The organism is Micromonospora sp. URMC 106 (genome assembly GCF_051386395.1).
In the GTDB taxonomy this organism is placed as follows: domain Bacteria; phylum Actinomycetota; class Actinomycetes; order Mycobacteriales; family Micromonosporaceae; genus Micromonospora.
The window spans coordinates 1-53800 of the sequence record NZ_JBPQTP010000037.1 but is presented as its reverse complement, the minus strand read 5'-3'; the positions used below and the strand labels follow the sequence as shown (position 1 = coordinate 53800).

Sequence of the window (53800 nt, the reverse complement as noted above, 5' to 3'; positions counted from 1 at the left end):
CAGATGTTTATAAGAGACAGCCCGGGGCCCGTCCGACCCGTACCGCCCGGCCCGCCGGCGCCGCCGCGCGGGCCCTCGCCGGCACCACCCGCGCCGGCCGGCGTCGGCGTCGTCCCCCACTCCCCCGGCGCGGGCACGCCCGGCGGACGGATCGGCCGGCGTCCGCCGCCGGCCTCGGACTCGCCCGGCTCCTTGGCCCCCGGCCAGGGCTTGGCCACCCGGGAGGCGAGCACGAACTCCTTGCGCAGCGGGTGCCCCTCGAACTCGGGCGGCAGCAGCAGCGGCGCCAGCCCGGCGTGGCCGGGGAAGTCGATGCCGAACATCTCGTGTGTCTCCCGCTCGTGCCACGCGGCGCCCGGGTAGACGTCGACCACCGACGCGACGGCCGCCGCCTCGCGGGGCACCCGGGTGCGCAGCAGCAACCCGTGCCGATGGGTGGTGGACCAGAGGTGCGCCACCACGTCGAAGCCGCCGGCCAGCTCGTCGACGGCGGAGAGCCAGTCGAAGAAGTCGCAGGCCAGCTCCGCGTCGTCGCGCGCCGCGCGGAGGGCGTCCGACCAGGCCGCCGGGGGCACGTCGACGGTGGCGCGGGCATGCGCCTGACCGCCGGAGACCGACGGGGTCGCCTCGGCGGGCGCGAGCAGCGCGACCATCCGCTGGCCGACCTCTTCCGGAGTCATGCCGCTGATCCTAGGGCCTGCCCCGTGCGGGCCGCCGGAGCGAGCCGAGGCCCCGGACGGCGGGCGACCCTGGCCGGCCCGAAAGCGGTTCGGCGCGATCTGGCCGCTTTGCCCGGCGGCGGGCCGCCCGGCGGGGAAGGATGAGGCCGTGCGCGCTGTCACTGTCACCCCGGGTGCCGCCGACTCCCTGCGGCTGTCGGAGGACCATCCCGAGCCGCCGCCCGAGGAGGGCGCGATCCTGGTCGAGGCGCTGTCGGTCGGGATCTGCGGCACCGACCACGAGATCATCGCCGGCCACTACGGCGAGGCGCCGCCCGGCGCGGACCGGCTGGTGCTGGGGCACGAGTCGCTGGGCCGGGTGCTGGAGGACCCGTCCGGCACCCTGCAACCCGGCGACCTGGTGGCCGGGATCGTCCGGCACCCCGACCCGGTGCCCTGCCAGAACTGCGCGGTCGGCGAGTGGGACATGTGCCGCAACGGGCGGTTCACCGAGCACGGCATCAAGGCGCTGCCCGGCTTCGCCCGGGACCGGTGGCGGCTGCAGCCCCGGTTCGCGGTCGGGCTGGACCGGGCCCTCGCCCCGGTCGGCGTGCTGCTGGAGCCGACCAGCGTGGTGGCGAAGGCGTGGGACCACATCGAGCGGATCGGCGCCCGCGCCGAGTGGCAGCCGCAGACCGTGCTGGTCACCGGCGCCGGGCCGATCGGCCTGCTGGCCGCGTTGCTGGCCACGCAGCGCGGGCTGGCCGTGCACGTGCTGGACCGCAACACCACCGGGCCGAAGCCGGAGCTGGTCCGGGCGCTCGGGGCGACCTACCACACGGTGCCGGTCGACGAGCTCGACTTCGAGCCGGACGTGGTGCTGGAGTGCACGGGGGCGCCGGTCGTCGTCCTCGACGTGATGTGCAAGGTCGGGCCGAACGGCATCGTCTGCCTCACCGGGGTCTCCAGCGGCGGGCGGACCATCGACCTCGACGCGGGTGCGCTCAACCGCGCGCTGGTGCTGGAGAACAACGTCGTGTTCGGCTCCGTCAACGCCAACCGGCGGCACTGGGACCTGGCCGCCGAGGCGCTGACCCGCGCCGACCAGTCGTGGCTGAACTCGCTGATCACCCGGCGCGTGCCGGTGGAGGCGTACGCACAGGCGTACGCCTCCGAGCCGGACGACATCAAGGTGGTGCTGGAGTTCGCCTCCTGACGAGGGTCAGAGCCCCGGCAGCCGGCCGTTGCGGAACAGGTCGACGAAGAGCTGGTGGTCCTGCCGGGTCCGCACCCCGTACGCGTGGGCGAAGTCGACCAGGTGGGCCACGAAACCCGCCTCGTCGGCGTCCACCGCCGCCACGATCGCCTCCTCGGTCGAGTAGTCCACCAGGTCGTGGCTCGACTCGTCGTCGGCGACCGAGTGCATCCGGGCGACCGCCCGGCCCAGGTCGGCCAGCACCCCGGCCAGCTCCTCCGGCTCGTTCACGTCGGCCCAGTCGAGGTCGGCCGCGTACGGGGAGACCTCGGCGACGAGCTGGCCGACCCCGTCCAGCTCGGTGAAGCCCAGCCACGGGTCGGCGTGCGCCTGGAGCGCCCGCTGCGACTCGGCGGTGCGGTGCCCCTGGTGCCGGAAGTAGCCGGCGATCGACTCGTCGGCGATGTGCCGGGCCACCGCCGGCACCTGGGCCTGCTTCATGTAGATGACGACGTCGTTCTCCAGCGCCTCGGTGTGCCCCTCCAGCAGGAGGTTGTACGACGGCAGCCCGGCCGAGCCGATGCCCACCCCCTTGCGCAGCACCACGTCCTTGATGTGCGTGGCCACCGGGCGGAGCCGGGCCGAGGAGAGCGGCAGCGTGCCGAGGTAGTCCTCGAACGCGGCGCACACCTTCGCCCGGGTCTCGCCGTCGACCTCGAAGACGCCGTCGCCGAGGGAGAACCGGCGCTCGTAGTTGTCGACAATGGTCTGCGTGGCGAGCAGGTCGACCCGGGTGTTGAGCCGGGCCTGCTGGAGCACCCGGCGCAGCACGCCGTCGGCGTTGTCCAGGGTGATCGAGCCGATCGCGTCGTCGCCGCCGGCGGCGATGGCCCGCAGCTCGGTCAGGTACGACCCGGCGAAGCCGGCGACCAGGTCGCTGATCGCCCGGTCGGAGAGCGCCTTGGCGTAGCCGAGCAGGGCCACGCTGGCCGCCAGGCGCTTCAGGTCCCAGCTGAACGGCCCGACGTACGCCTCGTCGAAGTCGTTGACGTTGAACACCAGTCGCCCGGAGGCGTTCATGTACGTGCCGAAGTTCTCCGCGTGCAGGTCGCCGTGGATCCACACCCGGCTGGTCCGGTCGTCGAGGAACCGGTCGTCGGCGAAGTCGCCGCGCTGGTCGGCGTAGAACAGGGAGGCGCTGCCCCGGTAGAAGGCGAACGGCGAGGCGGCCATCTTGCGGAACTTGCGCCGGAAGGCGGCCGGGTCGAGCGCCATCGACTCGCCGAACTCCTCGGTGAGCACGTGGACGATGTGGGCGGAACGCTGGTCCGCGGACTGGCTCATGGTGCGCAGGCTAGCCCGCGCCGACCACCCTCCGGCGTCGTCCGTCCGACCGGTCCTTCCCGGCCCGGCGGCGGGTGGTGGCCTCCCCCGGCGCGTTCTCCGACGGCCGGCGCGCGGCACGGGCCGCGGACGCTCAGCGGGTGGGCGGGCGGACCGGCGGGGCGGTCAGCGACTCCGCCGAGCGCGCGACGGCGCCGGTGCTCCCGGCGTCGGCGGGCGGGGCGTCGACCGGCGCGGCGAGCGCGTCCGGCCGGGACACCCCGCCGATCCCGGACTGCTCGGCGGCGATCTTCTCCTGCAGGCGCAGGATGCCGTGCAGCAGCGCCTCCGGCCGGGGCGGGCAGCCCGGCACGTAGACGTCGACCGGGATGAGCTGGTCGACGCCCTTGGTCACCGAGTAGGAGTCCCAGTAGGGGCCGCCGCAGTTGGAGCACGCGCCGAACGAGATGACGTACTTCGGCTCGGGCATCTGGTCGTAGAGCCGCTTGATGGCGGGCGCCATCTTGTCGGTGACCGTGCCGGAGACCACCATCAGGTCGGCCTGCCGAGGGCCGTGCGCGAACGGGATCACGCCCAGCCGGATGAAGTCGTGCCGGCCCATGCTGGTGGCGATGAACTCGATCGCGCAGCAGGCCAGGCCGAAGTTGAAGACCCAGAGCGAGTAGCGGCGGCCCCAGTTCAGCACGAACCGGATCGGCTCGCCGAGCACTCCCGGCACCTGCACGACCGCCCCCTTCCCCGAACCCCGCCCCAAGTCAACCACAGCCGCCGGCGGCGCCGACGGGTCGCTCGGCGCCGAAGAACCGTGCCACCTCGGCCGCGCCGCTGCCGGCCACGTGACGTCGAATCGGGTTCGTCTGCCGCAACTGCGGCGTCCTGGGCGCGGGGCTCGCCCGGATCGGCGCGGCGACGCCCGCCGCGCGGGCAGCCGCCGTGCCCGCCGACAACACCGCTCCGACCGACCTCAGGCTGCCCGCCGCGTGACTGCGCCGGCCACGAGGGGCCGGCGGCGGCGTCCGGCACGGGCGCCGCCGCCGGTCACCAGGTCGGTCGTTGCAGCAGGCCGACGAACTCCACGAGCAGGCGTTCCCGCAGCGCGGGCGGCGCGGCGTCGAGCAGGGTGTTGACCACCGCCATCCGCTCGGGAGCCGCACCGGCGGCGTCGGCCGGAGCGCCCAGGCCGAGCCCGGCGGCCAGGCCGGCGACCAGGTCCGGGGTGAGCGCGTCGGGGGTCAGCGTGGTGGCGAGGGCCAGCAGGTCGCCGGGGAGCGCCACCGGACCGGCCGCCCGGGCGGCGGCCACCGCCCCGGCCAGGGCCGGGCCGAACTCGGCCACCCGCGGCGCCACCGCGGCGGTCACGGTCAGGTGCACGCTGCGCGGCAGGTCGGCGTACGCGAGCTGCGGCTGGGTGTGCCAGCCCCGGGCGGTCAGCTCGTCGACCAGGACGAAGAGGTCCAACCCCGGGTCGGTGGCGGTGAAGCAGACGACGGTCGACTCCGGCTCGGCCATCAGCCGCAGCCCGTCGACCGCGCGGACGGCGTCGGCCAGCCCGGTCACGGCGTCCCGCGTCGCCGCCGCGAGCCGCAGGTAACCGTCGTCACCGAGGTGCCGCAGGGTCGCGTACGCGGCGGCGATCGGGCCGCCGGAGCGGGTGGAGGCGATGACCGGGTTGACCATCGTGTAGCCGGGCCAGTCCGCGTACGCGAAGTACTGCGGGGCGCGCAGCGCCGGGTCGCGGTGCAGCAGCACCGAGACGCCCTTGGGCGCGTACGCGTACTTGTGCAGGTCGACCGAGATCGAGGTGACCCCGGTGACGGCGAAGTCGAACGGCGGCACGTCCGCCCCGAGCCGCCGCAGGTAGGGCAGGGTCCAGCCGCCGAAGCAGGCGTCGACGTGGCAGCGCACCCCGGCCTCGGCGGCCGCCCCGGCGATCTCGACGACGGGGTCGACGACGCCGTGCGCGTACGAGGGGGCGGAGCAGGCCACCAGCACGGTCTCCGGGCCGATGGCGGCGGCCACGTCGGCGGCGGCCGGCCGGAGCGTGGACGCCGACACGGGCACCGTGTCCACGGCGACCCGCAGGTAGTGGGCCGCCTTCGCGAACGCGGCGTGCGCGCTGGCCGGCACCACGATCCGGGGCGCGCCGATCGCGGGGTGGGCGTCGCGGGCGGCCTTCACGGCCAGGATCAGCGACTCCGTGCCGCCGCTGGTGACGCTGCCGACGGCGTCCGGCGCGGCGCCGCCCGGGCCGCCCCCGAGCAGCCGGGCCGCCGCGCCGACCAGCGCGTTCTCCATCGCCAGCAGGGACGGGAAGGCGGTCGGGTCGAGCCCGTTGACGTGCGCGCTCTCCGCGTGCGCGGCGGCGGCCAGCTCGTCCAGCCCCGGCACGGCCGGGTCGTACACGTACGCGAAGAGCCGCCCCCCGTGGGTGGGCCGGTCGGCGGCGCGCAGCGCGCGCACCTCGGCCAGCACCCGCTCGGCGGGCAACCCGTTTCGGGGCAGCGCGGTGCCGCCCGGCCTCTCGTCGATCATGGAGTCGTGACGCCCTTTCCGTGGGTTCGGCGGCTGTCGTCCCGGGCCGCACCCGCCGCCCCGGCGGCGGCGAGGCGGGCCGGGGTCAGGTCGTAGGGGCGCAGGAGGAGGGTGGCCACGGCCACCAGGAGGGCGGGCAGCACGGTGAAGCCGAGCAGGATGCCGAGGCGGGCGGTGCCGGGCTGGGCGGCGGCGGTGCCGGTGTCGGAGGAGACGTAGCCGCCGACGTGGAGCACCAGGCCGAAGATGCCCGGCCCGAGGGCCAGCCCGAGGGTCTCCCCCGCCGTCCAGAGGCCGGTGAACACGCCGGCCTGCCGCCGACCGGTGCGCGCCGTGTCGTACGCGATGCAGTCCGGGAGCATGGCGAGGGCGAAGACCTGCTGGCCCGCGTACCCGACGCCGACCAGCGCGACCAGGAGGTAGACCGCCGCCGCGGGGAGCAGCGGCGCGGCGACCAGGGCCAGCGCGCCCGCCGCGAAGATCAGCGACGCGGCCACCAGGGCGGCGAGCTTGCCGACCCGCGCGCCGACCCGGGTCCAGAGCGGCATCACCAGCAGCGCGGGCCCCACGAAGCAGACGAACAGGACGGTCGGCCCGCCGTCGGGGTCGCGCAGGATCTGGTCGGCGAAGTAGTTGACCCCGGCGAGGATGGTGGCCACCCCGGCGGACTGCACCACGAAGCAGACCAGCAGCGCCCGGAACGGCCGGTTGCGCCCGGCGACGGCGAGCTGGGCGCGCAGCGTCGGCTCGCTCTCCCCCACCGCGCCCTCGGGGGCGGCGCGGGTGCCGGCGAACGCGCCGACCGCGCCGAGCACGATCAGGCCGGCGACGAAGAGCCCCATCCAGCGGTGTCCCGGCACGCCACCGCCGCCCGCGTCGCGCACCAGCGGGGCCACCGCGCCGGAGACCAGGATGGCCAGCGCGAGCACCGCGATCCGCCAGCTCATCAGCCGGGTACGTTCGGCGTAGTCGCCGGTCAGCTCGGCGGGCATCGCCACGTACGGCACCTGGAAGAAGGCGAACGCGGTGGCGGTGGCGAGGAAGGCGACGGCGACGTACGCCCCGGCGGCCGGCCCGGCCCCGAACGGCGCGGCGAAGATGGCGGCGAAGAGCACGCCGAGCGCGACACCGGCGCCCAGCAGGTACGGCCGGCGGGCGCCCCAGCGCGACCGGGTGCGGTCGGAGATCCGGCCGGCGACCGGGTTGACCAGCACGTCCCACGCCTTCGGCAGGAGCACCAGCAGGGCGGCCACGCCCGCCGCGACGCCGAGGGTGTCGGTCAGGTACGGCAGCAGGAGCAGCCCGGGCACGGTGCCGAACGCGCCTGTGGCCAGCGACCCGAGGGCGTACCCCGCGTGCACCCGGCGCGGCAGCCCGCCGGCGGCCGGCCCGGGTGCCGGCGACCCGGTGGCGGTCGGCGCGGCGGCGCCCGGCGAGCCGGCTCCACCCGGCGGCGCGTCCATGGGGCCGAATGTTACTCACGTTATGGTCCTCGTCACATCCCCTCTTCCGGGGACCAGCTCGCCGCCATGTCGACCCCGTCGCCGCGCAGCGGCGTCCCCTCGGCGCGCAGCCGGGCCCGCGCCTCCCGCTCGTGACCGGGCGGCAGCCGGCCCGCCGAGTTCACCACCCGGTGCCAGGGAACCCCGCCGCCGTGCCGGGCCATGATCGAGCCGACCAGCCGGGCCGACGCCCGCCCCGAGCGTTCGGCGAGCGCGTCGGCGACCGCCCCGTACGACATCACCCGGCCGGGCGGGATCCGCTCGACCAACTCCAGCACCGCCTCGACGTACTCGTCAGGTGTCACGACCGGCCACGATATGGGAACGCGCCGGGGCGCACCCGGAGCGACCACGCAGAATGGGCGGGTGCGCGACGCAGTCACGGCGGCCCGACGGGTCGTCGTCAAGATCGGATCCTCCTCGTTGACCACCGCCGCCGGCGGGCTGGACGACGGGCGGGTCGACGCGCTCGTCGGCACCCTCGGCGCGCTGGCCGCCGAGGGCCGCGAGGTGGTGCTGGTCAGCTCCGGCGCGATCGCCGCCGGCCTGGCCCCGCTGGGGCTGGCCCGGCGCCCGCGCGACCTGGCCACCCAGCAGGCCGCCGCCAGCGTCGGGCAGGGCCTGCTGATCGGCCGGTACGCGGCCGCCTTCGCCCGGCACGGGCTGACCGTCGGGCAGGTGCTGCTCACCGTCGACGACGTGACCCGGCGGGCGCACTACCGCAACGCGTACCGCACCCTGCGCAAACTGCTCGACCTGCGGGCGGTGCCGATCGTCAACGAGAACGACACGGTGGCGACCGAGGAGATCCGGTTCGGCGACAACGACCGGCTGGCCGCGCTCGTCGCCGCCCTGGTCCACGCCGACCTGCTGGTGCTGCTGTCGGACGTGGATGCCCTCTGGACGGGCGACCCCGCCCGCCCGGGCTCCAGCCGGATCACCGAGGTGCACGACGAGCGGGACCTGACCGGGGTCGACATCGGCGGCGCCGGCCGGGCCGGGGTGGGCACCGGCGGCATGGTGACGAAGGTGGAGGCGGCCCGGATCGCCACCGGCTTCGGCATCCCGGTGGTGCTGACCGCCGCGCCGCTGGCCGCCCCGGCGCTGGCCGGCGAGCCCGTCGGCACCCTGTTCCACCCGAGCCGGCGGCGCCCGGCGGCCCGGCTCTTCTGGCTCGCCCACGCCACCTCGCCCCGGGGGCGGCTGCACCTCGACCCCGGCGCGGTCGCCGCGGTGGTGGGCCGGCGCAAGTCGCTGCTGCCCGCCGGGATCACGGCCGTGGACGGGGCGTTCACCGCCGGCGACCCCGTCGACCTGGTAAACGTCGAGGGCGCGCCGGTCGCCCGGGGGCTGGTCAACTACGACGCGGTGGAGCTGCCCGGGCTGCTCGGCCGGTCGACCTCGGAACTCGCCGCGGCGCTCGGCCCGGCGTACGAACGGGAGGTCGTCCACCGCGACGACCTGGTGCTGCTGTGAGGAGTGAGGCGCGATGAGCGTGAGCGAGCAGGCCCGGCGGGCGCGTACGGCGGCGGAGGCGCTGGCCGTCGCGACGCGTACGGCCAAGGACGCCGCGCTGGTGGCGATGGCCGACGCGCTGGTGGCGCGTACGCCGGAGATCCTGGCCGCCAACGCGACGGACCTGGCGGCCGGACGCGAGGCCGGGCTGAGCGCGAGCGTGCTGGACCGGCTCGCCCTCGACGCGGGGCGGGTGGCGGGCATCGCCGACGCGCTGCGGCAGATGGCCGCGCTGCCGGACCCGGTCGGCGAGGTGGTCCGGGGCTCGACCCTGCCCAACGGGCTGGAGCTGCGCCAGATCCGGGTGCCGTTCGGCGTGGTGGGCATCATCTACGAGGCCCGGCCGAACGTGACGGTCGACGCCGCCGGCATCTGCCTGAAGTCGGGCAACGCGGCGCTGCTGCGGGGCTCCTCCTCGGCGGCGAACTCCAACGCGGCCCTGGTCGCGGTGCTGCGCGACGCGGTTGCCGACGCGGGCCTGCCGGCGGACGCGGTGCAACTGCTCGACGCCACCACCCGCGACTCGGTCAAGGAGCTGATGCGCGCCCGCGGCCTGGTCGACGTGCTGATCCCGCGCGGCGGCGCGTCGCTGATCCGCACGGTCGTCGAGGAGTCGACGGTGCCGGTGATCGAGACCGGCGTCGGCAACTGCCACGTCTACGTCGATGCCGCCGCCGACCTGGCCAAGGCGGTCGCGATCACGCTGAACGCCAAGACGCAGCGGCTGTCCACCTGCAACACCGCCGAGTCGCTGCTGGTGCACGCGGCGGTCGCCGACGCCTTCCTGCCGCCGGTGCTGGCCGCGTTCGCCGAGGCCGGCGTCACGGTGCACGGCGACGAGCGGGTCGCCGCCCACTCGGCGGCGGTGGTCCCGGCCACCGACGAGGACTTCGCGACCGAATACCTCTCCGCCGACATCTCGGTCGCCGTCGTCGACTCGCTCGACGCGGCGGTCGCGCACATCCGGCGGTACGGCACGGGGCACACCGAGGCGATCGTCACCGACTCGGCCACCGCCGCCCGGGAGTTCGTGGCCCGGGTGGACGCGGCGGCCGTGCTGGTCAACGCCTCGACCCGGTTCACCGACGGCGGGGAGTTCGGCTTCGGCGCCGAGATCGGCATCTCCACGCAGAAGCTGCACGCCCGCGGGCCGATGGGCCTGCCCGAGCTGACCTCCACCAAGTACGTGGTGACCGGGGACGGCCACCTGCGCGGCTGACCGTCCCGGCCGGCCGGGAGAAGCTCGACGTGGAGGTCGTCTACACCGCCTGCCGGCGGCTCAGCGGCAGGCCCGGATCGCGCTGAGCGTGGTGTGCACGTCGAACTGGTGCCCGTCCTCGCTGTCCCAGCCGCCGTCGCTGCGCTGGGTCTCCGCGAGCCGCCGACGCGCCCGCACCAGCAGCCAGTCCTGCCCGTCGATGCCGACGCGGCGCAGCGTCGCGGCCAGCCAGGCCACGTCGCCCGGGGACAGCTCCGGGACCCGGTCGGCGAGCATCACCTGGATCCGCGCCGCCTCGTGGAACATCTCCTGCCGGTGCAGGACGGCCGCGCCGAGCCAGCCCGCGGGCAGGAAGGACGGCCAGCCGCCGTCCGGGCGCAGCCGGGCGACGAGCGACTGCGCGGCGGCGTGCACGACGCCCGCGTACGCTCCGCCGACCCGGTGGTCCAGCGGGCCGGCGGCCCGGGCGTCCAGGCCGGCGACGGTCAGCCAGAACCCGGCGTTGGCGGTGAGGTAGAACCCCGCCTCGGGATCGCCGGGCCGGGCCCACTCGGGGGCGACGCCGGCCAGCGCCGGGTCCTCCTCCCAGCCGCCGTCGGGCAACTGCCGGGCAGCCAGCCAGTCCAGCGCCCGGCGGGCGGCCGGACGGCCGAGCGCGCCGAGGTCGTCCAGTTCGGACAGGCGGAAGCAGGTGGCGTCGACCGACGCGACGTCCCCGCCCAGCGTCGCCGGCCAGCCACCGCCGGGCGTCTGACCGACCTCCGCCGCGTCGAGCAGCTCGGGCGGCGGCGGCGAACCGGCGCGCAGCCGGGAGAGCCGGGCGCGGTCCACCGCGTCCCCGTGCGCCACGACGAACCCGATCGCCGCATCGATGTCGACCACGGCGGCAACGCTACCGGCGCGAATGTGATCCCGCCTCGGCCGACCGCGTCAGTACGCGGGCAGCGACGGGTCGATCTGCTTGATCCAGGAGAGCACGCCGCCCTGCACGTGCACCGCGTCGCGGAACCCGGCCGCCTTCAGCGCGGCGAGCGCCTCCGCCGAGCGGACCCCGGACTTGCAGTGCAGCACGATCTGCCGGTCCTGCGGCAGCCTGGCCAGCGCCTCGCCGGAGATGATCTCGCCCTTGGGGATCAGCGTCGCGCCGGGGATCCGGACGATCTCGTACTCGGCCGGCTCGCGGACGTCGACGAGGAAGATGTCCTTGCCCGCGTCCTGCCACTCCTTGAGCTCCAGCGCGGTGATGGTCGAGTCGACCACCGCCTCCTGGGCCTCCACCGACACCGCGCCGCAGAAGTCCTCGTAGTCCTCCAGCAGGTCGGTGACCGTCGGGTTCTCGCCGCAGAGGACGCAGTTCGGGTCCTTGCGGACCTTGATCTTGCGGTAGCTCATCTCCAGGGCGTCGTAGACCATCAGCCGGCCGACCAGCGGCTCACCGATGCCGGCGAGCAGCTTGATCGCCTCGTTGACCTGGATCGAGCCGATCGACGCGCAGAGCACGCCGAGCACGCCACCCTCGGCGCAGGACGGCACCATGCCGGGCGGCGGGGGCTCCGGGTAGAGGCAGCGGTAGCACGGGCCGTGCTCGGCCCAGAACACCGACGCCTGGCCGTCGAAGCGGTAGATCGAACCCCAGACGTACGGCTTGCCGAGGAGCACCGCCGCGTCGTTGACCATGTAGCGGGTGGCGAAGTTGTCCGTGCCGTCGACGATCAGGTCGTACCGGGAGAAGATGTCGCGGACGTTGTCCCGGTCCAGCGCGGTGTTGTGGATCTCCACGTTGACCAGCGGGTTGATCTCGCGGATCGACGCCGCGGCCGACTCGGCCTTGGAGCGGCCGACGTCGGAGACGCCGTGGATGATCTGGCGCTGGAGGTTGGACTCGTCGACGGTGTCGAAGTCGATGATGCCGAGGGTCCCCACGCCCGCGGCGGCCAGGTACATGAGGGCCGGCGAGCCGAGGCCACCGGCGCCGACGCAGAGCACCCGGGCGTTCTTCAGCCGCTTCTGCCCCTCGACCCCGACGTCCGGGATGATCAGGTGGCGCGAGTAGCGGCGGATCTCGTCAACGGTCAGCTCGGCGGCGGGCTCGACGAGCGGGGGCAACGACACGGTGGACTCCCCGGAATCGGCTGGTGGCGAACCGAGCCATTGTCGCTCGTGGTTGGGTCGGCCGGCCATGAGGAGGGACACGTCGCCCGAACTGCGGGAACGGGAATATTCAGATGCCGGGGACGATCTCGCCGGCGTAGCGCGAGCCGTCGACGTAGGGCCAGGCGTTCGCGACGCAGCCGTCCAGGCCGTACGTCTGCTGCTGCATCACCGGCGCCGGCTCGCCGGGCGCCGGGCAGGCCTGGTGTACCTCGCCGAACTCGTGGCCCACCTCGTGGTTGATCACGTAGGTGCGGTAGATCTCCAGCGGTGCGCCGTAGTCCGGAACCGCCTCCAGCCAGCGGGCCAGATTGATGATCACCTGGCCGGGGAGCCGGCAGGAGGTGTAGCCCTCGGTGCTCAGGCCGCCCTCGGCGCACATCCGCTCCGAGGTGCCCGGCGTGGCGAGGTAGACGGTGAAGTCGGCGTCGGCCGCCTCGGCGACCCGCTGCACCCGCAGCTCCTCCGAGGCGGTCCAGCCACGCGGGTCGGCCAGCACCTCGTCGACGGTGGCGGCGAAGGCGGCGACGTCCTGCCCGGTGCCCGACTCCACGGCCACCCGGTAGCGCCACACCGGCCCGTCCGTGCCCCGGACCGGGGAGTCCCCGGCCGCCGTGGCGAAACTGCCCGTGCCCTCCCGCGGATAGGGGGTGGGCCGCGCCCGCTCGCCCGCCCCGGCCCCGTGGACCGTCCGGCCCCGGCCGTCCGCGGACGGGTCGTCGGGCGGGTCGCCCGCCCGTGGCAGCGTCACCATGACGGCCGCCGCGAGCAGCAGGGCCAGGCCGAGCCCGACGACCCGCCGGTCCCGGAACAGGGCCGGCGGGCGCCGGTCGCGGAACGGGGTTCGCGGGCGCGGCGACGGCGACGAGTGGGGCGAGGACGGACCAGGCGGGTCGCAAGGGGACGACGACGTCATGAATCGAGCGTCCCACTTAATCGGGCATTTCCGCGTCTTATACGCAATTCCGCTAGCGCAATTACGGGCCGCTCACGGCCGTTCCGTCACCTTTTCACGCCATTGCGCCCGATGTCCGCCGCCGCTAGAGCCGCGGCCCGGCGTAGCGCCGACCGTCGCGGTAGGGCCACGGATTGGCGACGCATCCGTCGAGGAACAGCGTCTGCTGCATCATCACCGGCGCCGGTCGGCCCTTGCCCGGGCACCGTTCGTGCCGGTGCCCCAACTGGTGCCCGACCTCGTGGTTCACCACGTACGTCCGGTAGACCGAGAGCGGCACCCGGGCGCTGACGTAGTGCGGCACCGAGAGCCGCCAACGGTCCAGGTTGATGATCACCTTGCCGGGCGCCCGGCACGAGGTGTACGGCCGCCCGCCCACCCGGATGTCGACCCCGCCGGCCGCGCACATCCGGCCCGCCGTCGCGGCGGTCGCCAGGTAGACCGTGAAGTCGTGCCGGGCGTCGCCGCGTACCTGCTGCAGGCGCAGCCCTCCGTCGACCCAGCTCCCCGGCCCCGTGAGCGCCGTCTCCACGGCGGCCGCGAACTCGCCCGCGTCCTCGTCGGAGCCGGACTCCACGGCGACCCGGTAGCGGCGCAGCGTGCCGGTCTCACCCAGCACCGGACCCACCCGGTCGTCGTAGCCGAAGCTGCCCCGGCCCTCCGACGGCACCGGCCCGGGCAGCCGCAGCACCGGCGGCGCGGGCGTCGCGGCGGCGGGCGACGGCGGGACCGGCAAGGCGGACACCGGCGCGAGCCCCGGTGCCGGTGGCATCTGCTCGGCGGTGAACACCTCCGCACCGACGTCGGCGCCCCGCCGGTCGGCGACCACCGCCACGGCCGCACCCACCGCCAGGACGAGCGCGACCAGCTCGACGAGCCGGCGCCGGCGGGCCGGACGGCGGTGCCGGGGACGGGTCAGGTCGGGACCGGCCGGGACCCGCCTGGTGGCTTGGCCACGCCCTCCGCGCGGGGCGTCGGTGCGGTGGCCCCCGGTCGGGGGCGTGGCGGGGCGGCGGCGGGCAGAGGGCATCCCGCTCAGCCTGCCATGTCGGACCGCTTCGCGGTGTCCCCCGTTTCGGCGAGCAGGCCCAGCACCGCGCGGGCGACCAGGCGCGGCACCTCCACCTGTGCCACGTGACCGACCCCGTCGAGCATCAACAGCCGGCTGTCCGGGATGACCCGCGCGGTCTGCGGCGCCACCCGGACGTCCACCAGCCGGTCGTGTCGCCCGCCGACGACCAGCGTGGGCGCCCGGACCGCGGCGGCGAGCCGCCACAGCGACCCCGGTCCCGGCAGGTACGACCGCAGGAAGCTGGAGACCAGCCCCCGGAAGGTCCGGACGTACGCGGCCGCGTAGTGCTCGGCCTCGTAGCGCACCCGGATCTCCTCCAGCGCCTCCTGCCGACGCTGCTCGCAGATCCGGCTCAGATCGGCGATGCACGCCTCCAGCACCTGCTGCGCCATCACCTCGGGCGCGAGCTGGGCCAGCCGCCAGGCGGCCAGGCGCTCACCCCGGGGGATCGCCAGCAGCGGCAGCATCCGGCCCTGCAACGAGCGCCGGAAGTCGAGGAACGGCAGGGCCGGCGAGATCAGGGTCAGGGTCCGGACCAGGTCCGGCCGCAGCCCCGCCACCTGCACCGAGACCGCCCCGCCCAGCGAGTTGCCGAACAGGTGCACCGGCCCCCGGCCGGAGTGCTCGATCCAGCGGATCACCCGCTCGGCGAAGGCCGGGATCGTGTAGCGGCGCCCGGGCTCGCTGCGGCCGAACCCGGGCAGGTCGATGGCCTGCCCGTCGAGACGGTCGGCGAGCAGGCCCGCCAGGTCGGTCCAGTTCTGCGACGAGCCGCCCAGGCCGTGCACGTAGAGCGCCGGCTCCGCGCCGGGAGCGGTGGCCGGGGTGTCCCGGACGTACGTCACCGTGCCGTCGAGGCGCACCTCGCGCCCCGGCCAGGGCGGCGGCACGGAGTGCTCGGGAAGGGCATGGTCCGGCCAGAGGGTGGCGCGCTTCATCCCTCCAGTCTGCCCGCGCCCGCGCGAAGCGGCAGCGCGTCGAACCCGCTCCCCCGCGCTCAGGCCAGCAGCGCCTCGAGCCGACGGTTGACCGCGGACAGGGTGGCCCGGACGACCGCCTGCCGGGGATCACCGGCGACCAGCGCGGAGCCGGCGAGCTGCTCGACCCAGCCGTCGCAGACGAGCAGCACGACGACCGTGGCCACCTCGCAGTTGCCGAACGGCACCACCGCGGCGTGCTCGACGAAGCAGCGGCCCCGTTCCGGCCCCGGGTCCCCGCCGCGGAGCAGTTCGTCCACCGCCGCCGCGGCGGCCACCGCGCAGAGTCGTAGCACGTACCCGTCGACGGCCGGTCCCGTCGAGTAGCCGGCGGCGCTCTCCCCGCCGGCGACGAGGCGCACCTCCACGGTGGCGTCGAGCCCGAACGTGCTCACCTGGACGTGGTCGATCACCACCCGGGGACCGGCCGCGCCGCCGGTGTCCAGCGGCCGGGACGGCGCGGTCTCCGTCGTGGTCACCTGCCCACCGGAGTACGACGTGCCGACGGTCGCCGGGCTGCCGGGCGGGGGCCCGGCCGGGGCGACGGAGACCGAGCCCGGCTCCTCCACAGTGGCCCGACCCCGGTGCGGGGCGGCCGACTGACGCCGGCGGCGCGGGGGCTCCGGCGACGCCTCGGGACGCTGCTCGGCGCGGGCCGGCGGGGCTTCGGGCGGGCCGCCGGCCGCCCGGCTACCGGGCACCCGCGGCTCGGCGGCCGCCGGCTCGGCGCCCCGTGGCCCGGCGGACCCGGGCGACCTGGGTTCGGCCGCGCGCGGCTCCGCCGACCGGCGGCGCACCGGCGGGGCCGGCGCGGCCGGCATGCCGGGAACGTTCTGCGGCGCGGCGGCCAGCCCCATCCGCTCCTGGAGCAGGCGGGCGACCTGCCGGCTCACCTCGGCCGGGTCGGCCCCGTCCGCCAGGTCGAGTCGCAGGCTGTGCGCCCCGGCCGGGGTGCGGCGCAGCGCCGCGTCGCGGACGCCGGCCACGCCGCGTACGGCGTCGAGGATCGCGTTGACGTCGAAGCCCTCGGGCCGCTCCCGCAACGGTGCGGGCTCGTCGTCACGGCGCAGGTGGGTGGCGATGCGGGCGAGTTCCGGGGTCTCGGCGGGGGGTTCCACGGCTGGCGGCTCCGGCACGACGGGCACGTCCGGTTCGGCGGGGACGCGCTGCGGCAACACCGCCGCCGGGCGGTCCGGGAGCCCGTCGCCGCCGGCCGGCTCGGCAGTGGGCGCCGGTTCGGGGGCGGATCGGCGGGCCGCGTAGGAAGGTGCGCTCGTCGGGGCGGGCGCGGACGGGGTGCGGTCGAGCCGCGCGGGCCCGCTCGCGGCGGAACCGGTGGCGGCCCGCGGGCCGCCCGGTGCCTCCGGCGACGCCGCAGGCACCTCCTCGCTGACCGGCCGGAGCCGGAACGGCCGCGCGGCCCGAGCCGCGGTCTCGTCCACGGCCGGCGCCGGGGTGGTGACCTCGGGACCGGCCAGGTCGTACGCGGCCGGGGGCGCGCTCGCGGGCGCGCCGGACGGCCCTCCGCCCGCCCAGGCGGGCCGCTCCAGCGGGACCGGGACGGACCGGCCGGCCACGGGCGACGTGGCCCGGTCGGCGGGGTCGGCCGGTGGCTCGTACGCCGGGCGGGGCGTGGACCCGGTCCGCCCGGCCTCATATGGGCGCCCCGGTTCGGCGCGCGACGGCTCGTAGGGCTGGGCCGGTTCGGCGGCCCAAGCCGGCGCCTGGTCCTCGCGGGACCGGCGCCCCACGGGCTCGCCCTCCTCGCGCGACCGGCGGCCGACCGGCTCGTCCTCGGCCCGCGACCGGCGGCCGGTCGACCCGGGCTCGTCCCGGGACCGGCGGCCGGCCGGCTCGGTCTCCTCCCGGGACCAGGGCGGCGCCCAGGCGTTGCCCCAGCTCGGCCGGTTCCAGTTCGGGCCCGACCAGTCGGGCTCCGTCGCCGGGGACCACTCGACGGCCGGCGGACGGGAGGCGTCCGGCTCCCGCTCGACGCCGGGCCCACGGTCGCCACCCGCCGCGCGCTCCGCGCCGGCCGGCCGGTCCGGGCCCGGCGTGCCGTAGGCGGTCGACGGGCCGTCCTGCTCCGCGGGGGCCGGCGGGTCCTGCCCGGCGAGCGGGCCGCGACCGGGGTCGGCGCCGTGGTCCGCACGGAAGGGGCCGCCGCCGTGGTGTTCGTGGAGGGCGCCGGAGCCGTCGTCCGCGCGGAAGGGTCGGTCCGCGCCGAGCGCGCGGGCGGTCGGGGAGGGCTCCTCGGCGGTGCGGTCGGCGGTCGGCGCGTGGAACCCCGGCGGCACCTCGAAGCCGCTGGCCGCCGTGCCGACGGGCGGGACCTGCACGGCGGGCGGGGCCGAGGTCGGCAGGCCGGGTTCCGCCCAACGCGTCTGGCGACCGAGCGACGGCTCGTCGGAGGAGTGCCGGGCCGGCCCGCCCTCGGGCTCGGCGGGCCCGTGCTGCGGGCCCCCCGGCTGCTCGGCCGCGGGCGCCGGCCGCTGCGCGGGTACCACCAGCCGGTCGCCGCCCGGATCGCGGCGCTGCTCGCCGGGGATGCCGGGCGGGGCGCTCACCGGCGCCTGGCGGCCGGCGGGCGCGTCGTCGGCGTGGCTGACACCGTTGGCGTGGTGGCCGTTGACCCGAGCCGGCGGCTCGGCTCCGGCCGGCGGGCCGGGCAGCGGCGACGGCAGGTCTCCGTGGCGGGGCGACGAGGCGGCCCAGCCGGGAACGGATTCGGGCTGGGCCCACGCCGTGGGGTGCTCGCGGACCCCGGAGAGATCCTGGCCCCGGGACCAACCGGCCGCCGGGGGCGCCCACCCGCTGCCGGCCCGGCCCAGGTCGTCCCGCTGGCCCGTCCCGTCGCCGTGCTCTCCCGGGGTGGCGGCACCGGGTTGCCCTGTTTCACTCACCGCGCGCTCCTTGGTCGCCCCCGCTGAGGCTACCGTGTGGTGACAGTGGCGATAAGTTACAGCGGCGGGCCAATTCCGCGACGGGTCATGAGCCCCGACCGGTTCGGGTGAAATGCCGGCTCGTACGAAGAAACTCGGAGGTTCCCATGACCGCTGTGGGGAACGGTGCACAGACCGCCGGCCGGCCCACCCGCCTGCCCCGTTCCGCGCGCCGCAAGCAACTGCTCGCCGCGGCCCAGGAGGTGTTCGTCGCCCAGGGTTACCACGCGGCGGCGATGGACGACATCGCCGAGCGGGCGGGGGTCTCCAAGCCGGTGCTCTACCAGCACTTCCCCGGCAAGATGGAGCTCTACCTCGCCCTGCTCGACACGCACTGCGACGCGATCCTCGCGAAGGTGCACGAGGCGATGCGCGGCACCAACGACAACAAGGAGCGGGTCGGGGCGTCGGTGCGCGCCTACTTCGACTTCATCGACCACGAGAGCGAGGCGTTCCGCCTCGTCTTCGAGTCGGACCTGCGCAACGACCCGGCGGTGCGGCAGCGCGTCGAGCGGGTCGAACAGGGCTGCATCGCGGCGATAACCGACACCATCATCTCCGACACCGGGGTCAGCCGGGCGCACGCCGAGCTGCTCGCCTCCGGCCTGGTCGGGGCGGCCGAGACCGCCGCGCAGTTCTGGCTGGCCGGCGGCCGGCAGGTACCCAAGGCGGAGGCGGAGGCGCTGGTCGCCGCCCTCTCGTGGCGGGGCATCGCCAGCTTCCCGTTGCAAGGTGAGTCAGCCTGAGCATCGGGCCGCGAGATCGGATAGCCTTCCCATCGGCGGCTCTTTCGCCCGAACGAGGAGGCACTGTGGAGGTCAAGATCGGCGTGCAGTACGCGCCCCGCGAGCTGGTGCTGGAGAGCGCGCAGTCGCCGGCCGAGATCGAGCAGATCGTGACCGACGCCATGGCCAAGGACGAGGGCACGCTCTCCCTGACCGACGAGAAGGGTCGGCGGGTGATCGTGCCGGTCAACAAGGTCGCCTACGTCGAGATCGCCGAGGCGTCGCCGCGAGCGGTCGGCTTCACCGTCCGCTGACCAGTCCGGCCGGCCGCGACGGGTGACCCGGTGACCCGTCGCGGATCCGCCGACCGTTGTCGGCCGGTGCGTCAGTTGTTCAGCCCGGCGGCGGCCATCCGCGTGGTGTGTGCCGCGGTCAGCCGGCGGAACAATCCCTGCACGTCCACCCGGTCGTCCCCAGCGATGAGGGCGGTCAGCGCGCCCCGGTCGGCGGCGGCGACCCGGCCGGCCTGCGACAGGGCCTCCCCGACCAGCCGCCGCGCCCACATCGAGAGCCGGCCGGCCACCTTCGGGTCGGCGGCGATGGCGGCCCGGATCTCCGCGACGGCGAAGTCGGCGTACGCGGAGTCGTGCACCACGTCGAGGACGAGCTGGCGGTCCGGCTCCGCCAGGGCCGCGGCGATCTCCCGGATGAAGTCGTCGGTGATGGCGTCGCCCACGTACGCCTTGGTCACCGCCTCCGCCCAGTCCCGCGGCTCGGTCGAATCGTGGTACGCCTGCAACGGCGCGACGTACGGCGCCATCGCGTCGTCCGGCAGCACGCCGAGCGCGGCGATCCGGTCGGCCAGCCGCCGGTAGTTGCCGATCTCGGCGGCGGCCATCTCGCTCAGGGCCGCCCGGCGGCGCAGGTCGGGGGCAAGCCGGGCGTCGACGGCCATCCGCTCGAAGGCGAGCAGCTCACCGAGGGCCACCAGGCCGAGCAGGTCGGTTACGGCGTGGTGGGGCAGTTCGGTGACGGCGCGGCCGGTCGGGTCCGTGGCGGCAGCGCCGGGCAGCTCCGTGCCGGGCGGGTCCGGGACGGCATCCTCGGGCGGATCGTGATCGGGGTCGGGCACGAGCGCAGGCTACCGCCGCGGCCGCATCTTCGGGTGGAGTGACGCAGGTCACATGAGGCAACCCCGGACGCACCGCCCGCACCAGGAATCAGGACGTCCACCCGGCGGTTCGGGTAGGATAGAGCAGTTGCCGTGGGCGCCGAGCTGGCCAGACTGGTCCAACCGACCGGTCGGTCCGATCGAAGTCCGACCCCACGGCGCGCGTGCGGCCCGGTCCGGCCAGGCAGTTTGCCGCCGACCGTGTGGCCCGCGCCACACCGATCGCGCCCTGAGGACATGACGGGGCGCACCCACGAGAGGGCACCCCCAAATCCATATGAGCGAGCTGACCCAAGAACTCATGGACGGCCAGGAACTGGCCCCCACCGCTCCGGTGCGACCGGAGGCACCCACCTTCGCCGAGCTGGGCGCGCGTCAGGAGACCGTCGACGCGCTGGCCGCGGCCGGCATCACCCGCGCGTTCGCCATCCAGGAGTACGCGCTCCCGATCGCCATGCGCGGCACCGACCTGATCGGGCAGGCGCCCACCGGCACCGGCAAGACTCTCGGCTTCGGCGTACCGCTGCTGGAGCGGGTCTTCGCGCCGGGCGAGGGCAGCGACGGCGTGCCGCAGGCGCTGGTCGTCGTGCCCACCCGCGAGCTGGGCATCCAGGTCGCCAAGGACCTCGCCGCCGCCGGCCGGACCCGGGGCGTCCGGGTGCTGCCGATCTACGGCGGCGTGGCGTACGAGCCGCAGGTCGACGCGCTGCGCAAGGGCGTGGAGATCCTGGTCGGCACCCCCGGCCGCCTCCTCGACCTGGCCAAGCAGAAGCACCTGCGCCTGGACCGGGTGCACGCGCTGGTCCTCGACGAGGCCGACCGGATGCTCGACCTGGGCTTCCTCGACGACGTCGAGCGGATCCTCGCGATGCTGCCGGAGGACCGGCAGACGATGCTCTTCTCGGCGACCATGCCGGACCCGATCGTCACCCTCTCCCGGCGCTTCCTGCGCCACCCGGTGACGATCCATGCCGGTCACACCGCCGAGACCGGGCCGTCGCCGCAGACCGAGCAGCTCGTCTACCGCACCCACTCGATGAACAAGATCGAGATCGTGGCCCGCATCCTGCAGGCCGAGGGGCGCGGGCTGACCATGATCTTCACCCGCACCAAGCGGGCCGCCGACCGGGTCGCCGAGGACCTCGACTTCCGGGGCTTCGCCGTCGCCGCAGTGCACGGCGACCTCGGGCAGGGCGCGCGCGAGCGGGCGCTGCGGGCGTTCCGGGCCGGCAAGATCGACATCCTGGTCGCCACCGACGTGGCGGCGCGCGGGCTCGACGTCAGCGGCGTCACCCACGTCATCAACTACGACTGCCCGGAGGACCAGGACACCTACACCCACCGGATCGGTCGCACGGGCCGGGCCGGGGCGAGCGGCGTCGCGGTGACCTTCGTCGACTGGGACGACATGCCCCGCTGGCGGATCATCGACAAGACGCTGGGCCTGGAGATGCCGGAGCCGCCGGAGACGTACCACACGTCCCCGCACCTCTACACCGACCTGCACATCCCCACCGAGGTCAGCGGCACCCTGCCGACCGCCGAGCGCACCCGCGCCGGGCTGTCGGCCGAGGTGGAGGAGGACCTGGGCGGTGGCCGGTCCCGCCGGGGCGAGGGCCGCGGTGCCCGACGCGGCGAGAGCCGCGGTCGCGGTGAGCGCCGCCAGGGCCACGCCGCCGGGACGATCGCCGAGCCGGACGCCGACGCGCCGGCCGAGGCCACCGAGGAGGGCACCCGCACCCCGCGTCGCCGCCGGCGTCGCCGGGCCGGCGAGACGCTCTCGGGCGAGCCGACCGCGGTGATCACCGCCGAGGCCGCCGACGCCCCGGCCGCCGCCGAGGGCGAGGCGTCGAAGCCGCGCCGCCGCCGGCGCCGTCGTGGCGGCGGCGCCGCCGGTACGCCGGCCGAGGCGACCGCCGACTGACCCCACGCACGACAGCCGACATCCCCGTACCGGTCCCCGGTGCGGGGATGTCGGCTGTCGTGCCCCGTGCACAGGGTGCCCGGCGGTGTCGGGCCGCCCGGCGGCGCCCCGCCGACGACGAGGAAGATGGAGCAATGCCCGAACCGCTGGATGCCGCCCTGACCGAGGTCCGGGCCCTGCTGCTCGACCCCGCGCTGACCCGGGCGGTCGCCGCCGGACGTCGACGCGGGCACCGCCCCTCGGTGGTCCGCGCCGAGCTGAGGCCGGTCGCGCTCAAGGCCGGTCCCCGGCTGCAGATCTCCACCTCCGACGGCTCCCGGCCGTACACCCGCAACGTCGCCCCCGGCCCGGAGGCGGACGCGGCGGTGGACGCGCTGCTGGCCGAGCCGTTCGGCAACTGGCACGTGGAGACGGCCGACGCCACGCTGCAACTGCGGGTGACCAAGTCGGGCGAGGCGCAAATCCACCGCGCCGCGGCGGCGCGGCCGGTAGCCGAACCGGGTGGGCACGACCGGGCGAAGGAGTACCTGCTCGACCCGGGCGACCCGATCTTCGCCGAGATCGGCGGCTCGGCGGCGAAGCGGCGGCAGGTCGACGCGTTCCTGCGGGCGCTGGCGGCGACCCTCCCCGACGACCTGACCGGGCCGCTGCGGGTCGTCGACCTCGGGTGCGGCAACGCGTACCTGACCTTCGCCGCGTACCGGTGGCTGGCGCAGCGGGGGCTCGACGTCGAACTGGTCGGCGTGGACGTCCGGGAGGACCAGCGCCGCCGCAACACCGAGCTGGCCGAGCGGCTGGGCTGGGCCGACCGGGTGAGCTTCGTGGCCGGCACGATCGCCGACGCCGTCGTGGCCCCCGCCCCCGACCTGGTGCTGGCGCTGCACGCCTGCGACACCGCCACCGACGAGGCGCTGGCCCGGGCGGTGCGCTGGGGGGCCCGCTGGGTGCTCGCCGCGCCGTGCTGCCACCACGACGTCGCGGCCCAGCTGCGCGCGCGGCCGGCTCCCGCGCCGTACGACCTGCTGACCCGGCAGGGCATCCTCCGCGAGCGCTTCGCGGACGTCCTCACCGACGCGCTGCGGGCCGGGCTGCTCCGCCTGCACGGCTACCGGGCCGAGGTGGTGGAGTTCGTCGACTCCCGGCACACGCCGCGCAACCTGCTCATCCGGGCCCGGCGCACCGGCACCGCGCCGACGGACGGTCAGCGGGCGGAGTACCGGCAACTGGTCGACCAGTGGGGAGTCACCCCCCGGCTGGAGACCCTGCTCCCGGCGGCCCCGGCCCCGTCAGCCGGGTGATCCGCGTCATCGTTCGCGCGGAAAGTCCCGCCCACGGGACGGTCTGGTCGGTCAGTCAATTGTTTCCTTACCTTTCCGTACTACCCTCGGAGGCGCACCGCCGGGTGCCGGTCGGGAGGGAAGACCCGCAGGGATGGGTTCGGTAGAGGTATCGCCGCAGATGGCCTTCGCACGCTTCGTGCGGCGCGCCATCGACGACGCCCGCGAGGAGCGCGGGTGGACCGTCACGGACCTGGCGTCCCACACCGGCGTCGGTCGCTCCACCGTGTTCCGCTGGCTCGCCGGCGACTGGCAGGACTATCCGGAGCTCGCCAAGGTACGGGGCTTCTGTGCCGCGCTGGACCTGCCGGTCGCGGCCGCGTTCCGCGCGCTCGGCCTGCCCGACGCCGGCCCCTCGCCGCGCCGACGCCTCGACGACGGCCCGGTCGAGGCGGACGTCCGGGTGATCCTGCAACGGCTGGCCGACCCGACCGTGCCGGCGGAGGAGAAGCACCACATCCGCGACCTGCTGCGCTACCTGGCCCGCCGCCCGATCCGCCGCGCCGGCTGACCGTCATCCCTCGCGGCCCGTCGGCATCCGCCCACCGGCCGCCGGCGGACGTCAGGGCACGGTCAGCGTGAACTCGGCGGTCCGCACCACGCCGCCGACCTGGAAGTCGAGGTAGAGCCGGTAGCGGCCCGGGCCGGGCGTGGTCACCCAGAACGTCACCGCCCCGTCGGCCGCCTGCGGCTCGGGGTGGACGTGCAGGTAACCCAGGTCGCCCTCGCGCAGCGCGACCAGGTGCCCGTACGCGCCGAGGTAGCGCTCCAGCGTCGGGGTGCCCCCGGCCGCGCCGAACCGGAAGGTCAGCGGCACGGTCAGGCCGGTCTGCGGCGTGCCCTGGTAGCTGACGGTGAACCCGTCGACCGTGGCCGAGGTGGCCGGCGCGGGCAGCGGCCGCGGCTGGTAGCCGCCGGGCGCGACCAGGTCGACCCCGAGGGTCACCGCCGTCTGCCGGCCGTCGTCGGCGAGGGCGGTGAAGTCGGCGTACGCGCGCCAGACGCCGGGCCGCGGCAGGGTCAGCGGCACCGACCAGGTGCCGTCGGCGGCCATGGTGGGGTGCAGGTGCTGGTAGCCGGTCAGGTCGCGGCGCACCACGATCAGGTGCATCGGCTTGTCGTGCACGACGGCGAACCGGGTCACCGGGCGGCGTTGCGCGTCGCGCACCTGGAAGCGCAGCTCGCCCGGCCGGGCGGCGGTGAACGTCGACGCCACCGGGGTGAGCGTGTAGCCGGCCGAGGTGACCGAGAGGCCGGACGCCTCCGCCGCCGTGCCCTGGTCGGCACCGTGCTGGTGGGCGCCGGTCCCCGGCTCGTGGGTGTGCTCGCCGAGGGCGCTGTCCAGCCCCGCCGACGCGGACGGGCCCCCGCCGTCGAGCCGCCCGAGACCGAAGCCGAGCAGCACCGCGAGCACCAGTCCGCCGACGACCAGGGCCAGCCGGAGCGTGCTCCGGTCCGGCACGGCCGACATCCGGTGGGGCTCCACGGCGGCCTGGTCGGGCCCGGGCGAGGACTGGTCCGGCACGGCCGAGGGGCGGTCCGACGCGCCCGACGCCCGGTCCCCCAGGGCCGGGGCGTGGTCCGGCACCACCGGGGACTGGTCAGGCACCGCCGCCGTCCCGCTCGCGGCCGGGCTGCTCATCGGTCATGCCGCTCACGCTACCCTCCGTCACGATCGGGCCGGTCCCGCATCGACGCGGGGTGGCGACGGTCGCACTCCCGGCCGGCCGGGAACTTTCCCGTCCCCGGCCGCGACGGGGACCGCGCAGCCCGACCGGCCACCAGGACGGCCGGCGGGTCAGCCGGCCACGGCCAGGGCCAGCGGCAGCACGTCGGGCGCGCCGGCCCGACGCAGCTCCCGGGCGGCCATCGTCATCGTCCAGCCCGAGTCGACCAGGTCGTCGACGAGGAGCACCGGCCCGGCGAGCCCGGCGAGGGCGTCGGCCAGGTCCGCCGGCACGGTGAAGGCACCGTGCAGCGCGCGTACCCGCTGGGCGCTGTTGCCGCGCGGGCCCTCGCCGGCGGCCGGGCCGGCCGGCGTCACCTGGCCGAGCAGGGGCAGCCGGCCGACGGTGGCGATCCGCTCGGCGAGCGAGCCGACCAGCCGGGGCCGGCGACGCGAGCCGACCGCCACCACGGCGACCGGGCGGCGCGGCCACGGGTCGTCGCCGTGCGCCCACGCCTTCAACACCTCGACGACGGCGGCGGCCACGTCGTCCGGGACCGGCCCGTCGGCCGCCTCCGGCCCGACCAGGCCGCGCAGCCGCCCGCCCCAGCCCAGGTCGGACAGCCGCCCCACCGCCCGCCCCGGCAGCGCCTGCTCCGTCGGGGCGATCCGCCCCCTGAGCGGTACACCCACCGCCTCCAGCCCGGTCGGCCAGAGCTTCTTCGGCCCGATCTCCACGCCGGGCCGGCCGAGGAAGGTCTGCGCGGCGGTCAGCGCGGCGTCCGACACCTCGGGCGTGAACAGCGGACCGGCGCAGCGGTCGCACCGGCCGCAGTCGGCGGCCCCGGCGTCGTCCAGGCACTCGCGCAGGTAGCGCAGCCGGCAGTCGGGGGTGCTCGCGTACTCGCGCATGGCCTGCTGCTCGGCGGTGCGCGCCTGGGCGACGCGGCGCAGCCGGGCCTCGTCGTAGACCCAGGGCTCGCCGGTGGCGAGCCAGCCGCCGCGCACCCGGCGGACCGCGCCGTCGACGTCGAGCACCTTGAGCATCAGCTCCAGTCGGGCCCGGCGCAGGTCGACGATCGGTTCGAGGGCCTGGGTGGAGAGCGGGCGGTCGGTGTGCAGGGCCGCCAGCACCGCGCGGACCTGCTCCTCCGGCGGGAAGGCGAGCGAGGCGAAGTAGCGCCAGATGGCGGCGTCCTCGACGCCCGGCAGCAGCAGCACCTCGGCGTGCGCGACGGCTCGGCCGGCGCGGCCGACCTGCTGGTAGTACGCGATCGGCGAGGGCGGCGCGCCGAGGTGCACCACGAAGCCGAGGTCGGGCTTGTCGAAGCCCATGCCCAGGGCGCTCGTGGCGATCAGCGCCTTGATCTTGTTGTCCAGCAGGTCCTGCTCGGCGGCCCGCCGGTCGGCGTCCTCGGCCTGGCCCGTGTAGGAGGCGACGGCGTAGCCCCGGGAGCGGAGGAACTCGGCCGTCTCCCCCGCCGCCGCGACGGTGAGCGTGTAGACGATGCCCGAGCCGGGCAGCCGGTCCAGGTGGTCGGCGAGCCAGGCCAGCCGGTGCGCGGGGCTCGGCAGGTCGACCACGCCGAGCCGCAGCGACTCGCGGTCGAGGCTGCCGCGCAGCACGAGGGCGTCACCCAACTGCTCGGCGACGTCGGCGGTGACCCGGGCGTTGGCGGTGGCCGTGGTCGCCAGCACTGGCGTGCGCTCGGGCAGGTTGCCGAGGAAGGTACGCAGCCGGCGGTAGTCCGGTCGGAAGTCGTGCCCCCAGTCGGAGACGCAGTGCGCCTCGTCGACCACCAGCAGGCCGGTGGTCGCCGCCAGCTTCGGCAGCACGGTGTCCCGGAAGTCCGGGTTGTTGAGCCGCTCCGGGCTGATCAGCAGCACGTCGACGGCGCCGGCGTGGATCTCGGCGGTGATCTCGTCCCACTCGTCGAGGTTGGCGGAGTTGATGGTGCGGGCCCGGATGCCGGCGCGGGCCGCCGACTCGACCTGGTTGCGCATCAGCGCCAGCAGCGGCGAGACGATCACGGTCGGCCCGGCGGGGGCGTCGCGGCCGGGAGCCGGGGCGGCCCCGGCGGCCGACGCGCCGTGGGCGGGAGCGCCGGCGGCGGGCGCGCCGGCTTCCGGCCCCCGGTCGCGCAGCAGGGCGGTGGCCACGAAGTAGACGGCCGACTTGCCCCACCCGGTGCGCTGCACGCAGAGCACCCGGCGGCGGTCGACCACCAGCGCCTCGATCGCCCGCCACTGGTCCTCGCGGAGCCGGGCGTGCTCGCCGGCCAATCGCCGCAGCACCGCCTCAGCCCGCTCCCGTACCGCCGTCCGATCCTGGCTCATCCGGCATTTCTACCAGCGTTCGCGGGGCGGGCGGTCGGCCGAGTTCGCTACTTCGGGGATGTTGTCCCCTTCCGTGCCGGACGGGGCGACAACATCCCCGAAGTCGCCCCCTCGCCGCCCGCCCCTCCCGGTCAGCGGCCGAGGACCGAGCCGCCGTTGACCCCGAGCACCTGCCCGGTGACGTAGCCGGCCGCCGGGCCGGCCAGGTAGCGGACCGCCTCGGCGATGTCCTCCGGGGTGCCGGCGCGGCCGACCAGGGTCGCCGCCACCCGCTTCGCGTGCCCCTCCGGGGTCATCCGGTCGCCGAAGAACTCCGTGTCCGCGACGTAGCCGGGGCTGACCACGTTGACCGTGATCTGTTCCGGTCCGAGCTGCGCCGCCAGGTCGTACGCCCAGCCGTGCAGCGCCGCCTTCGCCGCCGAGTACGCGCCGCCGCCACCCCGCTGGGCGGCGATCGAGCTGACCAGGACGACCCGGCCGCCGGGGCGGCGCAGGGCCGGCCGAAGCGCCTCGGTGAGCAGCACGGCGGTGAGCACGTTGGCGTCCAGGTTGGCCCGCCAGTGCGCCGCCGTCGCGGCCAGGGTGCCGGTGTCGCCGCCCAGGTAGCCGCCCGCGTTGTTGACGACCACGTCGACCGCCCGCCCGCCGACGGCGTCGACCACCCGGGCGACCTGCCCGGGGTCGGTCAGGTCGGCGGCGACGGCGCGTACGGCGCCGGGTCGCCCGCACTCGGCGCCGATACGGTCGGCGGCGGCGGCGAGCACGTCCGCCCGCCGCCCCACGACCAGCACGGAGCATCCGTCCGCGACCAGCGCCCGGGCGACGGCCGCACCGATTCCCGTTCCACCGCCACTGACAACCGCAAACCGTTCACCCATGGTGATCCTCCTTCGCGCAGAAGCCCCGCCGATCTTGGAGCCGTCGCCGGGTGGGCGCAACTCCATACCGGCGGGGCCGGGCCCGTGCCGTCAGGAGCGGCGGGACGGGGTGCGCAGGGAGTGCCGCAGGAGCGCCAGGCGCGGGGCGAGGCTGGCCAGGCCGCCGGGGAAGAAGTAGACGGCCAGGATGAAGACGGTGCCGAGCACGAAGAGCGGCTGGGAGAGCGGCCGGCTCAGGAACCCCGGCAGGGCCTCCACCGCGTCGGAGGTGCCGAAGGCCACCAGCCGGTGGTCCAGGTACATGTAGAGGATGCCGCCGATCACCGGGCCCCACCGGGTGCCGGGCCCACCGAGCACCACCATGACCAGCAGCGCCAGGGTCCACTCGGAGGAGGTGATGTGCGGCGAGGCGCCGCCCACGATCAGGACGTAGACCACGCCGCCGGCCGCCGCGAGCCCACCCGCCAGGGTGAACGCCACCAGCTTGAACCGGTACGGGTCGAGCCCGAGCACCCCGATGCGCCGCTCGTCGTCGCGCAGGCCGGCGAGCACCCGCCCGGTCGGCGAGCCGGAGACCCGGTGCACCACGAAGACCACCACGACCAGGTACGCCAACGCCAGCCAGTAGAGGTTGACCGTGTTGGTGACCCCGACCAGCCCCTGCGGCAGCCCGGAGACGTCCAGCGGCAACCCCTCCTCGCCGCCGGTCAGCCCGCCGAAGTCACGGGCCACCAGGATCGCCCCGACCTGGGCGAAGGCCAGCGTCACCATGGCGAACGCGATGCCGACGGTGCGCAGCGCCACCGCGCCGAGCAGCGCGGCGAGGATCGTCCCGCCGGTGATCGCCAGCAGCGCCGCCTGCCAGAGCGGCAGCCCGGCCTTGGTGACGAGGATGTCGGTGCCGTAGACGCCGGCGGCGAAGTAGAGGGCGTGCCCGAAGGAGAGCATCCCGGTCCGCCCGAAGAGCAGGTCGTACCCGGCGGCCAGACCGCCGAAGACCAGGCAGACGGCGAGCAGTTGCAGGGTGCCCGGGGAGTTGAGCGCCCCCTCGAAGATGCCCGGCAGGTGCAGCGTGGAGTACGGCAGGACCAGCGCGACGGCCAGCGCGGCCAGCGGCAGGAAGGGGCGCAGCCCATGCCAGCGTCCCCGCTGCGGGTCCAGCTCGCCGGGCACCGCCGCGGGCGGGGCCGGGACCTCGGGGCTCTTGACCTCGGTCATGCCGTTGCCACCTTTCCGGCGATGCCCTGCGGGCGCAGCAGCAGCACCACGGCCAGCAGCGCGACCACGCAGATGTCGCCCAGCCCGGAGGTGCCGTAGTAGTTGACGAACTGTTGGGTGAGGCCGACGGCGACCGCCGCGTACGCGGAGCCGACCACCGAGCCCATCCCGCCGATGACCACCACGATGAACGCGAAGATCAGCAGTGAGCTGCCCTGGCCGGGCGAGACGGTGCCGAAGTAGACGCCGCCGAGCGCGCCCGCCAGGGCCGCGGCCGCCCCGCCGATCGCGAAGACCAGGGTGAACGCCTTGCGCACGTCGATGCCGAGCGCGGTGACCATCTCCCGGTTCTCCACGCCGGCCCGGATCACCAGGCCGTAGCGGGTCCACCGGAGGAAGGCCAGGATCGCACCGAGCACCAGCACCGCGGCGATGATCAGCAGTAGGCCGCCGTTCGGCACGTTCGCGCCGAGGATCCCGGTGACCTGCCGGGTCCACTCGGGGCGCGGGAACGGCCGCGCGTCCGCGCCCCAGGTCGCCTGGAGCAGGGCCACGCCGGCCAGCGAGAGGCCGACGGTGACCAGCACCTGCTCGATGGTGCGGGAGTACAGCGGCCGGATCAGCACCAGCTCGACCAGCATCGCCACCAGCGTGCCGGCCGCCACCCCGAAGGCGACCGCGACCACGAAGCCGAAGCCGTCGGACCCGGCGCCGGGCAGGTTGTGCGCCGCCCACCACGTCCCGTACGCGCCGACGCCGAGGAAGACGCCGTGGGCGAAGTTGAGCACGTCGGCCAGGCCGAAGACCAGGGAGAGCCCGCTGGCGACCAGGAAGTAGAGCGCCGCCAGGCCGAGGCCGGTCAGCGTCAACAGGATGACGGTGTCCATCAGCGCTGCTCCTTCCTCGCGCCTGCGGGGCCCGCAAGCTCACTGGTCGCGCTCGGCGCGTGGTGCCCCTCCGCCGAGCCCACGCCCAGCAACGACCTGGTCAGGGCGGTCTCCAGCAGCAACTCCTGCGCGTCGCCGGTCCAGGCCACCCGGCCGGCGGCCAGCACGACCGCGTCCCGGGCGAGCCGTCGCACCACGGCCAGGTTCTGCTCGACCAGCAGCACCGGCACGGATTCGGCGACCCGTTCCAGCACCTCGGCCACCTCGGTCACCACCTTCGGCGCCAGGCCCTTGGTCGGCTCGTCGACCAGCAGCAGCCGGTTGTCGTTGAGCAGCACCCGGCCGATCGCGAGCATCTGCTGCTGGCCGCCGGAGAGCGAGCCGGCCCGTTGCCGTCCGCGCCGGTCCAGCTCCGGGAAGAGCGAGTAGACCTTGTCGTACGCCGGGGTGGTGCCGCGGCGTTCGGCGAGCCGGAGGTTCTCCGCGACGGTGAGCCCGGCGAACACGCAGCGGTCCTCCGGCACGTAGCCGAGCCCGCCGCGGATCAGCCGGTGCGTCGGCCGGGCCAGCAGGCTCTGCGCGCCCATCCGGATCGCGCCCCGCACCTCACCGCCGCGCGGCGTGAGGCCGACGATCGCGCGCAACGTGGTCGTCTTGCCGACGCCGTTGCGACCGAGCAGGACCGTGACGCCGGTCGGGGCGACCGTGAAGGACACCCCCTGGAGGATGTGCAGCCCGGCGATCCGGACCGACAGGTTCTCCACGCTGAGAATGGGTTCCACTAGAGCGACTCCCCCAGGTAGGCCTCTTGCACGGTGGGGTTGGCCATCACCGTCTCCGGGGTGTCGCAGGCGAGCAGCGCGCCGTGGTGCATCACGGCGATCCGGTCGGCCAGTTCCAGGATGACGTCCATGTGGTGCTCGACCATGAGCACCGACCGGCCGCTGTCGCCGGTGAGCGAGCGGATCACGGAGACCAGTTCGGGCACGTCCTCGGCGCTGACGCCGGCCATCGGCTCGTCGAGCAGCATGACCCGCGGCTCCCCGGCGAGCAGCAGGGCGATCTCCAGCTTCCGCTTCTCGCCGTGGGCGAGGGTGCCGGCGAGGGCCGCGCCCCGGTGGGCGAGGCCGACCCGGTCGAGCGCGGCGTCGGCGGCGGCGGCGACCTCACGGTCGGCCGCCCCCCGCCGCCACAGCTTCATCGAGCCCCCGCGGTGCGCCTGCACGGCGAGCCGGACGTTCTCCCGCACGCTGAGCGAACCGAAGACCGAGGATGCCTGGAAGGTACGCCCGAGCCCGAGGCGGGCCCGCCTGTGCGGCGGGAGGGAGCCGATGTCCTGCCCGTCGAGGGTGATCCGACCTTCCGTGGCCCGGCGTACGCCGGTGATCAGGTTGAACAGTGAGGTCTTGCCGGCGCCGTTGGGCCCGATGACGCCGAGGAACTCCCCGGGCGCCAGGTCGAGGTAGACGCTGTCGACGATGGCGACCTCACCGATCCGCCAGGTCAGACCGCGGGTGGCGAGCATCTGTTGTCAGCCCTTCATCGCCACGGCCGGCGGCGCGGTCTCGTCCCCGGTCAGCGCCTTCTGGGCGGTGGCCGTGAACGTGGTGCCGCTGCCGGTCAGCTTGGCCTGGAACATCGGCTGGAGCAGGGCGTGGTCCTCGGGGCGGATGGTCATCTTGCCCTTGACCCCGTCGAAGCTCCAGCCCTCCAGGGCCTTGACCATCTTCTCGACGTCGTCGCCGCCCTCGGAGGCGGCGCGGACGACCATCTGCGCGGCGGCGAAGCCGTCCGGGTGGAACAGGTCGATGGTGCCGACCTTGGCCTTCAGCGCCTTGGTGGCCTCGTTGTCGGAGGCCCCGTCGAAGTAGTGCGACAGGAAGGAGATCTTGCTGCCGGCGGCGCCGAAGGTCGGCCACGAGGCGCGGATGTCCAGGCCGGTGACGACCGTGGTGGAGGAGAGCACGCCCTGCTGGTCGAGGGTCTGCCACATGGCCGGGGCGGTGGTGCCGGCCCAGGCGACGAAGAGCAGGTCCGGCTTGGCGGACTTGATCTGGCTGGCGAACGGGGTGAACTCCGTCGCGCTGGCCGGGGCCCGGACGCTGCTGACGGTCGCGCCCGCGCCGCCGATGACGGTCTTGACGGCCGCCTCGTTGGCGTCGCCGAAGGCGCCGTCCTGGGCGAAGACCACGACCTTCTTGCCGGCCGGGTCGCCGATGAACGACTTGGCGGTCACCACGTCCTGGTACGACTGCCGCCCGGAGCGGAAGGTGTACTTGTTCGCGCCGGTGACCGCGTCCGTGGCGGCCGGCCCGGAGATGAAGAGGACCTTGTTCTGCGCGGCGATCGGGGCGACCTGGAGCGCCACGCCGGACGCCGTCGAACCCGCGATGATCTTGTTGCCCTTGCCGATCAGGTCCTTGGCCGCGGAGACCGCCTTCGCCGGGTCACCGGCGTCGTCGACCTCGGTGATCTCGATCGTCCGGTCGCCGACCTTGTTGGTGCCCTTGGTGGCGAAGTCGAGGCCGGCCTTGAACCCCTCGATGTACTGCTTGCCGTAGCTGGCGAGGGCTCCCGACTGGGAGTACACCAGGCCAACCTTCACCGGGGCGGTGCTGTCGCCGCCGCCGGAGGCGGTTTCCTGCGGGCTGCCACAGGCCGTGGCGGCGAGCGCCGCGGCCATCATCGTGGCGGCGGAGAGGAACACCCGCCGCGTCGTCCGGACCGTCATTGCGACTCCACGTGAGGACTCGGAGGTAGGGAACACATGTGACGGCTCACGCTAGAAGTGACGTCACCCACGGGCTATGTGGCCGAAACACACAAGTAACAGGGGTGGGGTGGCCGAGGGTTACAGCGGCCACGACGCGGCAGTGACCTCGTGCGTCCGCGATGGGCGTCCCCGCCATCGATGGAAGCGCTCCTGTGTCGTGCCGCGCCACCGACGCCGACCGAATGCCGGTATTCGTCCCGCCGCACCGCCAGCGAAGCGCCTGCGAGATCCTGGCACGCCTGAGTCGTCCACGACATCAGCTCGACAGGGCCGGAGGCGCGACCATCCGGCCGGGCACGACGGAGGGCGCCGACGACGCGCCGGCCGGCACCCGGGACAACGACGTCGGCCCGCCACCCGGGGACAGGGGTGGCGGGCCGGCGCGGGGCGGCGGGCAGGTCAGCGCCGGGCGAGGCCCTCCCGGGCGGCGACGGCGGTGTCCGGGTGGTCGGTGAAGACGCCGTCCAGGCCGAGGCCGAGGAACAGCTCGTACTCGGACTGGATGTCGCCGCGCGCGTTCGGGTCCGTGCCGATCCGGAGGTCGGCCGGCAGGAACTGGTTCTCCGCCCGGAACGTCCAGGCGTGCACGACCAGCCGCTCCCGGTGCGCGTCCCGGACCAGGGTGGTCGGGGCGAGCAGCTTGCCGGCGGCGTCGCGCGGGACGATCAGGTTCTTGTTGGCGCCGACACCGTCGGCGTACCGGGCGATCCACTTCAGGCCGGCGGGCTTGGCCAGGTCCTGGTAGGTGCGGGCGTCACCGGCGACGGTGAAGTCGTACGGCCGGCCGGTGGCGTCGAGGAGCTGGGCGAGCTTGACGTCGGTCATCCGGTCGAGCTTGCGCAGGTTCGCCGTCTCGAACGACTGGATGATCACCGGCGAGTTCCGGTGGGTCAGCTTGTTGCGCCGCAACACCTCTACCAGCGGCTCCTCCAGGGGCAGCCCGATGGAGGCGAAGTAGGTCGGGTGCTTGGTCTCCGGGTAGACGCCGACGGTGCGCCCCCGCGCCCGACCCTCGGCGCGGGCCAGGTCGATGACCTCCTGGAGGGTGGGGACCTCGAACCGGCCGTCGAAGGCGGTGTTGGCGACACGCACCTGCGGCAGCCGCTCCTTGGCCCGCAGCGTCTTCAGCTCGGCGAGGGTGAAGTCCTCGGTGAACCAGCCGGTGACCGTGACGCCGTCGATGGTCTTCGTGGCCCGGCGGCCCGCGAACTCGGGGCGGGCGGCCACGTCTGTCGTACCGCTGATCTCGTTCTCGTGCCGGGCGACCAGCGCGCCGTCGCGGGTGGCGACCAGGTCCGGCTCGATGTAGTCCGCGCCCTGCCGGATCGCCAGCCGGTAGGCCTCCAGGGTGTGCTCCGGCCGGTAGCCGCTGGCGCCGCGGTGGCCGATCACGAGCGGACGGTCGGTCGCCCGGGCCCGCTCGGCGGCGGGCGTCGGGGCGGCCGACGCGGCCACGGTCGGCACGGCCACGGCGGCCGCGAGCAGGACGCCGGCCACACCGAGGGCGGAAAGGGTACGTCGCAACGCCGTCTCCTGTCGTCGTCGAGGAATCGGCCTCAGCAGACCGGTCCGGGTTGACGGCGAGTTGGTCGGCGCCTGACGGGGGGATGAATCCTCGGGATGTCGGTTTCCACACCCGACTCGCGGCGGAAAAGGAAGATTGTCTGGTGCGCCGGCTTCTCCGTCACCCCGTACGGCTGGTGCCGTTCGGCTTCCTGGTGACGATCCTGCTCGGCACCGGGCTGCTGATGCTGCCCTGGGCCACCAGCGAGCACCAGCACACCCCGTTCCTGACCGCCCTGTTCACCGCGACCTCGGCGGTCTCCGTGACCGGCATGACGGTGGTGGACACCCCGAACTACTGGAACGAGTTCGGGCTCGTGATGATCACCGTGCTCACGCAGGTCGGCGGCCTCGGCATCGTCACCGGGGCGACCCTGGTGATCCTCGTGGTGGCCCGGCGGCTGGGCCTGCGCAGCCGGCTGCTCGTGCAGGCCGAGACCGCCGAGTTCGGCATCGGCGACGTACGCCGGCTGCTGCTGCGCATCGCCGGTCTCGCGCTGGTCTGCGAGTCGATCATCACCGCGATCCTGACGGCCCGACTCTGGATCACCTACGATTACCCGTTCGCCCGGGCCCTCTGGAACAGCGTCTTCCACGCCGTCCAGGCCTTCAACAACGGCGGGTTCGCCCTCTACACCGAGAACATGATCGGCTTCTCGACCGACGCCTGGGTCACCCTGCCGCTGGCGATCGGCACCGTCGTCGGCGGCCTCGGCTTCCCGGCGCTGTTCGAGGCGGCCCGGGAGTGGCGGCAGCCGGCCCGCTGGGCGGTCGCCACCAAGCTGACCGTCTGGGGCAGCCTGGCGCTGCTGGTGGCGGGCTTCCTGGGCCTGTTGGCCGTCGAGTGGGCCAACCCGCGCACCCTCGGCATCTACGCCTGGCCGGACAAGCTCCTCGTGGCGTTCACCCAGGACGCCTTCATCCGCACCGGCGGCTTCAACGTCGTCGACGTGGACGGCCTGCGGGAGGAGAGCTTCCCGCTGGTCATCGCGCTGATGTTCATCGGCGGCGGCAGCGCCAGCACGGCCGGCGGGATCAAGGTGACGACCTTCTTCCTGCTCGCCTTCGTCATCTGGGCCGAGCTGCGGGGCGAGCCGGACGTGACGGTCGGGCACCGCCGGGTGGCCACCGCCAGCCAGCGTCAGGCGATCACCGTCGCGCTGCTCAGCGTCGCGCTGGTGGCCGGCGGCACGGTGGCGCTGATCCTGCTCACCGAGGGGATCCCCCTCTACGCCGCGCTGTTCGAGGTGACCTCGGCGCTCACCACCACCGGGCTCAGCGTCGGGGTCGCCGCCAACCTCCCGGAGCCCGGCCAGTTCGCCCTGATCGTCCTCATGTTCGTCGGCCGGATCGGGCCGCTGACCCTCGGGTCGGCGATCGCCCTCAACACCCGCCGGCGGCTGTACCGCTACCCGGAGGAGCAACCCATTGTCGGCTAGGAAGACGACGGACGAGAGCGGCGTCGTGGTGGTCGGGCTGGGCCGGTTCGGCTGCCACCTCGCCGGCGCGCTGACCGCGCTCGACCACGAGGTGCTGGCCATCGACCGCAACCCGGACCAGGTGCAGCGATGGTCGGCCCAGCTCGACCGCGTCGTGCAGGCCGACGCCACCGAGGAGGGGGCGCTGCGTCAGCTCGGCGTGGCGGACTTCGGCCGGGCGGTGATCGCCATCGGCGCCTCGGTGGAGGCGAGCGTGCTGACCGTGCTGGCGCTGACCGAGCTGGGCGTGCCGCAGATCTGGGCCCGGGCCACCTCGGCGAAACACGCCAAGATCCTGGGCTCGGTCGGCGCGCACCACGTGATCTTTCCCGAGGCCGAGACCGGCGAACGGGTGGCCCACCTGATCGTCAGCAGGATGCTGGACTTCATCGAGTTCGGCGACGACTTCGCCATCGCCAAGGTGTGCACCCCCCAGGCGATGGTCGGCCGGCCGCTCGCGGACCTGACCCCGACCGAACGCTACGGAGTGCGGGTGGTCGGCGTGAAGCTGCCCGGCGAACGCTTCCGGTACGCCACCGACGCCACCGTGGTCGCGCCGGGCAGCATGCTGATCGTCGAGGGAAACATCGAGCAGGTGCAACGCTTCGCGGCGCTCAGCTGACGCCGGCGGGCTCAGTCGTCGCCGCCGTCGTCGTCATCGTCGTCCCTTTCCGGGCTTACTGCTTTTTTTCCACCACCCGACCCCTTGCCCTTGCCGGAGTTGTCGGACTTGGCCTTCGACCCGCCGGAGCCGCTCCCGGAGGTGCCGGCCCTCGTCGTGGGCGCCTTCGCCGTCGGCGCCTTGGTGGTCGGCGCCTTGGTGGTCGGGGCCTTGGTGGCGGGCGCGGTGCTGGGCGTCGAACCCGCCACCCCGGCCACCTGCACGTCGCAGGTCTCGTCGCCGAGGCGGAACTCCACCGGCAGTGGATTGGTCCCGGTGTGGCGGCCGGTCAGGGTGAGCTTCTCCGACGCGCCGGGAGCCAGCGCCGCCTGCTCCGGGGCCGGTTCCACGAGCACCTTCCGCCCCTCCTGGCGTACGGGGACGGGCACCGACTTCGTCACGGTCTGCTGGCCGGGGAAGGCGAAGCTCATCCGCCAGCCGCGCAGCTCCCGCTGGCCGGTGTTGGTCAGGGTCAGCTCGGCGGCGAAGTCCCTGCCGGAGTCCTTGCGCAGCGTGTACGCGACCTGGCAGGGCGCGGGCTGCTCCGCGCCCATCCGCGCCTCCGTCGGCTGGTCGATGCCGCCGCTGGCCGGGCTGTGGGAGGTCACCCCCCACAGCGCCGCGGTCACCGCCACCAGCCCGGCGGCGGCCACCCCCGCCTCGACCCGCCGCCGTCGCGCCGCCGCCCGTCTGTTGCGCGTACCGGAGAACGGCAGCGCGTCGGTGGCGGCGGACCAGGGCAGGATCGTGGTGCCGGCGCTGGCCAGTGCGGCCGGGTCCACGGGCCCGGCGGCCGGGGAGACCGGCACCGCGGCGACGATGCCGGCCGCCTCGGCGAGCGTCCGGGCCACCTCGGCGGTGCCGGGGCGGTCCTCGGGTTGCTTCGCCAGGCACCGGTGGACCAGGTCGCGCACCTCGTCGGGGAGCCCCGGCACCGGCGGCATCGGCTCCGGGTCGTTGTACATGTGCGCGCGCAGCATCTGGGTGGTGGTGCTCGCCTGCCAGGGCAGCCGGCCGGTGAGCATCCGGTAGAGCAACAGGCCGACCGCGTACACGTCGGTGGCCGGGGAGACCTGACCGTTGTCGAGCCGCTCCGGCGCGAGGTACGCGGGCGTGCCGAGCAGGGTCCCGTCCGGCCCCTTCTCCTTCTCGCCGACCAGCGCGGAGATGCCGAAGTCGACCACCTTCACGCCGGTGGCGGTCAGCATGATGTTGCCCGGGGTGACGTCGCGGTGCACCACGCCGCGCGCGTGTGCGGTGGCCAGCGCCGAGGTCACCTCCGCGCCGATCGTCACCGCCTCCCGCCAGGGCAGGCTCCCGCGGCGCAGCCGGCCGGTCAGCGACTCGCCGTCGACCAGCTCCATGACGACGTACGGCACGGTCAGGCCGACCTGCTCGGACTCGCCGTAGTCGTAGACGTTGGTGATGTTGGGGTGGCACAGCCGGGCCGCGGCCTGCGCCTCGATCCGGATGCGGTGCCGGAACGCGCGGTCGCTGGCCAGCCGGGACGCGAGCACCTTGACCGCCACCTGGCGGCCGAGCACCTCGTCGTAGCCCCGCCACACGACGGACATCCCGCCCGCGCCGAGCTGTTCGATCAGCCGGTACCGCTCACCCAGCAGTTGCGCGCCGTCCCGGTTCGCTCCACCCATGGGGGTCGTTGTTGCCCGCGACGGCCCCGCCTACACCTGCGGGGTCGGAATCGGTCAGCGATGTCACCCGATCAGGCGGTGGCGAGGAGCTGGTCCACCGGGGCGTAGTCGTCGGTCAGCACCAGCGCCTCGCCGACGAACGAGGTCAGCTCGGCGCCCGCGAGCAGGCTGACCCCCTCCCGCCGGTCGGCCAGCCGGGCGCGGACCGCGTCCAGCGGCAGCGGGGCGTCGGAGGCGACGATGAGGAAGTTCGCGCCCTCCTGCCCGGCGAGCGCCGCCGCGGGAGCGATCAGCGCGACGTGCCGGAACTCGGCGGCGACGGTGGCCAGCTCGCTGCGGATGAAGCGCAGCGGCGGGTAGTCGATGACGTTCTGCACGTAGACGCCGCCGGGCCGGGTCACCCGGCGGATCTCGGCGGCCATCTCCCGGGTCGCCAGGTGCCAGGGCACCACCAGGTGCCCGAACGCGTCGCCGACCACGAGGTCGCGGCTGTCGGTCGCCTCGCCGGCGACGAGCATCCGGGCGTCACCCACCACCGCCCGCAGGTCACGCCCCTGGCGTACGCCCAGCTCGCGCTCCCCCAGCTCGACCAGCCCGCCGTCGATCTCGAACACCACGTTGTCCGTGCCGGGGCGGGTGGCGGTCAGGTAGCGCGGCACGGTGAACCCGCCGCCGCCCAGGTGCAGCGCGTCCAGCCGCTGACCCTGCGGCGCCACCACGTCGGCCACGGCCCCGATCCACCGGGTGTACGCGTACTCCAGGTGGGTGGGGTCGGCGAGGTCGACGTACGAGTGCTGGGCCGAGTTGAGCAGCAGGGTGCGGCCGGAGCCCCGGCCGGGGTCGGCCTCGACGCTGGCGCAGTGGTAGGCCGTCTCGATGTCACACGGGTTCGGCGCGACCGTGGTCAGCCCGGCGCCGACGAGACCGAGCACCGCCAGGGCCGCCTTGGCCCGGGCCGGGCCGGGCAGCTCCGCGGAGTCCTGGCGGCGCAGCCACACCCCGAGGCCGAGCCCGGTGAGCCCGAGCGAGGCGGCCAGGGCGAACAGGATGACCGTGCTGGGCAGCGCGGCGACCAGCACGAACCCGGTGCCCAGGGTGGCGGTGATCCCGCCCAGCGTGCCGATGCCAGAGAGCCGGCCGACCACCTGGCCCGTGCGTCGCAGGTCGGCGAGCTGGAGCTTGACGACCAGTGGGGTGACCGCCGCGAGCAGGGCCGCCGGCACGAAGACGGCGAGCGCCACGAGCAGCAGGATGGCCGTCGCCGCCCCGCCGCGCAGCACCTCGCCGGCGTACCGGACGACGGGCAGGGTGACCGCGGTGGCGATGCCGGCCAGCACCAGGGCCGGGGCCAGCAGGGTGCGGGGGTTGCGCCGGTCGGCCAGCCAGCCGCCCGACCACGCCCCGTACGCGATGGCCGCCAGCGCGATGCCGATGACCGAGCTGGTCACCTGGAGGGTCACCCCGACGTACGGCCCGACCAGGCGCAGTGCGACGGTCTCCAGCACCAGGACGGCGCCGCTGGAGAAGAAGACCAGGAACGCGGCGAGACCGTTGGGCAGTGCCCTGGCGGTCGGCGGCGCCGGCCGGGCCGGCGGGACCGTGACGTCGGACGATGGGGAGCTCACCCGCGCGATGCTACGCAGTGAAACCGGGGTCGCGGGTCAGTACATCGAGAGATGAACATGGTTCGTGTGGTCGGCGGCGGGGCTGCCGCTGCCGCCGTACGCCCGCCACCCGGTGCCCGGATGCCAGATCTGGCGGTACCAGATCACGTAGAGCACGCCGAGGCGGCTGGCGTTGCGCACGTGCCAGGCGGCGAGGCTGTCCCCGTACGCCTTGTCCCCGCCGGTGGCGGTCTTGTCCTCGAACCCGCCGGCGGCGGCCGAGAAGTCGCAGGCCCGGCCCTTGGGATGCTCGCCGGAGCCGCCGCTGCGGTAGCAGGAGACGTGCCGCTTGTAGCCGGCGGCCTGGGTCTGCTGGAGGGCGTTGAGCGTGCGCGGGGTGATGCAGCCGGAGGTGGTCGGGTCGTTCACCGAGCAGGACTCCGACGGCCAGGAGCCGTCCGGGTTGCGCGGGGCGGGCCTCGCCGAGGTGGAACTGCCGCCGCTGAAGCCGCCGCTGCTGCCCGAACTGACGGCGGCGAGCGCCGTCTCGGCCTCCTTCTTCTTCTTCGCTATCACCGCGAGCTGCTTCTGCTGCTCCCGGACCTCAGTGTCCAGGGCGACCTTGGCCTGCCGCGCCTGCTCCCGCGCGTCGGTCAGGTCGCGCAGCCGCCGGCTGTCGCGCTGCGCCATCATGTCCAGGCTGGCCGCCCGCTCCAGGAACGCCTCGGGCGAGGCGCTGTTGAGCAGCATCGCCGTGGGGGTGAGCCGGCCCACCCGGTAGGACTGGGCGGCCACCTCGCCGACCTGTGCGGTCAGCTCGACCAGCCGGCCCTCCAGCGCGGTCAGCTCCCCCGTCAGCTTCTTCTGCCGGCGCTTGGAGTTGTCCAGCTTCGCCTTGGCCTCGAGGTGCGCCTTGGCGGTGGCCTCGAGGGCGTCCCGGAGCTTCTTGGTGCCGCCCTCGTTGGGTTCCGCGTACGCCGGCACGGCACCGCCGCCGAAGAGCAGCGCCACCGCGACGAGCAGGGCGATCACCGGGCGGCGGGCGCGCCGCGCCGACAGGGCGATCAGCGGGCGACGCCCGGCGGGCATGGTCCTGCGCACGAAAGCATCCTTTCGTCGGCCGCCGCCGGGTGACAGCGCGGCGCGGCGGCCTCCGCCGGGCGCCGGTCGGCGGCCTGCTGGCGGATACCGGCGGTCAGGATACCGGACCGGCCGTTCCCGACCAGGCCCGCGACCGCTCTCCCCATCGAACATCGACACAGCGTCGCATCGACGTCACTCAGCGCCCAGCAACGCCTCGCGCACCTGCGCCCAGACCCGCTCGTTCGCCGCGACCAGCAGGCCGCGACCGTCGTCGGCGGGGTGGTAGTCGGAGCCGTCGAAGCGCCGGGCGACGCCGCCGGCCGCCCGGACCAGCAGGGTGCCGGGGGCGTGGTCCCACGGCAGGGTGCGCCAGAACAGCACGAACTGCTGCTCGCCGGTGAGCACGTCCAGGTATTCCCGGCCCGCGCAGTGCTGTCCGGGAAGCAGCTCGCCGAGCCGGTCGCCGCCCGCCTCGACCCGCGCCCTCGACGCCGGCGGCAGGAACCGCGACATGGCGGCGCCGCGCAGCGCGTCCACGGCCGGCGTGTCACCGGTGGTCCGCACCGGCCGGCCGTCCAGCCACGTCCCCTCGCCCGCCCGCGCGACCGCCAGCGTGCCGGCGAGCGGGTCGAGCACCCAGGCCGCGGCCGGCTCGCCATCGGTCAGCAGCGCCACCATCAGCGCGAACGGCCGCCGGCCGGCCGCGAAGTTCGAGGTGCCGTCGACCGGGTCGACCAGCCACACGTCGCCGGCGCCGCGCAGGTGGCGCAGCAGGCTCGGGTCGTCGGCGACCCCCTCCTCGCCGACCACCACCGAGTTGGGGCGCAGCCGGCGCAGGGTCGCCGAGATCACCTCCTCGGCGCGGCGATCGGCGACGGTGACCAGCTCGCCCGGCGCCTTCTCGGTGACGTCGTCGTCGTCGAGCTTCCGGAACAGCGGCAGCACGACCTGGTCGGCGGTCTCGCGCAGCAGCCCACCGACGTCGTCGAGGAGGGTGTCAGCCACGCGGCGGCAACTTGACCACGCTGACGAAGAACTCGTCGATCTGCCGGACCACCGAGATGAACCGCTCGAAGTCCACCGGCTTGGTCACGTACGCGTTGGCGTGCAGCTGGTAGCTGCGCAGGATGTCCTCGTCGGCCTGGGAGGTGGTCAGCACCACGACCGGGATCCGGCAGAGCTGCTCGTCCTTCTTGATCTCCTCCAGCACCTCCCGCCCGTCCCGGCGGGGCAGGTTCAGGTCGAGCAGGACCAGGTCCGGGGTCACCGCGTCCGCGTACTCGCCCTCGCGCCGCAGGTAGGCAAGCGCCTCGGCGCCGTCGGAGACGACAGTCAGCCGGTTGCGGAGCTTGTGCTCCTCGAACGCCTCCTGGGTCATCAACACGTCGCCCGGATCGTCCTCGACCAGCAGGACCTCGATCGGGCTCTTGCCGTCCGCTGGCGCGGTCATCCCACCGTCTCCCTCACGTCACCCGTTCTACCGCCTTCCGACGCCCGGTCGGGGCCGTCCGTGGCGTCCGTCTCGTCGCGACGGCCGCCGGCCCGCTCCGGGGTGCCCGTCCCGCCCTCGCCCGTCGTCGGGCCGTCGTCCCCGGTCGCGCCGTCCTCGGCCACGCCGCCGTCGGCCGCCGGCCCGCCGGCGTCAGCGGCCGCCGCGGCGGCCTCGACGTCCTCGGGCAGCGCGGGCAGGGTGAAACGGATCGCCGTGCCCTCCCCGGTGTCGGTGTCCACCCAGACCCGGCCGCCGTGGTATTCCACGATCTTCTTGACGATCGCCAGGCCGATCCCGGTGCCCGGGTACGCGTCCTTCGCGTGCAGCCGCTGGAAGATGACGAAGATCTTGTCGGCGAACTCCGGCTCGATGCCGATGCCGTTGTCCTGGCAGCTGATCTCCCACTCGTCGCCCACCAGCCGGGCCGACACGTGCACCTTCGGCGGCACGTCGGGACGGCGGAACTTGATCGAGTTGCTGACGAGGTTCGCCAGCAGGTTGGTCAGCAGCGGCTCCTCGCCGCGGACGACCGGCATCTCGCCCCAGGTCAGCTCGGCGTCGGCGTACTGCAGGGCCGCCTCGGTCTGGCCTGCCACGTCCCCCATGACCTTGTTCATGTCCACCTCGGTGAAGCCGGTGGTGAGCCGGCCGATCCGGGAGAACGCCAGGAGGTCGTTGATCAGGCGCTGCATCCGCTGCGCGCCGTCCACGGCGAACGCGATGTACTGGTCGGCCCGCTCGTCCAGTTGCCCGGCGTAGCGGCGCTGGAGGAGCTGGCAGAAGCTCGCCACCTTGCGCAGGGGCTCCTGCAGGTCGTGCGAGGCGACGTACGCGAACTGCTCCAGGTCACGGTTGGAGCGGGTGAGTTCCTCGGCCTGCTTCTGGAGCTGGCTGTTGACCCACTCGATCCGCTCCCGGGCCTCCCGTACCTCGTCCAGGTCCTTGGCGATCTTGCGCCGCATCGCGTCCACGTCGTCGGCGAGCCGGACGAACTCGGGCGGGCCGCCGCCGGTGATGCCGTGCCGGTAGTCGCCCTCGGCGACCTCCCGAACCTGGTCGGCGAGCCCGGTCAGCGGGCGGATCACCATCTTGTCCAGGGAGACGAGCAGCATGCTGCCGGCGATGACCACCACCGCGAGGGCGGTGATCAGCAGCACGACCAGCAGGTTGCTCGTCTGCCGGACGTCCTCGGCGCTCTGCTGCCGGACCTGGAAGATCTCGAACTGGAGATTGTCCAGGGCGTTGCGGACCTGTTCGAACTGCTGGCGGGCCTGGTCGGTGATGAGCGCCTGCCCGGCGGCGGTGCCGCTCTGCTCGGTCGTGGTGATCACCGGCACGGCCACCGCCTGGCGCCACGCCTCGGCCCGCTGTTCGACGACCCGGAGCTCCTCCCGGACCCTCGGGTAGTCGCCGAGCAGCCGCTGCATCGAGGCGACCAGGTCACGCTCCCGCGCCCGGCCCGCGTCGTACGGGGCCAGGTCGGCGGGGTCGCCGCTGACGGCGAAGCCCCGGACGGCATTCTCCTGGTCCAGCAGCGCGTTCAGCACCTCCTGCGCCTGCACCCGGAGAGGGCCGGTGCGGTTCAGGATCGCGTCGATGTGCGTCCGGTTCTTCGCCGCCACGGCGACCGCGCCACCGGCCAGGCCGACCAGGAGCACGGCGACGACGGCGAGGAGCGTGACGACCCGCTGGCGCAGGGTCCACTCGCGTACGCCCGTCATCGGCCACCGCCCCGGCTGACCAGCAGCATGGCGACGTCGTCGGCGAGCGGCCCGCCGTTGATCTGCTCGGCGCTGCCGACCAGCCAGGCCGGCAGCTCCGCCAGCGGCACCGCCTGGCTCGCCGGGTCGGCGAGCAGGCCGCTCAGGCCGGGCACGTCGAGGCGCTCGTCGCCCTCGCCGACCCGCCCCTCGATCACGCCGTCGGTGTACATCAGCAGGGACCAGTCATCGGTGTCGAACTCCAGGTCGTAGGCCACGGGCCGGCGGGGTCGTACGCCGAGCAGCAGACCACCGGGCGCCGGAACCGGCACCACCTTGCCGCCGGCGAGCAGCAGCGGCGGCGGGTGCCCGGCCAGCCGCACCGTGGCCCGGTTGGCGTCGAGGTCCAGCCGCGCGGTGGCGACGGTCGCGAAGATCTCCTGGAGCCGGCGCTCGCTCATCAGCACCTGCTCCAGCGCCGGCAGCACCTCGTCGTCGGGCACGCCGGCGAGGATCAGCGCCCGCCAGGCGACACGAAGCTCCACGCCGAGCGCCGCCTCGTCCGCGCCGTGCCCGCAGACGTCGCCGACGATCAGCTCCAGCCGGTCGGGGCTCGTCTGCACCACGTCGAAGAAGTCGCCGCCGATCAGGGCGGCGTGCCGGCCGGGCCGGTAGAACGTGTGCACCGCGACCTCGTCGGTGGTCATCAGCGGCTGCGGCAGCAGGCCCCGTTCGAGGCGGGCGGACTCGGCCTGGCGCAGCTCGACCTCGCGCAGCCGCCGCGCGTTCTCGTCGGCCCGCTTGCGCTCCACCGCGTAGCGCAGCGCCCGGGTCAGCAGCACCCCGTCCACCTGGCCCTTGACCAGGTAGTCCTGCGCGCCCTCGGCGACCGCGACGATGCCGAGGTGCTCGTCGGAGCGGCCGGTCAGCACGCAGACCGCGGCGCCGCTGGCCATCTCCAGCACCTGGCGCAGGCCGTCGAGCCCCTGCGCGTCGGGCAGGCCGAGGTCGAGCAGGACGCAGTCGACGCCCATCACCCGCCGCCGGGCCTCGCTGAGGCTGGTCGCCACCAGCAGGTCGATCATCGAGTTGGTCTCGGCGAGCAGCTCGCCGACCAGGAAGGCGTCGCCCTCGTCGTCCTCGACCAGCAGCACCCGCAGCCGCTCGCCCGGAGGCAGGTTGGGGTGCCTTCCCATGCCGCCGTGCGGGTACGGCACGACAGGGGAACCGGCCGGGCCGGTCCCCCGGAGCGGCCGGGTCACCGCCGCGAGGCGCGGGAGATCGCTGGTGATGTCGGGCTCCTTCCGAGTGCCCTGCTGATCCTGTATTAGACAACGTTCGCACACAACACGACGGGCACCGTAGGCGCGGGCATGGGCCGGATCACTGCCGCTCCGGGGTGCGGGCGGCCCCGCCCGTCCGGGGGAGTCCCGCGGGCGACCGACCCGGTGCAGGATGGTGCCACCCCTGGCCCCACCCCCCGAGGAGTCCCCGTGGGCGCACCCCCCACCCGTGCCGCCGACCGTGCGCTGGCCCGGCCGCGCCGCCGGTTGGCCGCCGCCGTGGCGGCGCTCGCCGCGCTCGCCGCCGTCGGCGCCGGCACCCTGCTCGACCTGCGCGCCCCCGCGCCGCGACCGGCCGACGCGCCGCCGGGCGAATTCAGCGCCGACCGGGCGTACGCGCACGTCGAGGTCGTCGCGGCGCGGACGCACGTGGCCGGCAGCCCGGCCAACGACCTGGTCCGCGCGCACGTCGAGGGGGTGCTGCGCGGGCTGGGCCTGGAGACCGAGGTGCAGGACACCGTCGCGACCGAGGCCGGCCAGCTCAGCGGGGCGGCCGGCGGGGCGACCCTGGCCCGGGTCCGCAACGTGGTGGCCCGGCTTCCCGGCACCGCCCCGACCGGCAAGGTCTTCCTCGTCGCGCACTACGACTCGGTGCAGTCCGGGCCGGGCGGCAACGACGACGCCGCCGGCACCTCGGCGATCCTGGAGGTGGCCCGTGCGCTGGCCGCCGGCCCCCGGCCACGCAACGACATCGTCTTCGTGCTGACCGACGCCGAGGAGGCGTGCCTCTGCGGGGCGTCGGCGTTCGCGTCCGGCCACCCCCTGGCGGCCGGCGGCGGGGTGGTGCTCAACCTGGAGGCGCGCGGCTCCACCGGCCCGGTGATCATGTTCGAGACCTCGCGGGACAACGCCGCGCTGGTGGACGCCTTCGGGCGGGCCGCGCCGCATCCGGTGGGCACCTCGTTCGCGGTGGAGATCTACCGGGCGCTGCCCAACGACACCGACTTCACCGCCTTCCTCGACGCAGACTTCGTCGGGCTGAACTCGGCGTACATCGACGGCGGGACGATCTACCACACCCCGCTGGACACCCCTGCCGCCATGGACCGGGCCAGCCTCCAGCACCACGGCGACAACGCCCTCGGCCTCGCCCGCGAGTTCGGCCGGGTCGACCTGACCGCGCTGGACTCCGGGCACGACGCCACCTACTTCCCGGTCCCGGGCGGGCTGGTCCGCTACCCCGGCTGGCTGGTGCTGCCCCTGGCGCTGCTGGCGCTCGCCGCCGTGGTGGCCCTCGGCTGGCTGACCCGGCGGCGGGGCCGCGCCACCGGCGGTCGGCTCGCCGCCGGGTTCGGGCTGGCGCTGGCGCCGATCGTGGTCGCCCCGCTCGCCGCCCAGTTGCTGTGGGCGGCGGTCACCGCGCTCCGGCCGGGCTACGCGGAGCTGCTGGACCCGTACCGGCCGACCTGGTACCGGCTGGCCGTGGTGGCGCTCGCCGCCGCCGTCCTGTTCGCCTGGTACGCGCTGACCCGCCGCCGGGTCGGCCCGGCCGCGCTCGCGGTGGGTGGGCTCGGCTGGCTGGCCCTGCTCGGGGTGCTGCTCGCCGTGCTGGTACCCGGCGGGGCGTACCTGGTCACCCTGCCGGCCCTGGCCGGCGCGCTGGCCGGGCTGCTCGCGCTGAGCGCCCGGATCGACGGCCCGTGGCCGGTGGTCGCGGTGACGCTGGCCGCCGCGGTGGCCGTGGTGGTCCTGCTGCCCACGGTGGTCCTGCTGTTCCCGGCGCTCGGCATGGCGATGGGCGGGGTCGCGGCGCTGGTCGGGGTACTGCTCGGCCTGGCCGCGCTGCCGGTGGTCGACCTGCTGCACCCGCAGGCCGGCGGCCAGCGGGGCCTGGTCGCCCTGCGCGCGCGCCGGCTCGGCGCGCTGCCGGCCGGGGCCGCCGCCCTGGCGACGGCGGTGTTCGCCGGGGTCGGGCTCGCCGTCGACCGCTTCGACGCCGCGCACCCCGCGCCCACCCACCTGATGTACGCCCTCGACGCCGGCACCGGCCAGGCCCGCTGGCTCAGCCACGAGGAGGACCCGCAGCCCTGGACCGACGGCTACGTCGACGGGGCCGTCGAGGTCGCCGACTTCCCCGGCCTGGGCGACGCCGAGCTGCGCGCCGGCCCGGCGCAGGCGGCGAACCTGCCCGCGCCGAAGCTGGAGGTCCTCGCGGACGGCACCGCCGGCGCCGAGCGCACCCTGCGCCTGCGGCTCGTCCCGCAGCGCCAGGTCCGCCTGGTCACCCTGCACGTCGACGCGGCGACGGCGACGGTGCGGCGCGCGGAGGTGGCCGGCCGGCCGGTGCCGGTGGAGGCGCGGGAGGGCCGCTGGGGCTTCGGCGTGGTCTTCCACGCCCCGCCGTCGGAGGGCGTCGAGGTGACCCTGACCGTCACGCCGAAGGCGGGGCGGGTGGCGCTGCGGGCGATGGACGCCAGCGACGGCCTGGACGCGGTGCCGGGCTTCCGACCCCGCCCGCCCGGCGTGGGGATCGTGGGCTCGCACAGCTCGGAGATGCTGGCCGTCGCCCGCACCTATCCGCTGTGACGCGCACGCCGGTGGCCGCCCGGCGAGGGCGCCCACCGGCGTGATCCCGGTTCCGGCGGTGTGAGTCGCTGCCGAACGGGCCGGCGGACCGGTCAACCGGTCTTGCGGAGACCGGCGAACTGCAGTGCGGTGAAACCGGCGACCACGACCGCCTGTGCGATCACCAGCGCGGTGCCGAGGCCGGTCAACGGGAACCAACCCGCGACGAGCAGCTCCACGCTCGCGGCCACCCAGGCGATGTTGACCGCCATCACGACGACCACGGCAGCCGTGCTGACCGTCGGGCGCGAGGCGAGGAGGAACAGGGCCGCGGCGAAGACGACCAGGAACGCGCCGACCGGGTAGAGGAAGGCGGCGGGAAGGCCGAACATCTCGCCGAAGATCGCCGCGGCGACGACATAGACGACGCCGTTGGCGCCGGAGCCCATGGCGTCCTGCTTGAGGGCGAAACGGAGCAGCTTGGCGTCGGTGACGGTCTGCGCGGTGCTCGCGATGGTGGCCATCGGATGTCCCTTCGTGGTGCTGACGATCTGTCACCACGACGCTAGGCAGGTCCGCTCCCGGCCGAATCAGTCACCGTGACGGTAGGTTCCTGACGTGCTGCACGGACGAGCCGCGGAACAGGCGGAGATCGAACGGCTCCTCGCGGCGGCCCGGGCCGGCCAGAGCGGGGCCCTGGTCGTCCGGGGCCCGGCGGGGATCGGCAAGTCCGCGCTTCTCGATGACGCCGCCGGGCGAGCAGAGGGCATGCGGGTGCTGCGCGGCGTCGGTGTCGAGTCCGAGGCCACGCTGCCCTACGCCGCACTCCACCTGTTGCTGCGCGCCGGGCTGGACCGGATCCACGCGCTGCCCGACGCGCAGGCCAGCGCGCTCAACGGCGCCCTGGGGCTGGGCGACATCGCTCCGGAGAGCCGGTTCTTGGTCGGGCTGGCCACGCTGAGCCTGCTCGCGGAACTCGCCGGGGACGGCGCGCTGCTCTGCCTCATCGACGACGCACAGTGGTTCGACCAGGCGTCCATCGACGCGCTGCTGTTCGCCGCCCGTCGCCTGGAGGCCGAGGGCGTCGTCATGATCTTCGCCGCCCGCTCGGGTTTCCGGGCCGCGGGGCTGCCCGAACTCCGGCTCGGCGGACTCGACGGCGCGGCCGCCGCCGCGCTGCTTCCGGCCGACCTTCCTCCACAGGTACGAGAGCGCCTCATCGAGGAGTCGGACGGCAACCCGCTGGCGCTCATCGAGCTGCCCGCCGCGCTCGACGCCGAGCAGCGGGCGGGGCGACTGCCACCGGTGGGCGCGATGCCCGTCGCCCACCGGGTGCAGGAGGCGTTCCAGGCGCGGATAGCCGCGCTTCCCGAGGCCGCACGGACCGCGCTGCTGATCGCGGCGGCGGACGGCTCCGGCGAGCTGGAGACGCTGGTGGGTGCGGGTGCCTCCCTCGACGCTCTGGAGACGGCCGAGCGCGGGCGGCTGATCGAGGTGCGCGGCAGAAGTGTCGGTTTCCGCCATCCCCTGATCAGGGCTGCCGCCTACCAGAGCGCGCCGGTCACCCGCCGCCTCGCCGTGCACCGGGCCCTCGCGGACGCCCTGGCGCGCTCGGCAGCCGCGGATGCGGCCGACCGGCGGGCGTGGCACCTGGCCGCCGCCGCGCTCGGTCCCGACGAGGCCGTGGCACGGGAGTTGGAGGAAGCGGCGGAACGGGCGCGCACCCGCGGCGGACACGTCGCGGTAGCGGACGCCTACGAGCGGGCCGCCGAACTCACCGTCGATCCGGTACGACGGTCCGGCCGGCTGGCCAACGCCGCGCTGGCGGCGAGTGACGCCGGCCTGATGGGGCGCGCCGCCGCGCTGGCCGACAGCGCCACGCCGGATGCGGACGACCCCGACATGATCGCCGCGCTGATCCAGGTACGCGCCCATCGCGAATTCGAGCTGGGCACGCCCCTCGCGGCGGGCCGGATCATCCTGGACGGCGCCCCCCGCGTGGCGGCCCGGTCCACCGAGCGGGCCACCTGGCTGCTGGTGGAGGCCATCCGCTGCGCCTGGTTCGCCGGTGACAGCCGGCTGGCGGAGGAGGCCGCAGCGGGCCTCCGCGCGCTCCCCGGGATCGATTCGCCGCTGGTCGGCGGGGCGCTCGGGCTGGCCCGCCTGTTGAACGGCGACGTCGGCGGTGGGATCAGGCTCATGGGCGAAGCGGTCGACGTGCCCGCGCTCACCGGGCTGGCGGTACCCGGACTGACCTTCACTTCCGCTCTGTGCCTCCCGCTGGGCCGTGTCAGCCGGTACGAGGAGATCACCGCAGGCGTCGTGGCGGACTGCCAGCGGAGCGGGATGATCGGATGGCTCGCCATCGCGCTGCGGGATCACGGCTTCGCCCAGGGGCTGCTCTGCCGGTACGGCGAGGCCAGGGCGACCCTCAGCGCGGGGCTGCGGCTGGCGACGGAGCTGGGTCACGAGCACGGGATCGGCCACCTCACCTCCTCGCTGGCGTGGGTGCTCGCCCATCAGGGGGACGCGCGGGGGTGCCGGGCGAAGGCCGAAGAGGGCGTGGCGAGAGCCGACCACCAGGGACAGGTTCTCGCGGCGGCCATCGGGCGCTGGGCACTCGGGCTGCTCGAACTCGGCCTGGGCCGGCCGGACGCCGCCCTTGAGCAGCTGTCGGCCATCCCGTCGACGGGCGTCGGCGCCATCTCGGCGGCGGACCAGGTCGAGGCGGCCATCCGCAGCGGCCGGCCCGAGCGGGCGAAGGAGCCGCTCGACCGCTACCTAACCTGGGCGCGGCACGTCCGGCAGCCGTCGTCGGACGCCGTCGCCCTGCGCTGCCGCGCCCTCGTCGAGGAGGACGAAGCGCACTTCGCGGATGCCGTACGCCTCCACGGGCAGGGCGTCCAGCCGTACGAGCAGGCGAGGACGCAGCTCGCGTACGGCGAGTGGCTACGACGGGCGCGGCGGCGGGCGGACGCCCGAGCGCAACTGCGGGGCGCGCTGGAGACCTTCGATCGCCTCGGTGCGGAGCTGTGGGCCGAGCGCGCCCGCGCGGAGCTGCGCGCGACGGGAGACGTGCCAGCGGCCCCGCGCAGGTCCGGCGACCCACTCAGCGTGCTCACCCCGCAGGAACGCCAGGTCGTCCGGCTGGCGGCGAACGGCGCCTCCAACCGCGACATCGCCGCTCAGCTCTTCCTCAGCCCACGCACGGTCGGCTACCACCTCTACAAGGCGTTCCCCAAGCTGGGGGTCACCTCCCGGGCCCAACTGGCCGCAATCGCCCCGCCGCCGTAGGGGACGGCCGCCCGGCTAGCGACGGGCCGGGCCGGCCGCGTCCACCAGGACCCGTTCGGCGCCGATGCGCCGGCTCCGGTCGGTGCCCCACTCGCCCAGGGGCGCCAGGGCGGCGTTGAGGGAGACGCCGTGCTCGGTGAGGGAGTACTCGACCTTGGGCGGCACCTCGCGATAGACCTCGCGGTGCACCAGCCCGTCCTCCTCCATCTCCCGCAGGTGCTGGATCAGCATCTTCTCGCTGACGCCCGGCAGGCCGCGCCGCAGCTCGGCGAAGCGCCGGGTCCCGTGGTGGTGCAGCTCCCAGAGGATCAACGACTTCCACTTGCCGCTGACCACGTCCATCGCCGCGTCGATGCCGCAGTGGTAGGGACCGCGTCGCCCCGACGTCGCCATCCGCCCTCCCCGCCTTACTTACCGAAAGGTGAGTACCTGAGTAATTAGTCGGTACTGGCGCACTCTACCCCGCGACGGCGACGATCTTCCCGTACCACCAGAAACGAGGGGGAGCTCGAAGATGACAACGAACGACGGCGTCCAGGTGAGCGTGCTCGGGCTGGGCGCGATGGGCAGCGCCCTCGCCGCCGCGCTGGTGCGGGCCGGACACGAGACGACGGTCTGGAACCGCTCGCCGGGCAGGGCGGACGACCTCGTCGCGCAGGGGGCCCTGGCCGCCGCCACGGCGGGCGACGCGGTCCGGGCCAGCCGGCTGGTGATCGCCTGCCTGCTGGATCACGCGTCCGTCCACGAGGTGCTCGATCCGCTCGCCGGCGACCTGGCCGGACGGACCCTGGTCAACGTGACCACGACGTCACCGGCCCAGGCGCGCGAACTGGCGGCCTGGGCCGCCGAGGCGGGCGTCGCGTACCTGGACGGCGGCATCATGGCCGTCCCGCACATGATCGGCCAGCCCGGGTCGTCGATCCTCTACAGCGGGTCGGCCGACGCCTTCGCGCAGTACCAGCCGCTGCTGGACCGCTGGGGCACCAGCACCTACTTCGGGGAGGATGCCGGGCTGGCGTCCCTCTACGACCTCGCCCTGCTGGCGGGCATGTACGTCATGTTCGCCGGGTTCATGCACGGCGCCGCCATGGTCGCGTCGGCCGGCGTGCCGGCGACGAAGTTCGCCGCCATGGCCGCGCCCTGGCTGACCGCCATGACCGGCAGCTTCCACGGCTACGCCACGGTCATCGACGGCGGGGACTACACCGTCGAGGGGCAGCAGAGCCTGGAGTTCTCCGACCTGGGCGACATCCAGAGGGCCAGCGCCGAGCTGGGTGTCAGCACGGAGGTCGTCGACATGGTCCAGCGCCTCATCCGGCGCCAGATCGACGCCGGCCACGGGAAGGAGGGCTTCGCCCGGATCATCGAGAGCATCAAGCACCCCGGTTGACGGCAGCCACCCACGAGGCTTCGGCGGTGGGCCCCTCGGCGGCACCGATTCAGCGGCACAGCCGCAGGTCGCGCCGGTGACCTGCGGACGCTGGACGCGGGGCGGCCAGCCGACTCGGACGCGTTCGGTCACCTATCGTGAGCGGGACGTGTCGGCGCGGCGTCCCGGCCTGGTGACGCAGGCGGGGCACCGTGCGGCACGCCTCGAGATCGGTCGGCAAGTGCTGTTCGAGGAATCGGACGTGCGGGCCTGGCTCAGCGATGAATCCGCGGCGCCCGGGGGTCTACCTCCCGACCGAGACAACCAACTCATCGGGAGTAGGGCATGGGCCTCATCCACATCGAGCTGTTCGCAACCCTCGACCTCGTCGGGCAGTCGCCCGGCGGCCCCGACGAGGACCCGGTGGGGTTCCCCTTCGGCGGCTGGCAGGCACCCCTGCTGGACGAGGTCGCCGGGGCGCAGGTCGGCGCCGCGTACGAGGGCACCGACGCCCTCCTGCTCGGCCGGCGGACGTACGACATCTTCGCCGCCTACTGGCCGCACCAGGAGGGCGGTGAGGACAACGAGATCGCCACGCTCTTCAACCGCGTCCCGAAGTACGTGGCCTCCCGCGGCAGGCCCGACCTCTCGTGGGCCGGCTCCACGCAGCTCGGCCCGGATCTGGTCGGCGCGGTGCGCGAGATCCGTGACCGGCACGAGCACGTGAAGGTCGTCGGGAGCCTGAACCTGGTGCAGACCCTCCTGCGCGAGAAGCTCTTCGACCGTCTCGACCTCTGGGTGCACCCGATCGTGCTCGGCGTCGGGAAGAAGGTGTTCGACGGTGGCGCGGTGCCCACGAACGTCACCCTCCTCGAACCGCCGGTAGCCAGTTCGAAGGGCACCGTGTACCTGCGCTACGGCCGCGCCGATGGCACGCCCGGGACGGGGGACATGAGCGCACCCGATCGCGGGGTCGGGCGCGACGACTGAAGCCGCCCGCCCGGTCGGTCCGTGTCGTCGGCGGTGGATCCGCCAGGTCAGCACTTCCGTCACGGCGTCGGCAGCTCGGGCTGCCGA

The 53800-nt window shown here is 74.8% G+C and carries 45 protein-coding genes; 14 read left to right on the top strand and 31 right to left on the bottom strand.

Going from position 1 to position 53800, the window contains the following annotated elements; genetic code table 11:
* Window positions 1-680, bottom strand: a 680-nt coding sequence (locus ACSNOB_RS14340) for an NADH-quinone oxidoreductase subunit C (RefSeq protein WP_436687090.1), incomplete at its 3' end; no start/stop codon positions are given.
* A gap of 148 nt (window positions 681-828) precedes the next feature.
* Between ACSNOB_RS14340 and ACSNOB_RS14335 the strand changes: the two genes are divergently transcribed.
* On the top strand, window positions 829-1875 hold the full coding sequence (locus ACSNOB_RS14335) for a glucose 1-dehydrogenase (protein ID WP_436687089.1): 1047 nt from the start codon (window positions 829-831) through the stop codon (window positions 1873-1875).
* A 6-nt stretch (window positions 1876-1881) separates the two neighbouring features.
* Here ACSNOB_RS14335 and ACSNOB_RS14330 read toward each other — a convergent pair whose 3' ends face one another.
* From ACSNOB_RS14330 to ACSNOB_RS14310, 5 genes are all read right to left on the bottom strand, one after another.
* The gene (locus tag ACSNOB_RS14330) at window positions 1882-3198 is read right to left on the bottom strand and encodes a DUF2252 domain-containing protein (RefSeq protein WP_436687088.1); all 1317 of its coding nucleotides are present in this window, start codon (window positions 3196-3198) and stop codon (window positions 1882-1884) included.
* Between the two features lie 133 nt (window positions 3199-3331).
* Window positions 3332-3922: an NADH-quinone oxidoreductase subunit B gene (locus ACSNOB_RS14325; RefSeq protein ID WP_436687087.1), complete on the bottom strand. Its 591-nt coding sequence runs from the start codon at window positions 3920-3922 to the stop codon at window positions 3332-3334.
* 314 nt (window positions 3923-4236) lie between these two features.
* A complete protein-coding gene (locus ACSNOB_RS14320) occupies window positions 4237-5730 on the bottom strand; it encodes a pyridoxal phosphate-dependent decarboxylase family protein (protein ID WP_436687086.1) in 1494 nt (497 codons plus the stop codon).
* Complete coding sequence (locus tag ACSNOB_RS14315) at window positions 5727-7193, bottom strand: MFS transporter (RefSeq protein ID WP_436687085.1); 1467 nt, start codon at window positions 7191-7193, stop codon at window positions 5727-5729. The genes ACSNOB_RS14320 and ACSNOB_RS14315 overlap by 4 nt, the downstream gene beginning before the upstream one ends.
* 32 nt (window positions 7194-7225) lie before the next feature.
* Window positions 7226-7537, bottom strand: coding sequence for an MGMT family protein (locus tag ACSNOB_RS14310; protein WP_393105734.1), 312 nt, complete (start codon window positions 7535-7537; stop codon window positions 7226-7228).
* Between the two features lie 13 nt (window positions 7538-7550).
* Between ACSNOB_RS14310 and proB the strand changes: the two genes are divergently transcribed.
* Both proB and ACSNOB_RS14300 read left to right on the top strand, forming a co-directional pair.
* Window positions 7551-8708: a glutamate 5-kinase gene (gene proB / locus ACSNOB_RS14305; protein ID WP_436687084.1), complete on the top strand. Its 1158-nt coding sequence runs from the start codon at window positions 7551-7553 to the stop codon at window positions 8706-8708.
* A gap of 13 nt (window positions 8709-8721) precedes the next feature.
* Window positions 8722-9966 carry a glutamate-5-semialdehyde dehydrogenase gene (locus ACSNOB_RS14300; RefSeq protein ID WP_436687083.1) on the top strand — a complete coding sequence of 415 codons (1245 nt, stop codon included), beginning with the start codon at window positions 8722-8724 and terminating at the stop codon, window positions 9964-9966.
* A 60-nt stretch (window positions 9967-10026) separates the two neighbouring features.
* On the opposite strand, the gene ACSNOB_RS14295 is transcribed toward ACSNOB_RS14300, so the two are convergent.
* The 6 genes from ACSNOB_RS14295 to ACSNOB_RS14270 all read right to left on the bottom strand — a co-directional run bounded on the left by ACSNOB_RS14295 (window position 10027) and on the right by ACSNOB_RS14270 (window position 18024).
* Window positions 10027-10872: a prenyltransferase/squalene oxidase repeat-containing protein gene (locus ACSNOB_RS14295; RefSeq protein ID WP_436687094.1), complete on the bottom strand. Its 846-nt coding sequence runs from the start codon at window positions 10870-10872 to the stop codon at window positions 10027-10029.
* A gap of 24 nt (window positions 10873-10896) precedes the next feature.
* Window positions 10897-12078 (bottom strand): adenylyltransferase/sulfurtransferase MoeZ, encoded by a 1182-nt coding sequence (gene moeZ, locus ACSNOB_RS14290; RefSeq protein ID WP_436687082.1) that lies wholly within the window; start codon window positions 12076-12078, stop codon window positions 10897-10899.
* A 109-nt stretch (window positions 12079-12187) separates the two neighbouring features.
* A complete protein-coding gene (locus ACSNOB_RS14285; RefSeq protein ID WP_436687081.1) occupies window positions 12188-13033 on the bottom strand; it encodes a DUF3152 domain-containing protein in 846 nt (281 codons plus the stop codon).
* A gap of 124 nt (window positions 13034-13157) precedes the next feature.
* Window positions 13158-14102 (bottom strand): DUF3152 domain-containing protein, encoded by a 945-nt coding sequence (locus ACSNOB_RS14280; RefSeq protein WP_436687080.1) that lies wholly within the window; start codon window positions 14100-14102, stop codon window positions 13158-13160.
* Window positions 14103-14107: 5 nt separating this feature from the next.
* Window positions 14108-15082 carry an alpha/beta fold hydrolase gene (locus ACSNOB_RS14275; protein ID WP_393105746.1) on the bottom strand — a complete coding sequence of 325 codons (975 nt, stop codon included), beginning with the start codon at window positions 15080-15082 and terminating at the stop codon, window positions 14108-14110.
* Window positions 15083-15141: 59 nt separating this feature from the next.
* Window positions 15142-18024, bottom strand: a complete 2883-nt coding sequence (locus ACSNOB_RS14270; protein WP_436687079.1) for a hypothetical protein — start codon at window positions 18022-18024, stop codon at window positions 15142-15144.
* A 146-nt stretch (window positions 18025-18170) separates the two neighbouring features.
* On the opposite strand from ACSNOB_RS14270, the gene ACSNOB_RS14265 reads away from it, so the two are divergent.
* Window positions 18171-18809 (top strand): TetR/AcrR family transcriptional regulator, encoded by a 639-nt coding sequence (locus ACSNOB_RS14265; protein ID WP_393105750.1) that lies wholly within the window; start codon window positions 18171-18173, stop codon window positions 18807-18809.
* 65 nt (window positions 18810-18874) lie between these two features.
* Entirely contained in the window at window positions 18875-19102 is a 228-nt protein-coding gene (locus ACSNOB_RS14260; protein WP_091102353.1) for a DUF3107 domain-containing protein, read from the top strand.
* A 71-nt stretch (window positions 19103-19173) separates the two neighbouring features.
* Here the strand turns inward: ACSNOB_RS14260 and ACSNOB_RS14255 are convergent, their stop codons facing one another.
* Window positions 19174-19920 (bottom strand): ferritin-like fold-containing protein, encoded by a 747-nt coding sequence (locus ACSNOB_RS14255; RefSeq protein ID WP_436687078.1) that lies wholly within the window; start codon window positions 19918-19920, stop codon window positions 19174-19176.
* Between the two features lie 316 nt (window positions 19921-20236).
* Here ACSNOB_RS14255 and ACSNOB_RS14250 point away from each other — a divergent pair, with 316 nt between their 5' ends.
* The 3 genes from ACSNOB_RS14250 to ACSNOB_RS14240 all read left to right on the top strand — a co-directional run bounded on the left by ACSNOB_RS14250 (window position 20237) and on the right by ACSNOB_RS14240 (window position 23731).
* Window positions 20237-21883 (top strand): DEAD/DEAH box helicase, encoded by a 1647-nt coding sequence (locus tag ACSNOB_RS14250; RefSeq protein ID WP_436687077.1) that lies wholly within the window; start codon window positions 20237-20239, stop codon window positions 21881-21883.
* Between the two features lie 134 nt (window positions 21884-22017).
* Complete coding sequence (locus ACSNOB_RS14245) at window positions 22018-23181, top strand: class I SAM-dependent methyltransferase (protein WP_436687076.1); 1164 nt, start codon at window positions 22018-22020, stop codon at window positions 23179-23181.
* Window positions 23182-23314: 133 nt separating this feature from the next.
* Window positions 23315-23731 carry a helix-turn-helix domain-containing protein gene (locus ACSNOB_RS14240; RefSeq protein WP_393105758.1) on the top strand — a complete coding sequence of 139 codons (417 nt, stop codon included), beginning with the start codon at window positions 23315-23317 and terminating at the stop codon, window positions 23729-23731.
* Between the two features lie 51 nt (window positions 23732-23782).
* Here the strand turns inward: ACSNOB_RS14240 and ACSNOB_RS14235 are convergent, their stop codons facing one another.
* The 9 genes from ACSNOB_RS14235 to ACSNOB_RS14195 form a co-directional block, all read right to left on the bottom strand.
* Window positions 23783-24691: a hypothetical protein gene (locus ACSNOB_RS14235; RefSeq protein ID WP_436687093.1), complete on the bottom strand. Its 909-nt coding sequence runs from the start codon at window positions 24689-24691 to the stop codon at window positions 23783-23785.
* Window positions 24692-25018: 327 nt separating this feature from the next.
* Window positions 25019-27223, bottom strand: a complete 2205-nt coding sequence (locus ACSNOB_RS14230; protein ID WP_436687075.1) for a DEAD/DEAH box helicase — start codon at window positions 27221-27223, stop codon at window positions 25019-25021.
* Window positions 27224-27354: 131 nt separating this feature from the next.
* Window positions 27355-28101: an SDR family NAD(P)-dependent oxidoreductase gene (locus tag ACSNOB_RS14225; protein ID WP_393105764.1), complete on the bottom strand. Its 747-nt coding sequence runs from the start codon at window positions 28099-28101 to the stop codon at window positions 27355-27357.
* Window positions 28102-28191: 90 nt separating this feature from the next.
* Entirely contained in the window at window positions 28192-29319 is a 1128-nt protein-coding gene (locus ACSNOB_RS14220; protein WP_436687074.1) for a branched-chain amino acid ABC transporter permease, read from the bottom strand.
* Entirely contained in the window at window positions 29316-30206 is an 891-nt protein-coding gene (locus ACSNOB_RS14215; protein ID WP_436687073.1) for a branched-chain amino acid ABC transporter permease, read from the bottom strand. The genes ACSNOB_RS14220 and ACSNOB_RS14215 overlap by 4 nt, the downstream gene beginning before the upstream one ends.
* Entirely contained in the window at window positions 30206-30988 is a 783-nt protein-coding gene (locus tag ACSNOB_RS14210) for an ABC transporter ATP-binding protein (protein ID WP_436687072.1), read from the bottom strand. The genes ACSNOB_RS14215 and ACSNOB_RS14210 overlap by 1 nt, the downstream gene beginning before the upstream one ends.
* Window positions 30988-31731, bottom strand: coding sequence for an ABC transporter ATP-binding protein (locus ACSNOB_RS14205; RefSeq protein ID WP_436687071.1), 744 nt, complete (start codon window positions 31729-31731; stop codon window positions 30988-30990). Before ACSNOB_RS14205 ends, ACSNOB_RS14210 begins: the two co-directional genes overlap by 1 nt.
* 6 nt (window positions 31732-31737) lie before the next feature.
* The gene (locus tag ACSNOB_RS14200; RefSeq protein WP_436687070.1) at window positions 31738-32937 is read right to left on the bottom strand and encodes a substrate-binding domain-containing protein; all 1200 of its coding nucleotides are present in this window, start codon (window positions 32935-32937) and stop codon (window positions 31738-31740) included.
* Window positions 32938-33378: 441 nt separating this feature from the next.
* Window positions 33379-34503 (bottom strand): glycerophosphodiester phosphodiesterase, encoded by a 1125-nt coding sequence (locus ACSNOB_RS14195; RefSeq protein WP_436687069.1) that lies wholly within the window; start codon window positions 34501-34503, stop codon window positions 33379-33381.
* Between the two features lie 143 nt (window positions 34504-34646).
* Between ACSNOB_RS14195 and ACSNOB_RS14190 the strand changes: the two genes are divergently transcribed.
* Window positions 34647-35981, top strand: a complete 1335-nt coding sequence (locus tag ACSNOB_RS14190) for a TrkH family potassium uptake protein (protein ID WP_436687068.1) — start codon at window positions 34647-34649, stop codon at window positions 35979-35981.
* A 28-nt stretch (window positions 35982-36009) separates the two neighbouring features.
* Window positions 36010-36642 (top strand): potassium channel family protein, encoded by a 633-nt coding sequence (locus ACSNOB_RS14185; RefSeq protein ID WP_436687092.1) that lies wholly within the window; start codon window positions 36010-36012, stop codon window positions 36640-36642.
* Window positions 36643-36653: 11 nt separating this feature from the next.
* Here ACSNOB_RS14185 and ACSNOB_RS14180 read toward each other — a convergent pair whose 3' ends face one another.
* The 7 genes from ACSNOB_RS14180 to ACSNOB_RS14150 form a co-directional block, all read right to left on the bottom strand.
* Complete coding sequence (locus tag ACSNOB_RS14180; RefSeq protein WP_436687067.1) at window positions 36654-38333, bottom strand: serine/threonine-protein kinase; 1680 nt, start codon at window positions 38331-38333, stop codon at window positions 36654-36656.
* 71 nt (window positions 38334-38404) lie between these two features.
* Window positions 38405-39958 carry a fused MFS/spermidine synthase gene (locus ACSNOB_RS14175; protein ID WP_436687066.1) on the bottom strand — a complete coding sequence of 518 codons (1554 nt, stop codon included), beginning with the start codon at window positions 39956-39958 and terminating at the stop codon, window positions 38405-38407.
* 36 nt (window positions 39959-39994) lie between these two features.
* Entirely contained in the window at window positions 39995-41026 is a 1032-nt protein-coding gene (locus tag ACSNOB_RS14170; protein WP_436687091.1) for a coiled-coil domain-containing protein, read from the bottom strand.
* 186 nt (window positions 41027-41212) lie between these two features.
* The gene (locus ACSNOB_RS14165) at window positions 41213-42025 is read right to left on the bottom strand and encodes an inositol monophosphatase family protein (protein ID WP_436687065.1); all 813 of its coding nucleotides are present in this window, start codon (window positions 42023-42025) and stop codon (window positions 41213-41215) included.
* Entirely contained in the window at window positions 42018-42470 is a 453-nt protein-coding gene (locus ACSNOB_RS14160; protein WP_393105785.1) for a response regulator, read from the bottom strand. Before ACSNOB_RS14160 ends, ACSNOB_RS14165 begins: the two co-directional genes overlap by 8 nt.
* Window positions 42467-44233, bottom strand: a complete 1767-nt coding sequence (locus ACSNOB_RS14155) for a sensor histidine kinase (RefSeq protein ID WP_436687064.1) — start codon at window positions 44231-44233, stop codon at window positions 42467-42469. Before ACSNOB_RS14155 ends, ACSNOB_RS14160 begins: the two co-directional genes overlap by 4 nt.
* Window positions 44230-45408 carry a PP2C family protein-serine/threonine phosphatase gene (locus ACSNOB_RS14150; RefSeq protein WP_393105789.1) on the bottom strand — a complete coding sequence of 393 codons (1179 nt, stop codon included), beginning with the start codon at window positions 45406-45408 and terminating at the stop codon, window positions 44230-44232. The genes ACSNOB_RS14155 and ACSNOB_RS14150 overlap by 4 nt, the downstream gene beginning before the upstream one ends.
* A 297-nt stretch (window positions 45409-45705) precedes the next feature.
* On the opposite strand from ACSNOB_RS14150, the gene ACSNOB_RS14145 reads away from it, so the two are divergent.
* Window positions 45706-48081, top strand: coding sequence for a M28 family peptidase (locus ACSNOB_RS14145; protein ID WP_436687063.1), 2376 nt, complete (start codon window positions 45706-45708; stop codon window positions 48079-48081).
* Window positions 48082-48173: 92 nt separating this feature from the next.
* On the opposite strand, the gene ACSNOB_RS14140 is transcribed toward ACSNOB_RS14145, so the two are convergent.
* Entirely contained in the window at window positions 48174-48584 is a 411-nt protein-coding gene (locus ACSNOB_RS14140; RefSeq protein WP_436687062.1) for a hypothetical protein, read from the bottom strand.
* A 94-nt stretch (window positions 48585-48678) separates the two neighbouring features.
* On the opposite strand from ACSNOB_RS14140, the gene ACSNOB_RS14135 reads away from it, so the two are divergent.
* On the top strand, window positions 48679-51354 hold the full coding sequence (locus ACSNOB_RS14135) for a helix-turn-helix transcriptional regulator (protein WP_436687061.1): 2676 nt from the start codon (window positions 48679-48681) through the stop codon (window positions 51352-51354).
* A 15-nt stretch (window positions 51355-51369) separates the two neighbouring features.
* Here ACSNOB_RS14135 and ACSNOB_RS14130 read toward each other — a convergent pair whose 3' ends face one another.
* A complete protein-coding gene (locus tag ACSNOB_RS14130) occupies window positions 51370-51747 on the bottom strand; it encodes a winged helix-turn-helix transcriptional regulator (protein WP_436687060.1) in 378 nt (125 codons plus the stop codon).
* Between the two features lie 121 nt (window positions 51748-51868).
* Between ACSNOB_RS14130 and ACSNOB_RS14125 the strand changes: the two genes are divergently transcribed.
* The gene (locus tag ACSNOB_RS14125; protein ID WP_436687059.1) at window positions 51869-52744 is read left to right on the top strand and encodes an NAD(P)-dependent oxidoreductase; all 876 of its coding nucleotides are present in this window, start codon (window positions 51869-51871) and stop codon (window positions 52742-52744) included.
* A 324-nt stretch (window positions 52745-53068) separates the two neighbouring features.
* Complete coding sequence (locus ACSNOB_RS14120; RefSeq protein ID WP_436687058.1) at window positions 53069-53713, top strand: dihydrofolate reductase family protein; 645 nt, start codon at window positions 53069-53071, stop codon at window positions 53711-53713.
* The last annotated feature ends 87 nt before the right edge of the window (window positions 53714-53800 follow it).

Excerpts from the sequence above, each read along its gene's own strand:
- ACSNOB_RS14330 (WP_436687088.1), bottom strand. The coding sequence starts at position 3,198 with ATGAGCCAGTCCGCGGACCAGCGTTCCGCCCACATCGTCCACGTGCTC.
- ACSNOB_RS14320 (WP_436687086.1), bottom strand. The coding sequence starts at position 5,730 with ATGATCGACGAGAGGCCGGGCGGCACCGCGCTGCCCCGAAACGGGTTG.
- ACSNOB_RS14315 (WP_436687085.1), bottom strand. The coding sequence starts at position 7,193 with ATGGACGCGCCGCCGGGTGGAGCCGGCTCGCCGGGCGCCGCCGCGCCG.
- proB (WP_436687084.1), top strand. The coding sequence starts at position 7,551 with ATGGGAACGCGCCGGGGCGCACCCGGAGCGACCACGCAGAATGGGCGG.
- ACSNOB_RS14300 (WP_436687083.1), top strand. The coding sequence starts at position 8,722 with ATGAGCGTGAGCGAGCAGGCCCGGCGGGCGCGTACGGCGGCGGAGGCG.
- ACSNOB_RS14285 (WP_436687081.1), bottom strand. The coding sequence starts at position 13,033 with ATGACGTCGTCGTCCCCTTGCGACCCGCCTGGTCCGTCCTCGCCCCAC.
- ACSNOB_RS14280 (WP_436687080.1), bottom strand. The coding sequence starts at position 14,102 with ATGCCCTCTGCCCGCCGCCGCCCCGCCACGCCCCCGACCGGGGGCCAC.
- ACSNOB_RS14275 (WP_393105746.1), bottom strand. The coding sequence starts at position 15,082 with ATGAAGCGCGCCACCCTCTGGCCGGACCATGCCCTTCCCGAGCACTCC.
- ACSNOB_RS14265 (WP_393105750.1), top strand. The coding sequence starts at position 18,171 with ATGACCGCTGTGGGGAACGGTGCACAGACCGCCGGCCGGCCCACCCGC.
- ACSNOB_RS14250 (WP_436687077.1), top strand. The coding sequence starts at position 20,237 with ATGAGCGAGCTGACCCAAGAACTCATGGACGGCCAGGAACTGGCCCCC.
- ACSNOB_RS14245 (WP_436687076.1), top strand. The coding sequence starts at position 22,018 with ATGCCCGAACCGCTGGATGCCGCCCTGACCGAGGTCCGGGCCCTGCTG.
- ACSNOB_RS14240 (WP_393105758.1), top strand. The coding sequence starts at position 23,315 with ATGGGTTCGGTAGAGGTATCGCCGCAGATGGCCTTCGCACGCTTCGTG.
- ACSNOB_RS14235 (WP_436687093.1), bottom strand. The coding sequence starts at position 24,691 with ATGTCGGCCGTGCCGGACCGGAGCACGCTCCGGCTGGCCCTGGTCGTC.
- ACSNOB_RS14230 (WP_436687075.1), bottom strand. The coding sequence starts at position 27,223 with ATGAGCCAGGATCGGACGGCGGTACGGGAGCGGGCTGAGGCGGTGCTG.
- ACSNOB_RS14225 (WP_393105764.1), bottom strand. The coding sequence starts at position 28,101 with ATGGGTGAACGGTTTGCGGTTGTCAGTGGCGGTGGAACGGGAATCGGT.
- ACSNOB_RS14220 (WP_436687074.1), bottom strand. The coding sequence starts at position 29,319 with ATGACCGAGGTCAAGAGCCCCGAGGTCCCGGCCCCGCCCGCGGCGGTG.
- ACSNOB_RS14215 (WP_436687073.1), bottom strand. The coding sequence starts at position 30,206 with ATGGACACCGTCATCCTGTTGACGCTGACCGGCCTCGGCCTGGCGGCG.
- ACSNOB_RS14205 (WP_436687071.1), bottom strand. The coding sequence starts at position 31,731 with ATGCTCGCCACCCGCGGTCTGACCTGGCGGATCGGTGAGGTCGCCATC.
- ACSNOB_RS14200 (WP_436687070.1), bottom strand. The coding sequence starts at position 32,937 with ATGACGGTCCGGACGACGCGGCGGGTGTTCCTCTCCGCCGCCACGATG.
- ACSNOB_RS14180 (WP_436687067.1), bottom strand. The coding sequence starts at position 38,333 with ATGGGTGGAGCGAACCGGGACGGCGCGCAACTGCTGGGTGAGCGGTAC.
- ACSNOB_RS14170 (WP_436687091.1), bottom strand. The coding sequence starts at position 41,026 with ATGCCCGCCGGGCGTCGCCCGCTGATCGCCCTGTCGGCGCGGCGCGCC.
- ACSNOB_RS14160 (WP_393105785.1), bottom strand. The coding sequence starts at position 42,470 with ATGACCGCGCCAGCGGACGGCAAGAGCCCGATCGAGGTCCTGCTGGTC.
- ACSNOB_RS14155 (WP_436687064.1), bottom strand. The coding sequence starts at position 44,233 with ATGACGGGCGTACGCGAGTGGACCCTGCGCCAGCGGGTCGTCACGCTC.
- ACSNOB_RS14150 (WP_393105789.1), bottom strand. The coding sequence starts at position 45,408 with ATGGGAAGGCACCCCAACCTGCCTCCGGGCGAGCGGCTGCGGGTGCTG.
- ACSNOB_RS14140 (WP_436687062.1), bottom strand. The coding sequence starts at position 48,584 with ATGGCCACCATCGCGAGCACCGCGCAGACCGTCACCGACGCCAAGCTG.
- ACSNOB_RS14130 (WP_436687060.1), bottom strand. The coding sequence starts at position 51,747 with ATGGCGACGTCGGGGCGACGCGGTCCCTACCACTGCGGCATCGACGCG.
- ACSNOB_RS14125 (WP_436687059.1), top strand. The coding sequence starts at position 51,869 with ATGACAACGAACGACGGCGTCCAGGTGAGCGTGCTCGGGCTGGGCGCG.
- ACSNOB_RS14120 (WP_436687058.1), top strand. The coding sequence starts at position 53,069 with ATGGGCCTCATCCACATCGAGCTGTTCGCAACCCTCGACCTCGTCGGG.